This is a genomic window from Pseudomonas sp. MEJ086, assembly GCF_030209025.1.
GTDB classification, from domain to species: Bacteria; Pseudomonadota; Gammaproteobacteria; order Pseudomonadales; family Pseudomonadaceae; genus Aquipseudomonas; species Aquipseudomonas fulva_A.
Genome location: NZ_JARVSV010000016.1, coordinates 1 through 56,125, shown reverse-complemented (window position 1 = coordinate 56,125; position 56,125 = coordinate 1). Strand labels below are relative to the sequence as shown.

Annotated in this window: 53 protein-coding genes and 2 pseudogenes (1 of these 55 cut by a window edge); 30 read left to right on the top strand and 25 right to left on the bottom strand. The window is 64.2% G+C overall.

The window, feature by feature from the left end:
* Positions 1-219 carry the 5' portion of a periplasmic Zn2+ metallochaperone PmcY gene (gene pmcY, locus QRN22_RS10885; protein ID WP_042552991.1) on the bottom strand. Its footprint begins 201 nt before the window's first position, so the window shows 219 of its 420 coding nt (coding positions 1-219); its start codon is at positions 217-219; its stop codon lies off the left edge, out of view.
* Between the two features lie 151 nt (positions 220-370).
* Here pmcY and hrpB point away from each other — a divergent pair, with 151 nt between their 5' ends.
* Positions 371-2,917: an ATP-dependent helicase HrpB gene (hrpB, locus tag QRN22_RS10880; protein ID WP_042552992.1), complete on the top strand. Its 2,547-nt coding sequence runs from the start codon at positions 371-373 to the stop codon at positions 2,915-2,917.
* A gap of 15 nt (positions 2,918-2,932) precedes the next feature.
* Here the strand turns inward: hrpB and QRN22_RS10875 are convergent, their stop codons facing one another.
* From QRN22_RS10875 to speB, 6 genes are all read right to left on the bottom strand, one after another.
* Positions 2,933-4,381, bottom strand: a complete 1,449-nt coding sequence (locus QRN22_RS10875) for an aldehyde dehydrogenase family protein (protein WP_042552993.1) — start codon at positions 4,379-4,381, stop codon at positions 2,933-2,935.
* Positions 4,382-4,430: 49 nt separating this feature from the next.
* Positions 4,431-6,032 carry a 5-guanidino-2-oxopentanoate decarboxylase gene (locus tag QRN22_RS10870; protein WP_042552994.1) on the bottom strand — a complete coding sequence of 534 codons (1,602 nt, stop codon included), beginning with the start codon at positions 6,030-6,032 and terminating at the stop codon, positions 4,431-4,433.
* Positions 6,033-6,108: 76 nt separating this feature from the next.
* The gene (locus tag QRN22_RS10865; RefSeq protein ID WP_042553039.1) at positions 6,109-7,488 is read right to left on the bottom strand and encodes a sodium:solute symporter family protein; all 1,380 of its coding nucleotides are present in this window, start codon (positions 7,486-7,488) and stop codon (positions 6,109-6,111) included.
* Positions 7,489-7,561: 73 nt separating this feature from the next.
* Complete coding sequence (locus QRN22_RS10860) at positions 7,562-9,061, bottom strand: purine-cytosine permease family protein (RefSeq protein WP_042552995.1); 1,500 nt, start codon at positions 9,059-9,061, stop codon at positions 7,562-7,564.
* A 461-nt stretch (positions 9,062-9,522) separates the two neighbouring features.
* Entirely contained in the window at positions 9,523-9,912 is a 390-nt protein-coding gene (locus tag QRN22_RS10855; protein WP_042552996.1) for a YybH family protein, read from the bottom strand.
* A complete protein-coding gene (gene speB / locus QRN22_RS10850; protein ID WP_042552997.1) occupies positions 9,909-10,868 on the bottom strand; it encodes an agmatinase in 960 nt (319 codons plus the stop codon). The genes QRN22_RS10855 and speB overlap by 4 nt, the downstream gene beginning before the upstream one ends.
* Before the next feature lie 151 nt (positions 10,869-11,019).
* On the opposite strand from speB, the gene QRN22_RS10845 reads away from it, so the two are divergent.
* Together QRN22_RS10845 and QRN22_RS10840 are read left to right on the top strand one after the other, a co-directional pair.
* Positions 11,020-11,913, top strand: coding sequence for a LysR family transcriptional regulator (locus QRN22_RS10845; RefSeq protein ID WP_042552998.1), 894 nt, complete (start codon positions 11,020-11,022; stop codon positions 11,911-11,913).
* A gap of 72 nt (positions 11,914-11,985) precedes the next feature.
* Positions 11,986-12,195 (top strand): annotated as a pseudogene (locus QRN22_RS10840) (LysR substrate-binding domain-containing protein); the annotation flags it as partial.
* A 161-nt stretch (positions 12,196-12,356) separates the two neighbouring features.
* Here the strand turns inward: QRN22_RS10840 and gudD are convergent.
* The 3 genes from gudD to QRN22_RS10825 all read right to left on the bottom strand — a co-directional run bounded on the left by gudD (position 12,357) and on the right by QRN22_RS10825 (position 15,807).
* Positions 12,357-13,703, bottom strand: a complete 1,347-nt coding sequence (gene gudD, locus QRN22_RS10835; RefSeq protein WP_042553000.1) for a glucarate dehydratase — start codon at positions 13,701-13,703, stop codon at positions 12,357-12,359.
* 364 nt (positions 13,704-14,067) lie between these two features.
* Positions 14,068-15,108: a LacI family DNA-binding transcriptional regulator gene (locus QRN22_RS10830; RefSeq protein WP_042553001.1), complete on the bottom strand. Its 1,041-nt coding sequence runs from the start codon at positions 15,106-15,108 to the stop codon at positions 14,068-14,070.
* Between the two features lie 39 nt (positions 15,109-15,147).
* Positions 15,148-15,807 (bottom strand): YciC family protein, encoded by a 660-nt coding sequence (locus QRN22_RS10825; RefSeq protein ID WP_042553002.1) that lies wholly within the window; start codon positions 15,805-15,807, stop codon positions 15,148-15,150.
* Positions 15,808-15,978: 171 nt separating this feature from the next.
* Between QRN22_RS10825 and QRN22_RS10820 the strand changes: the two genes are divergently transcribed.
* From QRN22_RS10820 to QRN22_RS10790, 7 genes are all read left to right on the top strand, one after another.
* Entirely contained in the window at positions 15,979-16,458 is a 480-nt protein-coding gene (locus QRN22_RS10820; RefSeq protein WP_042553003.1) for an NYN domain-containing protein, read from the top strand.
* 8 nt (positions 16,459-16,466) lie between these two features.
* On the top strand, positions 16,467-17,072 hold the full coding sequence (locus tag QRN22_RS10815) for a 3'-5' exonuclease (RefSeq protein ID WP_042553004.1): 606 nt from the start codon (positions 16,467-16,469) through the stop codon (positions 17,070-17,072).
* A 138-nt stretch (positions 17,073-17,210) separates the two neighbouring features.
* Positions 17,211-17,702 carry a sigma-70 family RNA polymerase sigma factor gene (locus QRN22_RS10810; RefSeq protein ID WP_197076973.1) on the top strand — a complete coding sequence of 164 codons (492 nt, stop codon included), beginning with the start codon at positions 17,211-17,213 and terminating at the stop codon, positions 17,700-17,702.
* Positions 17,699-18,616 (top strand): FecR family protein, encoded by a 918-nt coding sequence (locus QRN22_RS10805; RefSeq protein ID WP_042553006.1) that lies wholly within the window; start codon positions 17,699-17,701, stop codon positions 18,614-18,616. The genes QRN22_RS10810 and QRN22_RS10805 overlap by 4 nt, the downstream gene beginning before the upstream one ends.
* A 76-nt stretch (positions 18,617-18,692) precedes the next feature.
* Positions 18,693-21,074, top strand: coding sequence for a TonB-dependent siderophore receptor (locus QRN22_RS10800; RefSeq protein WP_042553007.1), 2,382 nt, complete (start codon positions 18,693-18,695; stop codon positions 21,072-21,074).
* Between the two features lie 146 nt (positions 21,075-21,220).
* Positions 21,221-22,549, top strand: a complete 1,329-nt coding sequence (gene rhlE1 / locus QRN22_RS10795) for an RNA helicase RhlE1 (protein WP_042553008.1) — start codon at positions 21,221-21,223, stop codon at positions 22,547-22,549.
* Positions 22,549-23,004, top strand: coding sequence for a GNAT family N-acetyltransferase (locus tag QRN22_RS10790; protein WP_042553009.1), 456 nt, complete (start codon positions 22,549-22,551; stop codon positions 23,002-23,004). The genes rhlE1 and QRN22_RS10790 overlap by 1 nt, the downstream gene beginning before the upstream one ends.
* Before the next feature lie 66 nt (positions 23,005-23,070).
* Here QRN22_RS10790 and QRN22_RS10785 read toward each other — a convergent pair whose 3' ends face one another.
* The 4 genes from QRN22_RS10785 to QRN22_RS10770 form a co-directional block, all read right to left on the bottom strand.
* Positions 23,071-23,433: a VOC family protein gene (locus tag QRN22_RS10785; protein ID WP_042553010.1), complete on the bottom strand. Its 363-nt coding sequence runs from the start codon at positions 23,431-23,433 to the stop codon at positions 23,071-23,073.
* Between the two features lie 21 nt (positions 23,434-23,454).
* Positions 23,455-24,687, bottom strand: a complete 1,233-nt coding sequence (locus QRN22_RS10780; protein WP_042553011.1) for a TIGR03862 family flavoprotein — start codon at positions 24,685-24,687, stop codon at positions 23,455-23,457.
* Positions 24,688-24,777: 90 nt separating this feature from the next.
* Positions 24,778-25,278: an NINE protein gene (locus tag QRN22_RS10775; RefSeq protein ID WP_082045744.1), complete on the bottom strand. Its 501-nt coding sequence runs from the start codon at positions 25,276-25,278 to the stop codon at positions 24,778-24,780.
* A gap of 106 nt (positions 25,279-25,384) precedes the next feature.
* The gene (locus tag QRN22_RS10770; protein ID WP_042553012.1) at positions 25,385-26,305 is read right to left on the bottom strand and encodes a histone deacetylase family protein; all 921 of its coding nucleotides are present in this window, start codon (positions 26,303-26,305) and stop codon (positions 25,385-25,387) included.
* Positions 26,306-26,353: 48 nt separating this feature from the next.
* Between QRN22_RS10770 and QRN22_RS10765 the strand changes: the two are divergent.
* The 9 genes and pseudogenes from QRN22_RS10765 to QRN22_RS10725 all read left to right on the top strand — a co-directional run bounded on the left by QRN22_RS10765 (position 26,354) and on the right by QRN22_RS10725 (position 34,643).
* Positions 26,354-26,907, top strand: a pseudogene (locus tag QRN22_RS10765) (GNAT family N-acetyltransferase).
* Between the two features lie 120 nt (positions 26,908-27,027).
* A complete protein-coding gene (gene tesB / locus QRN22_RS10760) occupies positions 27,028-27,897 on the top strand; it encodes an acyl-CoA thioesterase II (RefSeq protein ID WP_042553013.1) in 870 nt (289 codons plus the stop codon).
* A 311-nt stretch (positions 27,898-28,208) separates the two neighbouring features.
* Positions 28,209-28,742 carry a Csu type fimbrial protein gene (locus QRN22_RS10755; RefSeq protein ID WP_042553014.1) on the top strand — a complete coding sequence of 178 codons (534 nt, stop codon included), beginning with the start codon at positions 28,209-28,211 and terminating at the stop codon, positions 28,740-28,742.
* Positions 28,743-28,803: 61 nt separating this feature from the next.
* Positions 28,804-29,316 (top strand): Csu type fimbrial protein, encoded by a 513-nt coding sequence (locus QRN22_RS10750; protein WP_052493762.1) that lies wholly within the window; start codon positions 28,804-28,806, stop codon positions 29,314-29,316.
* Between the two features lie 29 nt (positions 29,317-29,345).
* Positions 29,346-29,864, top strand: coding sequence for a Csu type fimbrial protein (locus QRN22_RS10745; RefSeq protein ID WP_042553042.1), 519 nt, complete (start codon positions 29,346-29,348; stop codon positions 29,862-29,864).
* Positions 29,865-29,878: 14 nt separating this feature from the next.
* The gene (locus tag QRN22_RS10740) at positions 29,879-30,664 is read left to right on the top strand and encodes a fimbrial biogenesis chaperone (protein WP_082045745.1); all 786 of its coding nucleotides are present in this window, start codon (positions 29,879-29,881) and stop codon (positions 30,662-30,664) included.
* A gap of 38 nt (positions 30,665-30,702) precedes the next feature.
* Entirely contained in the window at positions 30,703-33,018 is a 2,316-nt protein-coding gene (locus QRN22_RS10735; RefSeq protein ID WP_231570130.1) for a fimbria/pilus outer membrane usher protein, read from the top strand.
* Between the two features lie 10 nt (positions 33,019-33,028).
* Positions 33,029-33,994 carry a Csu type fimbrial protein gene (locus QRN22_RS10730; protein WP_042553016.1) on the top strand — a complete coding sequence of 322 codons (966 nt, stop codon included), beginning with the start codon at positions 33,029-33,031 and terminating at the stop codon, positions 33,992-33,994.
* Positions 33,995-34,037: 43 nt separating this feature from the next.
* Positions 34,038-34,643 carry an HAD family hydrolase gene (locus tag QRN22_RS10725; protein WP_042553017.1) on the top strand — a complete coding sequence of 202 codons (606 nt, stop codon included), beginning with the start codon at positions 34,038-34,040 and terminating at the stop codon, positions 34,641-34,643.
* Here the strand turns inward: QRN22_RS10725 and cueR are convergent.
* The 3 genes from cueR to QRN22_RS10710 all read right to left on the bottom strand — a co-directional run bounded on the left by cueR (position 34,610) and on the right by QRN22_RS10710 (position 37,909).
* On the bottom strand, positions 34,610-35,041 hold the full coding sequence (gene cueR, locus QRN22_RS10720; protein ID WP_042553018.1) for a Cu(I)-responsive transcriptional regulator: 432 nt from the start codon (positions 35,039-35,041) through the stop codon (positions 34,610-34,612). The genes QRN22_RS10725 and cueR overlap by 34 nt on opposite strands.
* A 4-nt stretch (positions 35,042-35,045) precedes the next feature.
* Complete coding sequence (locus QRN22_RS10715; RefSeq protein ID WP_042553044.1) at positions 35,046-37,439, bottom strand: heavy metal translocating P-type ATPase; 2,394 nt, start codon at positions 37,437-37,439, stop codon at positions 35,046-35,048.
* Between the two features lie 83 nt (positions 37,440-37,522).
* Entirely contained in the window at positions 37,523-37,909 is a 387-nt protein-coding gene (locus tag QRN22_RS10710) for a hypothetical protein (RefSeq protein ID WP_042553019.1), read from the bottom strand.
* A 146-nt stretch (positions 37,910-38,055) separates the two neighbouring features.
* Here QRN22_RS10710 and QRN22_RS10705 point away from each other — a divergent pair, with 146 nt between their 5' ends.
* On the top strand, positions 38,056-38,274 hold the full coding sequence (locus tag QRN22_RS10705) for a heavy-metal-associated domain-containing protein (RefSeq protein WP_042553020.1): 219 nt from the start codon (positions 38,056-38,058) through the stop codon (positions 38,272-38,274).
* Here the strand turns inward: QRN22_RS10705 and QRN22_RS10700 are convergent.
* Positions 38,258-38,878 carry a TetR family transcriptional regulator gene (locus QRN22_RS10700; RefSeq protein ID WP_042553021.1) on the bottom strand — a complete coding sequence of 207 codons (621 nt, stop codon included), beginning with the start codon at positions 38,876-38,878 and terminating at the stop codon, positions 38,258-38,260. The two genes, QRN22_RS10705 and QRN22_RS10700, sit on opposite strands and share 17 nt — an antisense overlap.
* Before the next feature lie 172 nt (positions 38,879-39,050).
* On the opposite strand from QRN22_RS10700, the gene QRN22_RS10695 reads away from it, so the two are divergent.
* On the top strand, positions 39,051-40,241 hold the full coding sequence (locus QRN22_RS10695; RefSeq protein WP_042553022.1) for a multidrug effflux MFS transporter: 1,191 nt from the start codon (positions 39,051-39,053) through the stop codon (positions 40,239-40,241).
* Positions 40,242-40,249: 8 nt separating this feature from the next.
* On the opposite strand, the gene QRN22_RS10690 is transcribed toward QRN22_RS10695, so the two are convergent.
* From QRN22_RS10690 to QRN22_RS10670, 5 genes are all read right to left on the bottom strand, one after another.
* On the bottom strand, positions 40,250-40,426 hold the full coding sequence (locus QRN22_RS10690) for a hypothetical protein (RefSeq protein ID WP_179539040.1): 177 nt from the start codon (positions 40,424-40,426) through the stop codon (positions 40,250-40,252).
* 382 nt (positions 40,427-40,808) lie between these two features.
* Positions 40,809-41,600, bottom strand: coding sequence for a Crp/Fnr family transcriptional regulator (locus QRN22_RS10685; protein ID WP_042553023.1), 792 nt, complete (start codon positions 41,598-41,600; stop codon positions 40,809-40,811).
* Positions 41,601-41,787: 187 nt separating this feature from the next.
* Entirely contained in the window at positions 41,788-42,060 is a 273-nt protein-coding gene (locus tag QRN22_RS10680) for a TfoX/Sxy family protein (RefSeq protein WP_042553024.1), read from the bottom strand.
* Positions 42,061-42,169: 109 nt separating this feature from the next.
* The gene (locus QRN22_RS10675) at positions 42,170-42,526 is read right to left on the bottom strand and encodes a pentapeptide repeat-containing protein (protein WP_042553025.1); all 357 of its coding nucleotides are present in this window, start codon (positions 42,524-42,526) and stop codon (positions 42,170-42,172) included.
* A gap of 67 nt (positions 42,527-42,593) precedes the next feature.
* On the bottom strand, positions 42,594-44,156 hold the full coding sequence (locus QRN22_RS10670; RefSeq protein WP_042553026.1) for a bifunctional aminoglycoside phosphotransferase/ATP-binding protein: 1,563 nt from the start codon (positions 44,154-44,156) through the stop codon (positions 42,594-42,596).
* Between the two features lie 178 nt (positions 44,157-44,334).
* Here QRN22_RS10670 and mrcB point away from each other — a divergent pair, with 178 nt between their 5' ends.
* Genes mrcB through QRN22_RS10655 form a run of 3 tightly spaced genes read left to right on the top strand, consistent with a single transcriptional unit; the run spans position 44,335 to position 47,744 of the window.
* Positions 44,335-46,653 carry a penicillin-binding protein 1B gene (mrcB, locus tag QRN22_RS10665; RefSeq protein ID WP_156152675.1) on the top strand — a complete coding sequence of 773 codons (2,319 nt, stop codon included), beginning with the start codon at positions 44,335-44,337 and terminating at the stop codon, positions 46,651-46,653.
* 12 nt (positions 46,654-46,665) lie between these two features.
* Positions 46,666-47,418: a tetratricopeptide repeat protein gene (locus QRN22_RS10660; RefSeq protein ID WP_042553028.1), complete on the top strand. Its 753-nt coding sequence runs from the start codon at positions 46,666-46,668 to the stop codon at positions 47,416-47,418.
* Entirely contained in the window at positions 47,415-47,744 is a 330-nt protein-coding gene (locus QRN22_RS10655) for a YqcC family protein (protein ID WP_042553029.1), read from the top strand. Before QRN22_RS10660 ends, QRN22_RS10655 begins: the two co-directional genes overlap by 4 nt.
* Before the next feature lie 18 nt (positions 47,745-47,762).
* Here the strand turns inward: QRN22_RS10655 and QRN22_RS10650 are convergent, their stop codons facing one another.
* Positions 47,763-48,197, bottom strand: a complete 435-nt coding sequence (locus tag QRN22_RS10650) for a DUF4124 domain-containing protein (protein ID WP_042553030.1) — start codon at positions 48,195-48,197, stop codon at positions 47,763-47,765.
* A 531-nt stretch (positions 48,198-48,728) separates the two neighbouring features.
* Here QRN22_RS10650 and QRN22_RS10645 point away from each other — a divergent pair.
* A complete protein-coding gene (locus tag QRN22_RS10645) occupies positions 48,729-50,459 on the top strand; it encodes an acetolactate synthase 3 large subunit (protein ID WP_042553045.1) in 1,731 nt (576 codons plus the stop codon).
* Position 50,460: 1 nt separating this feature from the next.
* Positions 50,461-50,952 (top strand): acetolactate synthase small subunit, encoded by a 492-nt coding sequence (gene ilvN / locus QRN22_RS10640; RefSeq protein ID WP_042553031.1) that lies wholly within the window; start codon positions 50,461-50,463, stop codon positions 50,950-50,952.
* Between the two features lie 52 nt (positions 50,953-51,004).
* Here ilvN and ilvY read toward each other — a convergent pair whose 3' ends face one another.
* Complete coding sequence (gene ilvY, locus QRN22_RS10635; RefSeq protein WP_042553032.1) at positions 51,005-51,886, bottom strand: HTH-type transcriptional activator IlvY; 882 nt, start codon at positions 51,884-51,886, stop codon at positions 51,005-51,007.
* A gap of 125 nt (positions 51,887-52,011) precedes the next feature.
* Here ilvY and ilvC point away from each other — a divergent pair, with 125 nt between their 5' ends.
* The 4 genes from ilvC to msrQ all read left to right on the top strand — a co-directional run bounded on the left by ilvC (position 52,012) and on the right by msrQ (position 55,706).
* Positions 52,012-53,028 (top strand): ketol-acid reductoisomerase, encoded by a 1,017-nt coding sequence (gene ilvC / locus QRN22_RS10630; protein WP_042553033.1) that lies wholly within the window; start codon positions 52,012-52,014, stop codon positions 53,026-53,028.
* A gap of 154 nt (positions 53,029-53,182) precedes the next feature.
* The gene (pssA, locus tag QRN22_RS10625) at positions 53,183-53,998 is read left to right on the top strand and encodes a CDP-diacylglycerol--serine O-phosphatidyltransferase (protein ID WP_042553034.1); all 816 of its coding nucleotides are present in this window, start codon (positions 53,183-53,185) and stop codon (positions 53,996-53,998) included.
* 62 nt (positions 53,999-54,060) lie between these two features.
* Positions 54,061-55,074: a protein-methionine-sulfoxide reductase catalytic subunit MsrP gene (gene msrP / locus QRN22_RS10620; RefSeq protein WP_042553035.1), complete on the top strand. Its 1,014-nt coding sequence runs from the start codon at positions 54,061-54,063 to the stop codon at positions 55,072-55,074.
* Entirely contained in the window at positions 55,074-55,706 is a 633-nt protein-coding gene (gene msrQ, locus QRN22_RS10615) for a protein-methionine-sulfoxide reductase heme-binding subunit MsrQ (protein ID WP_285402541.1), read from the top strand. Before msrP ends, msrQ begins: the two co-directional genes overlap by 1 nt.
* The last annotated feature ends 419 nt before the right edge of the window (positions 55,707-56,125 follow it).

Sequence of the window (56,125 nt, the reverse complement as noted above, 5' to 3'; positions counted from 1 at the left end):
CAGGTAGATCGCGCCAGTGGCGAAGTCGACGCCGAAGGCGATCAGGCCGGGGATCACGTAGAACAGGATGCCGATGGCGTTGAGGCCGACGATGACCGGGTCGACACGGCCTTCGATCTGCCCGCGACGATCTGGATAGAAGATAGTGCCGCAGGCGGTGAGTTGAGTGAACAATGTAACGGCGAGAACGCCGCCGATAACACGGGATTTCGTGCGCATCGAGCACCTCCAGAAAAAGTGGACGCCACTATAGCAAGGCACGGATTGCAAAGCTGCTGTGGCGCTGCGAACACGCAGCTTCCGATGCCATCTGACCGGCGAAGCCGGGAGGCGGTTCGCCGTATAATCGCCGGCCAATGATGGAGCCTCGATGAATACCCTGCCGATCGATTCCCTGCTGCCCGACCTCTGCCGTGCCCTGGCCGACCGCGATGAAGTGGTGCTCGAAGCGCCGCCCGGCGCCGGCAAGACCACCCGCGTGCCGTTGGCCGTGCTCGATCAGCCGTGGCTGGCCGGGCAGCGCATCATCATGCTCGAACCCCGTCGTCTGGCCGCGCGTGCCGCGGCCGAGCGGCTGGCCAGCGAGCTCGGCGAAGTGGTCGGCGAGACCGTTGGCTATCGCATTCGCCTGGACAGCAAGGTCGGCCCGCGCACGCGTATCGAGGTGGTCACCGAGGGCATCCTCGCCCGGCGCCTGCAGGACGACCCAGCGCTGGAGGGGGTGGGGCTGGTGATCTTCGATGAATTCCACGAGCGCAGCCTGGACGCCGATCTGGCCCTGGCGCTGACCCTCAACGGCCGGGCGATGTTTCGCGGCGCCGACAGCGGTGAAGCGCCGCTCAAGGTGTTGCTGATGTCGGCCACCTTGGAGGGCGAGCGCTTGGCCGGGCTGCTCGACGATGCCCCGGTGCTGCGCAGCGAGGGGCGCATGTACCCGGTGGATACCCGCTGGGGCGCCCCCTGGCAGGCCGGCGAATGGCTGGAGCCGAAAGTGTTGCAAACCGTATTGCAGGCGCTGGCCGATGAGCCGGGCAGCCTGCTGGTGTTCCTGCCTGGCCAGGCAGAGATCCGGCGGGTGGCCGAACAATTGGGCGAGGCGCTGGCTGGGCGGTCCGACGTGCGCGTCTGCCCGCTGCATGGTGAGCTGGAGCTGTCGGCCCAGCGTGCGGCCATCGAACCGGCACCGGCCGGGCTGCGCAAGGTGGTGTTGGCGACCAATATCGCCGAGACCAGCCTGACCATCGACGGCGTACGCGTGGTGGTGGATGCCGGCCTGGCGCGGGTGCCGCGTTTCGACCCGGGCAGCGGCATGACCCGCCTGGATACCGGGCGCATTTCCCGGGCGTCGGCCACCCAGCGTGCTGGCCGTGCCGGGCGCCTGCAACCCGGCGTGTGCTACCGGCTGTGGTCACAGGCTCAGCACGAGCAGTTGTCTGCCTATTCCTCGGCGGAAATTCTCCAGGCCGACCTGGCGGGGCTGGCGCTGCAACTGGCACGCTGGGGCGTCGAAGTCGACGAGCTGGTGTGGCTCGACCCACCACCTGCCGCTGCCTACGCCCAGGCGCGCGACTTGTTGCTGCGCCTCGGCGCCCTCGACGAGCGCGGCGTGCTGACCGCCCACGGCCAGGCCATGGCCGAGTTGCCGGCCCATCCGCGTATCGCTCATCTGCTGCTGCGCGGTCAGGCGTTGGGGCTGGGCGAATTGGCCTGTGATCTCGCGGCGCTGCTGGGCGAGCGCGACATAGTGCGCGGCGGCCAGTGCGGCGCTGGTGCCGACTTGCACAGTCGCCTGGCGTTGCTATCGGGCGAGAGCCGGGCGGCACGCGGCGCTGCTGGCGGCGTGCAGCGAGCGCGGCAGTTGGCCAAGCAATTTCAGGGTTATCTGCGCCGGGTGCCGGTCAGTGAGGCAGTGAGCGACCCCGAGAGCGGTCGCTGGCTCGGAGCGCTGCTGGCTTTCGCCTACCCGGATCGTGTCGCCCGGCAGCGTCGCGAGGGCGGCGCCGAATACCGCCTGGCCAATGGCCGTGCGGCGCTGTTCAACGAAGCCGATGCGCTGATGAAGCACGCCTGGCTGGTGGTTGCCGACCTGGGCAGCCGCCAGGGCCAGCGTGAAGAACGCATCTACCTGGCCGCCGAACTGGAGCCGGCGCTGTTCGACTCCGTGCTGGCCAAACAGGTGACCAGCCAGGATCTGCTCGAGTGGGATGAGCGCGAAGGTGTGCTGCGTGCCGAGCGGCAGCGCAAGGTGGGCGATCTGGTGTTGTCCCGTGAAGCGCTGGCCGGACTGAGCGCCGAGGCGCGCACCGCCGCGCTGGTCAATCTGGTGCGCCGCAAGGGCCTGGCGCTGCTGCCGTGGACGCCCGAGCTGCGCCAATGGCAGGCGCGGATCATGTTGCTGCGCGGGCTCGATTTGCAGAGCCAGGCGAGCAGCGAGTGGCCGGACGTTTCGGACTCGGCACTGCTCGCCAGCCTGGATGCCTGGCTGGCGCCCTACCTGGGCAAGGTCACCCGGCTGAGCCACTTCGGCAACCTCGATCTGCCGTCGATGCTGCAGACCCTGTTGCCCTGGCCGTTGCCCCAGCGCCTGGACGAATGGGCACCGCGCAGCCTGCCGGCGCCCTCCGGCTCGCGCATCGGCCTGGATTACAGCGAACACCCACCGGTATTGGCGGTGCGCTTGCAGGAACTGTTCGGCCTGGCCGAGACGCCGCGCATTGCCAATGGCCGGCAGCAGGTGCTGCTGCATCTGCTATCCCCGGCACGGCGGCCCGTGCAGGTGACCCAGGATCTGGCCAACTTCTGGCGCACCACCTACGCCGAGGTGAAGAAGGATTTGAAAGGCCGCTACCCGAAGCACTACTGGCCCGACGACCCATTGATCGCCGAGCCCACGGCGCGGGCCAAACCGCGCAAGTAGCGTGCTGCAGATGGCTTAGCCCAGGCAGCGGGTCACGTGCTTAACCGACTGATAGGCGGTCAGCCCCCAGGGGCCGAGCTCTCGGCCGATACCGCTGCCCTTGGTGCCGCCCCAGGAGGTTTCCACGAACACCGCCTGGACCGAGTTGATCCACACGTGGCCGACCTCCAGTGCCGCGGCGACGCGCTCGGCACGCTGCAGGTCGGCGCTGGCCACGGTGGCGACCAGGCCGAAGCGGCTGTCGTTGGCCAAATCTATGGCCTGCGCTTCGCTATCGAAGCGCCGCGCGCAGAGCACCGGGCCGAAGATTTCCTCGTTCCATAGACGGCTGTCGGTGGGCACATCGGCATACAGCGTCGGCGCCACGAACCAGCCCTGTCTTGCCAGGGGCTGGCCGCCCGCCAGGCAGTTGAGCTGTTCCTGCTGGCCGATGGCGAGGTAGTCGCCGACCTTGTGCCACTGTGCTTCGCTGCTCAGCGGGCCCATGTCGATCTCCTCGTTGAGCGGGTTGCCGACATGCGGGTTACCGACGCGCACGGCATTCAGCGCGTCGGCTAGGCGCGGCAGGAGGGTATCGGCGATGCCGTTCTGGATCAGCAAGCGAGAGGTCGCCGAGCACATCTGCCCGGCATTCCAGCAGATGCCGGCGATGATCCATTCGATGGCCTGATCGACATCGCAGTCGTCGAACACGATGATCGCCGACTTGCCACCCAGCTCCAGCGTCACGGGCCGGCAATGCTCGGCGGCGCTGTGCATGACGCGGCTGCCCACGGCATTGCTGCCGGTGAAGGACAGTTTGTCGATCTCAGGATGGGCACTCAGTGCCGCGCCAACTTCCGCCTTGCCGCCGACGATGTTCAGCACGCCTGCAGGCAGGCCGAGTTCGTCGGCGATCTGGCCGTAGGCCAGTTCGATCAGCGGGGTGACCTCCGAGGGTTTCAATACCAGGGTGCAGCCGGCTGCCAGGGCCGGGGCGATCTTCCAGGCGCTGGTCACCAGGGGGAAGTTCCAGGGCACGATCAGGCCGACCACGCCGATGGCCTCCAACCGCGTGTGCGAGCTGAAGCCGGGGGCTGCCAGAGCAACTGGCCGGTTCTGCTGGTCGGCCAGGTCTGCAGCGAGATCGGCGTAATAGGCGAAGGTCGCCACGGCATCATCGATGTCCACCTCGGCCTCGTGGCGCGGCTTGCCGTTGTTGCGCATCTGCAGTTCGATCAGCGCATCGCGCCGCCCGCCGATGGCTGCGGCGAAACCGCTCAGGTAGCGGGCGCGCTCGGCTGGCGCGCTGCTCTTCCAGGCGGGCAGGGCCTGGCGGGCGGCGGCCACGGCCTGGTCGACCTGAGCGGTGCTGGCGGCACGCAGTTCGGCGAAAGGCTGGGCGAGGGCGGGGTCGACGACACTGAGAACCTCGGTGCCTTCGCCTGCGGCCCAGCGGCCAGCGATGTAGTGCGGCGTGTTCATGATCATGCTCCGGTAGCCGCGCCTGAGCGCGGTGGAAAGGTCGAGTGATTCAGGGGGCGAAAGGCGGCGCTTCGGCGAGTTCGATGAGCAGCGGGCGGTCATCCGGTGCCTCGCGCAGCAGGGCTTGCAGGTGCGCGTGGTCGCGGGCACGCTCGGCCAGGCAACCGAAACCGCGGGCGATGGTCAGGAAGTCCGGGGTGTAGATGTCCACACCCAGCGGGGTGATGTCGCGGCGTTCCATGTAGCGCTTGATCTCGCCATAGCCCTGGTTGTTCCACAGCAGCACGACGATGCCGACCCGCGCCTCCACGGCGCTGGCCAGCTCCGGCAGGGTGAACTGGATACCGCCGTCGCCCATCAGGCTGATCACCGGGCGCGTCGGTTCGGCCAGCCTGGCGCCAATCGCCGCCGGCAGGCCGTAGCCCAGGGTGCCGTAGCCGGTGGAGGCATTGAACCAGCGCCGCGGGCCGTCCAGTTCGACCAGGTGATTGCCGCTGTACACGGTTTGCGTCGAGTCGCCAACGAAGCGCGCCGTTGGCAATACCTCGAGGATGCAATCGAACAGGCGGCGATAGTGGGCCCAGCCGCTGAATTCCTCGGCCAGTTGCTGGCGAACCGCGCTGGCCCGCTTGGCCCCGCTGCCTTGCACTTCCCCGGCGCGGTGTGGCAGTTCGCTCAGCAGTGCCTCGATGGCCAGGCCCGCGTCACTGTGAATCGCCAGCGCTGGCTGCTGGTTGCGGGTCAGTTGGTCGGCGTCGATGTCGATACGGATCAGCTCGCCGCCGATGCGGAAGTTGCCGTCGAACACCACGTCGTAATCGGTCTCGCCCAGCTCGGTGCCGATGGCCAGTACCACGTCGGCGTTCAGTGCCAGTTGGCGTACCGGCGGCAGCGACTGGTTGCTGCCCAGCAGCAGTGGGTGTTCGGCAGGCAGCAGGCCCTTGGCGTTGATGGTCAGTGCGGTGGGAGCATCCAGCGCCTCGGCCAGCTGGCGTACCGCCTCGGGCTGCGCCACGCAGCCTCCGCCGATCAGCAGCAGCGGGCTTTGCGCCTGGCGCAAACGCTGTGCAGCCTGCGCGATCAGCGCGGGTGGCGGGGCGGGGCGTGAAGCGATCAGCCGGGGTTGCACGTTCAGGTGGTCGGCTGGCGCGGTGATCACGTCCAGGGGCAATTCGATGTGTACCGGCCGTGGGCGCTGGCCATCGAACACCGCGAAGGCACGGGCCAGCACATCGGGCAATTCCTCGACGCTCATCAGGGTATGACTGAACGCCGCGACTCCGGCCACCAGCGCGCGCTGGTTCGGCAACTCGTGCAGGTAGCCGTTGCCCCGGCCGAGGCGCTCGCGCTCGTTGACGCTGGAGATCACCAGCATGGGGATGGAGTCGGCATAGGCCTGGCCCATGGCGGTGGCGATGTTGGTCATGCCCGGCCCGGTGATGATGAAGCACACACCGGGCTTGCCGCTCACCCGTGCATAGCCGTCGGCCATGAAGCCGGCGCCCTGTTCGTGGCGCGGGGTGACGTGGCGGATGCCGCTGTCCGGCAGGCCGCGATAGAGCTCGACGGTGTGCACGCCGGGAATGCCGAACACGGTGTCGACGCCCCAGGCCTGCAGTTGCTTGACGAGGAATTCCCCACAGGTGGTCATGGCAGTTTCCTTTTAGTGGATGTTGACGTGCCGGCGGCTGCGAGCCGGCACGCTGGCATGCAGCCGATGGCAGGCCTCAGGCGATGCGCGTGGCTCGCGTCTGAGGCCGGGTCAGCAGGCTGCCCACCACGAAGGCGAGCAGGCCGATGCTCAGGCTGTAGTAGATCGGCGTATTGGCTTCCAGGCCATCGCGGAACATGAACAGCAGTGCCGTGCCGCAGCCCAGCGCCATGCTGGCGATCGCGCCGGTGGTGGTGGCGCGTTTCCAGTAGATGGCGCCGAGCATGGGAATCAGAATGCCGCCGACCAGCAGGTTGTAGGCCAGGGTCAGGGCGCCGATCACGTCGCTGACGATCAGTGCGATGACCAGCACCACCAGCCCGGTGAGAAAGGTGAAGGTGCGCGCCATGCCCAGGCTGGACGGGCGACCGCCACGCAGCTTGGGCAGCAGGTCTTCGGTCACCGTGGTGGAGGCGGCGAGCAGACCGGCGCTGGCGGTGGACATCATCGCGGCCAGCGCGGCGGCGATCACCAGGCCGCGAATGCCATCGGGCAAAGCGCTCTGCACGATCGAGGCGAAGGCGTTGTTGGCGTTGGCCAGGTCGGGCAGCAGGACCTTGGCGCACATGCCGATCAGCGCACCGACCAGGCCATAGATCACGCAGTACACGCCGGCCAGGCTGCCGGCCACCCGGGCCACGCCCTCGCTGCGCGCGGTGAACACGCGCTGCCAGATGTCCTGGCCAATGAGGATGCCGAAGAAGTAGATCAGGAAGTAGGTGAGGATGGTGTCGTAGCCGATGGTGGTCAGGCTGAAGGCGGTGTCCGGCAGTTTCGCCACCAGTGCGTCCCAGCCGCCGACCCGGTACAGGCAGATCGGCAGCAGTACGAACATCAGGCCGACCGTCTTGATCACGAACTGGACGATGTCGGTGAGGGTCAGCGACCACATGCCGCCGATGCTCGAGTAGATCACCACCACGCCACCGGAAAGCAGGATGGCGACCCAGAAGGGCAGGTCGAACAACACCTGCAGCACGGTGCCGCTGGCCAGGGTGGAGACCACGGCGATCATCAGCGCATAGGCGAACATCACCACCGCACTGGCCTGCCGCGCCATGGGCGTGTAGCGGCGTTCGAGAATCTGGGTGACGGTGAAGATGCGCAGCTTGAGCAGCGGCTTGGCGAGAAACAGGTTGAGCACGATGATGCCCGCACCCAGGGCGGCACACAGCCAGAACCCGGAAATGCCATGCACGTACCCCAGGCGTACGGTGCCCACGGTGGCGGCGCCGCCAAGTACCGTGGAGGCCATGGTGCCCATGTAGAAGGCCGGGCCGAGGTTGCGCCCGGCCACCAGATAATCTTCCTGATTGCGCGCTCGGCGCATGCCATACCAGCCGAGCAGCAGCATGCCGGCGGCGTAAACGATGACTACGGATATATCCAGGATCATGGTTTCGTTCTCGTTTTTCTTGGCGGTGATCCGGGCGCCTGGCGCCCGGTGTGCGAAGCGGTCGAGGGCGCGCTCAGGCGATCCCGGCATCGTTCAGGGCGGGCGCAGCGTTGCTTTTCAGGCGTATCCAGCGCGGGCCGGCGGGGCCATAGACGCTGGCCGGCTCGGGGAACAGATGGAGCAGGGCGAGGTAGAGCACGGCGGCCATGCTCAGGGTGATCGGCAGGCTGACGTCGATGCCGCCCGCCAGCTCGCCCAGGGGACCGACGAACTGGCCGGGCAGGTTGACGAAGCACAGGCCCACCGCCGCGCTGGGAATCCACGCGCCGAGGCCGCGCCAGTTCCAGCCATGCTGGAACCAGTAGCGGCCGCCACGCTCGCCACGGGTGAACACCTGCAGGTCATCGGCGTGGTAGAAGCCGCGCCGCACGATCAGGCCGAGGATCATGATCACCATCCAGGGGCTGGTGCAGGTGACGATCAGCACGGCGAAGGTCGATACGCTCTGCACCAGATTGAAGGCGAAGCGGCCGATGAAGATGAAGGCGATGGCCGCCACGCCGATCAGCAGGGTGGCGCCCGCGCGGCTCATCAGGCGCGGGAACAGGCTCGACATGTCCAGGCCGGTGCCATACAGCGCCGTGGTGCCGGTGGACATGCCGCCGATCACGGCGATCAGGCACACCGGCAGGAAGAACCAGGTCGGCGAGATGGCCAGCAGGCCGCCGACGTAATTGTTGGCTTCGATGTACTGCGGCGCCTGGCTGGCCACCAGCGTGGCGGTGCACAGGCCGAACAGGAAGGGAATCAGGGTGCCGGCCTGGGCGGCGAGCACGGCCAGCATGATGCGACGCTTGGGCGTGTGCCGCGGAATGTAACGCGACCAGTCGCCGAGAAAGGCGCCGAAGGAAACCGGGTTGCTCATGGCCAGCAGCGCGGCGCCGATGAAGGCGGCCCAGAAGCCCGGTTGTTCGAGGCTGACGGCACCGGCATAGTCCGCGTCGAAGGGCCCGGCGAAGGCGAAGAGGCCGAGCAGGAACAGCAGGCTGGATGCCCACACCGCGATCTTGTTGACCCACAGCATCAAGCGGAAACCGTAGATGCACACCACCAGCACCAGTACCGCGAACAGCCCGTAGGCCAGGCCCAGGGTCAGGTTGCTCTCGGGCAGGCCGATCAGCCGTTTGGCACCGCCGACCAGGGCATCGCCGGAACTCCATACCGACAGCGAGAAGAAGGCCACGGCGGTGAGCAGTGACAGGAAGGAGCCGACGATGCGCCCGTGCACGCCGAAATGGGCACCGGACGATACGGCGTTGTTGGTGCCGTTCAGTGCGCCGAACAGGCCCATGGGCGCGAGAATCACCGCGCCCACCGCCACGCCGAGGATGATCGCCCACACGCCAGCCTGGAACGACAGGCCGAACAGCACCGGAAAGCTGCCCAGTACCGCCGTGGCGAAGGTGTTGGCGCCGCCGAAGATCAGACGGAACAGATCGATGGGGGTGGCGCCGCGTTGATTGTCGGGAATCTGTTCGACACCGAAGGTTTCGATACGCGTCGATTGGCTCATGTGTTTCTCCAGCGCCTGTCACGATTTTTATTAGGGCGGTGTAGGGTCTGTTGACGTTTCACGCACGGCCGCGCCGGAGCCCGTTTTGCCGCGAGGCAAGGCACGAGCCGCGAGGTTTAGCGGGCTAAATGAGCCGGCGAGAAACGCCGCATCGCGGCAAAACCGGCCCGGCCCTGCGGGTTGCGCGGGAAATCTCGCCATGCGTCGTTGGAGGACTTGAAAAGGGAACACCATTCCCTGCGTCCTCCGCCTAGCCTGGCGAGATTTCTCGCGGCAACGCGGCTCGCTCTGAAACGTCAACAGACCCTAGGCACGCTGACCCCGTTATTCACCCCCGACAGTCATCGGGTGGTGGTGCATTGGCAGTGCGGCAAGGCCGCGTGGAGCCGACAGGGCTCCAAACCCGCAAGGGTGTATCCGGCACGGCGAGCTTCGGATGGCTCGCTGATGTCCGTTCGTTTTCAGCTGGCGCTTGGGGCTGACAGATGCTCGTGGCAAGCCAGCCAGCGCTCTTCTTCGCGGCGGAACACGATGGTTTCCCGTTCGCTGAGGTGCAGTTCTTCGCCGCCCACCCGCAGGTGCGTAGCGACGTCGTGGATGAAGATGGCTGCCTCACCCTGCAGGCTGACGTGGGCATTGCTGGAGCGACAACCGAGCACCGCGAAACCCTCCGCCTGCCAGCTTCGCCACAGCGTCTGATAGGCCTCACGGGACTGCAGTGGCTGTGCCAGGGTGTGGAAAACGAAGGTGGCATCCTCGCTGAAGCAGGCGAAGTAGCGCGTCGTGTCATTGCTGGCGAAGGCGTCCACCAGTTCGGCGGCGGCCGCGCGAACCTCGGCCACGCGGCTCATCGGCGCACCACGCCGGGCAGCACGCAGAGCATTTCGTAAAGCAGGTTGGCGCCGAGCAGTGCGGTATTGCCGGTGGTGTCGTAGGGCGGCGACACCTCGACCAGATCGCAGCCCACCAGGTTCAGGCCCTGGCAGCCGCGGATGATCTCCAGCGCCTGGATGGTGGTCAGCCCGCCGACTTCCGGGGTGCCGGTGCCGGGCGCCCAGGCCGGGTCGATGCCGTCGATGTCGAAAGACAGGTACACCGGGCCGCCGTCGACCTTGGCGCGGACTTCTTCCATCAGCGGCGCGAGCGATTTGTGCCAGCACTCTTCGGCCTGCACCACGTGAAAGCCCTGGCGGCGGCTCCAGTTGAAGTCGTCGGCGGTGTAGCCCTGGGCACGCAGGCCGATCTGCACCACGCGCTCGCTGTCGAGCAGGCCTTCTTCCTGGGCACGGCGGAAGGTGGTGCCGTGGGCGATCTTCTCGCCGAACATGTGATCGTTGACGTCGGCGTGGGCATCGACATGCACCAGGCCGACCTTGCCGTACTTCTTCTTCATGGCCCGCAGGATCGGCAGGGTCAGGGTGTGGTCGCCGCCGAGGGTCAGGGGGATGATGCCGCGTTCGAGCACGGCGTCGTAGTGCGCTTCGATGATGCGCACGGCGTCGAGCAGATTGAAGGTGTTGATGGCCACATCGCCGATGTCCGCCACGTTCAGGGAGTCGAAGGGCGCGGCGCCGGTAGCCATGTTGTAGGGGCGAATCATCACCGACTCGGCGCGGATCTGCCGGGGTCCGAAGCGGGTGCCGGAGCGTAGCGAGGTCCCGATATCGAGGGGGATGCCGATGAAGGCGGCGTCGAGTTTGCCAAGCTCGTCGGGCGTCTGCACGTGGGGCAGGCGCAGCATGGTGGCGATTCCGCCAAAGCGGGGCATTTCGTTGCCGCCCAGGGGTTGGTGGAGAACGTTGTCCACGGTGGCCTCACTCTTTCTTGTGGTTGTCGTGAGGCGATTCTGTTCAGGGAACGGGGTGCGACAAATCCCTGTGGGCAAATAATCAGTTCAGAGATTTCTGAACTATCGGCGGGTAGACTGGCGGCGTCGATGAACCTGCTGGAGCCTCTTCATGTCGTCCGCACTGCCCGATCTCAAGCTGCTGCGCATCTTCGCCTGTGTGGTGCGCAACCAGGGGTTCGCGGCCGCCCAGCAGGAGCTGAACCTCTCCACGTCGGCGATCAGCACCTACATGAGCCAGTTGGAAGCGCTGCTCGGCATCGTCCTCTGTCACCGGGGGCGGGGTGGTTTCAGCCTGACCAGCAAGGGCGAACTGTTCCATCAGGAAACCTTGCGGCTGCTGGCCGAGCTGGAAGGCTTCGAGCGTTATTCGGCAGCGCTCAAGGGTGAGCTGCGCGGCACCCTCAACCTCGGCGTGCTGGACTCCACCGTCAGCGACCCGGCCCTGCCGCTGGCCGAGGTGATCGGCGCCTATAGCGAGGAACACCCTGCCGTGCACCTGCACCTGGCGGTGCTCAGCCCTGCCGAACTGCAACTGGGGGTGCTGGAGAATCGTCTGGACCTGGCCATCGGCGCCTTCTCGGTACGCACCAACGGGCTGGTCTATCAGGCGCTGTACCGTGAGCAGCACTGGCTGTACTGCAGCGACCGGCATCCGCTGTACGCCCAGCGGCGGATTCCTGCTGAAGTGATCACCCAGCAGCGCATGGTTGGTCGTGGCTACTGGAGCCAGGCCGAACTGGCCCGCCACGGCTTCAAGCACAGCGCCGCAACGGTGGAGTCGATGGAAGCGCAGCTGATTCTGGTGCTCTCCGGCGCCTACATCGGCTATCTACCGGAACACCACGCGCAGCAATGGGTGGATCAGAAACGCCTGAAAGTGCTGCTGCCGACCACCTTCGGCTACCAGGCCCCCTTCACCCTGGCCCTGCGCCGCGGCCGCTCCCGCGAACCGCTGATCCAGAGCTTCCGCGACCGCCTCAAGGCCCAGCTGAACCCCGGTTAACCGCGGTGCATGAAGGGGTTAGCAGTCGTTATGGGGCGGGCGCAGCACCGTTTTGGTGGGCTGAAGCCCACCCTACGACTGGTGCTCTCCGGCGCCTACATCGGCTATCTACCGGAACACCACGCGCAGCAATGGGTGGATCAGAAACGCCTGAAAGTGCTGCTGCCGACCACCTTCGGCTACCAGGCCCCCTTCACCCTGGCCCTGCGCCGCGGTCGCTCCCGCGAACCGCTGATCCAGAGCTTCCGCGACCGCCTCAAGGCCCAGCTGAACCCCGGCTAGGCTGCCAGCACTGCAAGTCCTGTGGGAGCGGGCGGGGACGCCTGGTCCATGCCCGCTATTCGGGCGCATGGCGCCCTCCTACAAAGGCCTGCGTTCGGCCGTAGGGCGGGCCGGGCGGCGATCCGCTTCAGCCCACCCAGTTGGCCGCACTGCGAGCGTGCTCAGCGCACCAGGCAGGGCTTCTTGTTATCGAAGGTCCAGCCGCTGATCAGGTACTGCATGGCCACTGCGTCGTTGCGCGCGCCCAGGCCCATGCCCTTGTAGCACTCGTGGGCCTTGGCCACGGCGTCCATGTCCAGCTCCACGCCGAGGCCCGGCTTCTGCGGCACCTTGACCAGACCGCCTTCGATACGGAATGGCTCCTTGGTCAGGCGCTGGCCGTCCTGCCAGATCCAGTGGGTGTCGATGGCGGTGATCTTGCCCGGCGCGGCGGCAGCCACGTGGGTGAACATGGCCAGCGAGACGTCGAAGTGGTTGTTCGAGTGCGAGCCCCAGGTCAGGCCCCAGTCGTTGCACATCTGCGCCACGCGTACCGAACCCTGCATGGTCCAGAAGTGCGGGTCGGCCAGGGGAATGTCCACCGATTGCAGCTGGATCGCATGGCCCATCTGACGCCAGTCGGTGGCGATCATGTTGGTGGCGGTCGGCAGGCCAGTGGAGCGGCGGAACTCGGCCATCACCTCACGGCCCGAGTAGCCGTTCTCGGCGCCACAGGGGTCTTCGGCATAGGCGAGCACGTGATGCTGGTCGCGGCACAGGCGGATGGCCTCCTGCAGCGACCAGGCACCGTTGGGGTCGAGGGTGATGCGTGCATCGGGGAAGCGTTCGGCCAGTGCGGTGACCGCTTCGATTTCCTCATCGCCGCGCAGCACGCCGCCCTTGAGTTTGAAGTCCTTGAAGCCATAACGCTCGTAGGCGGCTTCGGCGAGGCGCACCACGCCCTGGGCGTCCAGCGCCTCTTCGTTGCGTACCTGGAACCAGGCGTTGTCGGCATCCGCTTCCTGGCGATAGGGCAGGTCGGTTTTGTTGCGGTCGCCGACGTAGAACAGGTAACCGAGCATCTCCACGGCATCACGCTGCTGGCCTTCGCCAAGCAGGGCGGCGACCGGTACTTCCAGGTGCTGGCCGAGCAGGTCGAGGAGGGCAGCCTCCACGGCGGTGACGGCGTGGATGGTGATGCGCAGGTCGAAGGTCTGCAGGCCGCGGCCGCCGGAGTCGCGGTCGGCGAAGGTCTGGCGTACCTGGCCGAGCAGTTTCTGGTACTGGCCGATGGATTGGCCGAGCAGCAGTTGGCGGGCATCTTCCAGGGTCTGGCGAATGGCTTCGCCGCCCGGCACTTCACCGACGCCGACATGTCCGGCGTTGTCGCGCAGGATCAGCAGGTTGCGGGTGAAGAAAGGGGCGTGGCCACCGCTCAGGTTGAGCAGCATGCTGTCGTGGCCGGCAACCGGGATGACCTCCAGTGAGGTGATGACCGGGGTGCCTGTGTGGATATTGTTATTGTTCATCGCTTGACTCCTGTTGCCGTCGCCGGCGTTGCGGATGGTCTGGCTGCCTTGCTGGGGCAGCGGTAACGGATCGCTTCGGGTGTCGCTGGTGGTAGAGAAGATAACGCTATCATCATAAACAGATAACGTTATCATTCAAGCGTGAATTTACAGATTGGCGGTTGCGGAAGATGCCTTTGGGGTGATTGGGGCACCTGAAAGGCTTGGCCGATGGAGGTGGTGGCGTGGGTGTGATTCGAGATGGATCGCCCGCAAGCGGGCTCCTACATGGGAACCGTGAATCGTTTTCTAGATGTGGCCTGGGTTGATACCCCGCTCCCGGCTATCGCTGCGCTCAACCCAGGCTGCGGGAAGCGGCTTCCTGTCAGCCCGTGCTTTCACGCTCGATGATCGCGAAGCCGGTATCGACGCGCGCCTCGGCACCCTGGCCGTCGAAGCGGCGCAGCAGTGCCTCGGCGACCTGGTTGCCCATCTCCGTGGCATTCACGCTGACCGTCGAGAGGGCAGGGCTGGCGAACTGGCCGTTGAGGGTATCGCCGAAGCCCAGAACGGCGAGGTCGCCAGGTACCTTCAGGCCGCGGCTGGCGGCTTCGGTGAGCACGCCGAGGGCGACGGTGTCCGAGCTGCAGAAGATGAAATCCGGCTGCTCGCCGTCATCGAGCAATGCGGCCAGACCCTTGCGGCCGACTTCCCAGGTCGCCGGCAGGGGCAAGGTCTGTACCGCCACGGCGTCGACACCCAGGGCGGTGAGGCGCTCGATCACCGCGTTGCAGCGGCGCAGCGCACGGGGATCGTCGACGCCGATCACCGCCCAGCGCCGGTAGCCCCTGGCGAAGAAGTGCTCGGCCACCGCAGCGCCGACCTGCTCATGGGAGAAGCCCACCTGCATGTCCAGGCCGTCTTCACTCAGGTCCCAGGCCTCGACAACCGGGATGCCAGCGGACGCCAGGCGCTCACGGCTGGCCTGGGTGTGGAAGGTGCCGGTCAGCACGATGCCATCCGGGCGGCGGCCGAGAATGGCGGCCAGCAGGGCTTCTTCATGCTCCGGGGTGTAGCCGCTCGGGCCGACCAAGGCGTGATAGCCGGCCTCGGCGAGACGGTCCATGATGGCCTGCACCACACTGGCGTAGATCGAGTTGGCGATGGTCGGCAGCACGATGGCCACCAGGCGACTCTTGCTGGTCGCCAGGCCGCCGGCCATCAGGTTGGGCACGTAACCCATTGCACGCACCACTTCCAGCACATGGGTGCGGGTGGCATCGCTGACCAGCTCCGGGCGCTGGATCGCCCGCGACACGGTGATCGGTGACACACCGGCCTTGAGGGCCACATCCTTGACCGTGATCGGCAGGTCGCCGAGGTCACCGCGGTCTTTGGCCAGCTCTCTGCGCGATTTTCTTGCCACGTGGTCGTCTCGGTCTTGAACGGTGGGTTGTCCGGCAGATTACGGCAGCGGCGCGGTGTTGTCGCCCGTGCGCAGCATGTACAGGCGGAACACCACCACCGTGGTGAATAGCTGAAAGAGACCGAGCAGCAGGTCCAGCAGCAGGCGCCCGGCAGGCTCCGCGGCAATATCGCCGGCCCAGAAACCAACCAGCCACGGCGGCACCATGACCAGCATCACGCAGGTCAGAATCGGCCAGAAATGGCCTTGGGTCAGTTGCAGGCTCTGATGCAGCGCCTGCAGCGGCGACACCCCGCGCAGCACCAGCAGGTAGTCGGAAAACACCAGGCGCACCATCAGCCACAACCCCGGCAGGATGAACAGCGAGGCGCCGAGCATGATCGCCAGGGTGCCGATGCCGGCCAGCAGCACGAAGCGCGGCCACAGGCTCAGGCTCATGGCGACCAGCGCGCCCCTGGCCGGCTGCTCGCCCCGGCTGCGTGCGTCGATGAAGAGGATCAGCGCGGCGCTGTACAGCGGATAGAAGAGCAGCCCGAGCAGCACATCGTAGAGCGGCACCTTGGCGGCTGTGACCAGACCTTCGAGCTGCATGCTCAGCGCGGCTTCGAGCAGCAGGAAGGGCAGGCACAGGAGAATGATCTGCAGCAGGTTTTGCCGGAAGAAGAACCAGGCGTCACGCAGGGCGTCGAGGGGATTCATGGAAAGTCGCGGCCAGAAAAATAGGCCGCCATCATACGAGGGCGTCGGTTTCTCGACCAGCCACGAGACGAGTCGTGGTCACCATCGGGGCCGCGTCTTTCGACCTGAGGGGCGCGAGACTGGCATACTGGCCACCCGTGCACCCCGCGCGAGCCCTTGTGAGGATGTCCGGTGAAGAAAATAGCCGTGTTCGCCGATGTGCAGAATCTCTATTACACCGTACGCCAGGCCTATGGCTGTCACTTCAATTACACCGCGCTGTGGGCCGAGCTGGCCGGCGGCGGCGAGATCGTCGAGGCGTACGCCTATGCCATCGACCGTGGCGATCCGAAGCAGCAGCAGTTCCAGCAGATCCTGCGCAACCTCGGCTTCACCGTGAAGCTGAAACCCTACATCCAGCGCAGTGACGGTTCGGCAAAAGGGGACTGGGACGTGGGCATCACCATCGACGTGATGGACGCGGCGGCGAACGTCGACAGCGTGGTGCTGGCCTCCGGTGACGGCGATTTCGATCTGCTGCTCGAACGCATTCGCCAACGTCATGGCGTCGAAGCCGTGGCCTACGGCGTTCCCGGGCTCACCGCGCAGTCGCTGGTGCGCGCGGCCACTCGTTATGTGCCCATCGAGGGGCATCTGTTGCTGAAACACTGAGGCTTTACGTGAAACCCATTGCTGTCATCGACTTCGAAACCACCGGCATGTCGCCGGCCCAGCAGGCCCGCGCCACCGAAATCGGCGTGGTGATCATCGAGAACGGGCAGATCACCGCGCGTTACCAGAGCCTGATGAACAGCGGTGCCTGGGTGCCGCCGTTCATCGAGCAACTGACCGGCATCAGCAATGCCATGCTGCGCAGCGCACCCCCGGCAGCCGAGGTGATGCACGAGGTCGCCGAGTTCGTCGGCGACATTCCGATGCTGGCGCACAATGCCTCCTTCGATCAGAAGTTCTGGGACGCCGAGCTGGGCCTGATCGGCCGCACGCGTGTCCAGCAGTTCGCCTGCTCGCTGTTGCTGTCGCGGCGTCTGCTGCCTGGCGCACCGAGCCACAAGCTTGGCAACCTCAATCGCTGGGCGCGCCTGCCGGACACCGGCAAGGCTCACCGGGCGCTGGCCGACGCGGAAATGGCCGCCAACCTGACGCTGCATCTGTGTCGCCTGCTGCGCGAGCAATACGGCCGCAGCGTGGTCGATCACGACTTCCTGCGTCAGTTGCAAGGCATGTCCGCAGCCAAGGTGCGTGCGCTGCTCGGTGCCCTGAGTTAACGGCCGTCGCAGTTGCCGGTCGGCTACTAATAGTTCTCATTTACTTTGCCTCGTGGCGCTCTCTATACTGCCCGCCCCCTGATGGCTGACGCCGTCGAAACATGGCCGAGGTGGATGATGGAGTGGGGCGGAATCAATTTGCGCTGGGCCTACACCGATCTGCTGCTGAGCCTGAGCCGGCGTACCCATTGCGTGCAGCGTGCCTATGACGTGCTGCACGATGCCTTCATTCGCTTCGTGCTCGCCAACCAGCGTGGCGTCATCGAACAGCCCAACGCCTACCTGCGGCGCATCGCCCATTCCGTTCTGATCGACCATTACCGCGACGCTTCGCGCTATCAGCCGTTTCCCGAGGCTGGCAGCGAGCCGCGCATGGATCTGGACGAGGGCGCGTCGTTCGTCCCTTCGGCCGAACATCTGGCCGACCTCCAGCAGCGTCTGGATGCCCTGCAGCGCATTCTCGATTGCCTGCCGCCGCGTTGCCGCGAGGTGTTCTGGCTGGTGCGTATCGAAGGGCACCGCCAGGTGGAGGTCGCCGCGATGCTGCAGATCAGCACCACCATGGTCGAGCGCCACCTGGTGCGTGCCTTGCTCGATCTGCACGAGGCCCGCGAGCTGCTCTGCCCATGAGCGCGCGGCGTCGTGAGGCGGCGCACTGGTTCGCGCGACTGCTCGAGTTGCCGGACGATCACCCCGAACGTCAGGTCTTCGCCAACTGGCTGGCCGCCGACCCGCGCAACGCTCAGGAATTTCACAGCTTCAAGCGCTTGTGGGGCGACTTCTCCAGCACCGACCAGACCCGTGCCCTGGCTGGCGCCATGGAGAACGTCGGGCGCCGGCGCTTCCTGCGCAACGGCATGCTCGGCGGCTTGCTGCTCGGCGGCCTGGGTGCATGGCTGCTGGCCCGCCATGCCGCGCGCCAGGAACTGCAACTGTTCACCCGTATCGGTGCGTTGCGGCGCATGCAACTGGCCGACGGCAGCGAGGTGCAGATGGATGCCGATACACGCATCCAGGTGCTCTTCGATGATCGCGTGCGGCATCTGACGCTGTTGCGTGGGCGGGCCATTTTCGACGTGCGCCACGACCCGCAACGCCCCTTCGTGGTGGATGCCGGCGCGGCACAGGTGCGGGTGCTGGGGACGCGTTTCGTGGTCGAGACGTTCGACCGGCGCGTGCAGGTCAGCGTGGCCCGTGGCCGGGTCGCGATGACCAGCGGTGAGCAGCGCATCGAGCTGGGCGCCGATCAGGTCGGCCTTTATCGTGAGTCTGTCGGGCTGCGGCGTTCGGATCGCAAGGCGGCGGGCGCTTTTGGCTTCAGCAGCGGCAGCCTGGTTTTCGAACAGGCCGACCTGGGCGAGGTGGTGGCCGGCCTTGCCCGTTATCGCGAAAAGCCGCTGCGCCTCGAGCAGCCGGTCATGCCGCAGACCCTCACCGCCGTGGTACAGGTGGCCGATATCGAGGCATTCGTTCAGGCCTTGCCGCAGCTTGCCGGGGTACGCCTGCAGGAGCGTGCCGACGGCACCCTGTTGCTGCCGCGCTGAAAATTTTCGCGTTCCAGGTTGGGCTTTTCGCAGCCTGCTTCGTCAAGGGGTATCCGAGATCATCACGAGACCCCTCATGCTGCGCACATCCCTGAAAACACTGGTCACCGCCAGCGCCCTGACGCTGGCACTGGGCGTACAGGCAGCCCCCGTCGAACTGGATCTGCCGGCGCAACCGCTGGCTGCCACCCTGAAGCAGCTGGCCAGCCAGGCCGGGGTGACCCTCGCCGTCGATGATCGCCTGGTCGCAAGCCGCTCGGCGCCTGCGCTGAAGGGCACCTTCGCCATCGATGATGCGTTGCGTCGTCTGCTCGCCGGTTCGGGGCTGGTGGTGCAGCGCAGCGGCGACGTCTGGCTGATCATGGAGCACGGGCCGTCCGCCGCGCTCGACCTGCAGGCCACCACCATCAGCAGTGATCTGGCGAGCAGCGCTACCGAGGGTAGCGGTTCCTACACCACCCGTGCGGTCACCCTGGGCAAGGGCGCGCAGTCGTTGCGTGAAACCCCGCAGTCGGTCAGCGTGATCACCCGCCAGCAGATGGACGATCGTAATTTCACCTCCCTGGATCAGGTGCTCTACAGCGCACCGGGCATCACCCTGCAGACGCGCAACTTCGGCGACCATCAGTACAATTCCCGGGGTTTCGAGCTGGGCGCCGATGCCTATCTGGTCGATGGCATGCCCGGCGTGATTCACAGCCCCACCGGCTGGATGACCCCGGACACCGCCGTTTACGACCGCGTGGAGATTCTTCGTGGCGCCGCCGGCCTGCTGGTCGGCAACGGCAACCCGGGCGGCGCGGTCAATCTGGTGCGCAAGCGGCCGACTGCCGAGCCGCGCTTCTCGGTGACCACCCGCGCCGGCTCCGACGATTTCTACCGCATGGACCTGGATGGTAGCGGCGCGCTGAACGAGTCCCGCACCCTGCGCGGTCGTGCCTTGGTGGCCTACGAAGATCGCCAGTATTTCTACGACCGCGAAGCCAGCCGCAAGCCGCTGTTCTACGGCATCGTCGAAGCCGACCTCAATGACGCCTCGACTCTTTCCGTTGGCCTGCGCCGGCAGACGGGCGTCACCAGCGGCTACTCGATCTTCGGCCTGCCGCGCTACAGCAATGGCAAGGCCCTCGGCGTTTCCCGTTCCACCTCGCTGGCGCAGGACTGGAACCGCCACGAAAGCGAGCAGACCGAAGTTTTCGCCGACCTGGAATATCGCCTCAGCGAGGACTGGACCAGCAAGACCTCGCTGACCCGCGCCGAAGGGGGCTTCGATCAGCGTTCGGCACTGCCTCAAGGCGCGATCAACCCGGCCACCAATACGGGCTCGCGCTTGTTCCGAACGCTGTACCGCAGTGATGACGTGACCAACACCGGTATCGACAGCAACCTTTCCGGCAGCTTCGAAGCCTTCGGCCTGCGCCATACGCTGATGGTCGGCGGCAACTGGTCCCGCGAGGAGCAGTACAGCAAGAACGCCAATATCAATACCGCTGCGGGCGTCGGCGCCATCGACGTGTTCGACCCGAACCATCAGGCATTGGCCAGGCCGACGCGTGCCGCCTGGACGTCGATCAACGACAGCGCCGAGACTCGTTATGGGGTTTACGCCAATACGCGGCTGTACCTGAGCGAGCCACTGAGCGTGGTGCTGGGTGGACGGTTGAGTTGGTACGAATACGAGACCGAAGAGACCCTCAGCGGAACCAAGGCAGGGAATCGTCAGGATCACGAGTTCACGCCCTTCGTCGGCGTCATCTACGACCTCAACGACCAGTGGTCGTGGTACGCCAGCTACGCCGACATCTTCCAGCCACAAAGCGATTACCGCACGGCAGCGGGCTCGCTGCTCGATCCGGCCGTTGGCGTCAATTACGAAACCGGTATCAAGGGCGAGCTGTACGACGGACGCCTGAATCTCTCCGCTGCGCTGTTCTACATCAAGCAGGACGACGTGGCGGCAGAAGACCCCAGTGGCGCGCTCTGCGATTCGAACATCGATGGCCTGTGCTACCTGAATGCCGAGATCCAGCGCAGCAAGGGTTACGAACTGGAGGCCAGTGGTGAACTGCTGTCCGGCTGGCAGGTGGCAGCCGGCTACACCTTCAACCAGACCAGCAAGGCCAGCGGCGGCCCCACCGATTACCAGACACCCAAGCACCTGCTGCGCGCCTCGACCACTTATCAGTTGCCTGGTGCGCTCAATCGCCTGACCGTCGGCGGCGCCGTTTCCGCGCAGAGTGGCTACAGCACCGATACCTACGGCCCTGAAGTGAGCAACGCCGGTCGTGCGGTCTACGATGCCCTGGCCACCTGGAAAATCGACCAGCACTGGACGATTGGCCTCGATGCCAAGAACCTGTTCGACAAGACGTACTACAAGTCCGTGGGTGAGCTGCGCCGCGGCAATTACTACGGCGATCCGCGCAGCTACATGTTCACCTTGCGCGGTGAGTTCTGAGTCGCATGCCGGAACTCGTGGCCTGGCGTTGAGCGAAGCGCTACCCAGGGTGTTCATCCCCGGGTAGCGCCGCGCTGCAACTGAGCGGCCGCTATCCGGACAGGATAAACTGTGCGGCATCTCCATTGCCCACCACGTTGCCCGCCATGACCTTCGCTTCCCTCGGCCTGATCGAACCCCTGCTGCGCTGCCTCGACGGCCTCGACTACAAGACCCCGACGCCCGTCCAGGCCCAGGCCATCGGCCCGATCATCAACGGCCGCGATCTGATGGCCGCGGCGCAGACCGGCACCGGCAAGACCGCCGCCTTCACCCTGCCGATCCTGCAGCGCCTGATGATGGAAGGCCCGACCGTCGCCAGCAACTCGGTGCGCGCCCTGGTGCTGGTGCCGACCCGCGAGCTGGCCGAGCAGGTGCAGCAAAGCGTGCAGACCTACTCGCAGTTTCTGCCCCTGCGCAGTTACGCGGTGTACGGCGGCGTGAGCATCAACCCGCAGATGATGAAGCTGCGCAAAGGTCTCGACGTACTGGTCGCCACCCCTGGCCGGCTGCTCGACCTGTACCGCCAGAACGCGGTGAAGTTTTCCCAGTTGCAGGTGCTGGTGCTCGACGAAGCCGATCGCATGCTCGACCTGGGCTTTGCCCGCGAGCTGGACGACCTGTTCGCCGCCTTGCCGAAGAAGCGCCAGACCCTGCTGTTCTCCGCGACCTTCTCCGAGGCCATTCGCACCCTGGCCGGCGAAATGTTGCGTGACCCGCTGAGCATCGAAGTCAGCCCGCGCAACGCCGCCGCCAAGTCGGTCAAGCAGTGGCTGATTCCGGTCGACAAGAAGCGCAAGGCCGAGCTGTTCCTGCACCTGTACCGCAGCAAGAAATGGTCGCAGGTGCTGGTCTTCGTCAAGACCCGCAAGGGCGTCGATGAACTCGAGCAGGAACTGCTGGCCGCAGGCATTCGTGCCGATGCGATCCACGGTGACAAGCCGCAGCCGACCCGCCTGCGTGCACTGCAGCGCTTCAAGGCCGGCGAAGTCGACGTGCTGGTCGCCACCGATGTGGCCGCCCGCGGCCTGGATATCGATGACCTGCCACTGGTGGTCAACTTCGACCTGCCCATCGTCGCCGAAGACTACGTGCACCGCATCGGTCGTACCGGTCGCGCGGGGGCCAGCGGCCAGGCCGTGTCGCTGGTCTGCGCCGACGAGGTGCAACTGCTCTCGGCCATCGAAGCGCTGATCCAGCAGATCGTGCAGCGCGTCGACGAGCCGGACTTCATCCCCGACCACCGTGTGCCGCAGACCGTGGCTGGCGGTCTGGTGGTGAAAAAACCGAAGAAGCCGAAAAAGCCCAAGGTGGTGGGGGGCGGCAAGTCCGGCAGCCTGGGCCGCTGGATGGAGAGCGACGAACCTGCCGCACCGCCGGTCAAGGCCATCCGCAAGGTGCCGAGTTTCGGTGGCAAGCCGAAGGGCAGGCGTTAATGCTGATACGCCGCGCCAGGGAGGTGGATGTCGACGCGATCACCGCGATAGTCCACGACGCCTACGCCCCCTATATTCCACGGATCGGCAGGCAGCCGGCGCCGATGCTCGATGACTATCGCCAGGTTATTGCAGGGTACAGGGTGTTCGTATTGGAGGCGGACGGTGCGGTGAGGGGCGTTTTGGTGCTGGAGCATGAGGGCGATGTGCTGCATGTGCAGAACGTCGCGGTCTGCAATCAGGCCCGTGGCCAGGGGCTGGGCAGGCAATTGATGGGCTTCGCCGAAGACCAGGCTCTGGAACTGGGTTGCGTGGCCATCGAGCTGTACACCAACGAGCGGATGACCGAGAACATCCTCTTCTACCCGCGTTTGGGGTACCGGGAAACGCGCCGGGCGGTTGAAGACGGTTACGCCCGGGTGTTCTTTCGAAAGGCGATTTCGCTCGAAAGCTAGACGGTGCAGTGCGAGAGCGCTCCTGGGTATCGCTGCGCTCAATTCAGGCTTCGTGCTTTTTTCCGCTCAGATATTCTGCCCGATCCGCCACAGCACGCCGCTCGGGTCGAAGATGATGAATTCGCGGATGCCCCAGGGCTGGTCTTGCGGTTCGATGGTGCGCACACCGAAACGCTCGCCGAGCTTTTCCTTCTGCACGTTGGCCCACCAGGCTTCGACGTCGTCGACCAGCAGGTGCATGACGAAGTTTTCCGCCTGCTCCTTGACGTAGAAGTTCTGCAGCAGAAAGGCGTTGTGGTCGCCGTTGCTGAAGTAACTCATCTCGTCCGATTGCCAGCCGGGTTTGAAGCCCAATGCGGTGTAGAAGGCCTGGCTGAGCGGGTAGTCCTTGGCCGGGATGAAGGTCTTGAGTTCGACGCTGGTCAGCATGGGGATCCTCCTGATCCGGGGTTATCGGTTTTTGGTTCGCAGCCAGCGGGCGATGCCCTGGCCGGCCACACGGCCACTGGCGAAGCAGGCGGTGAGCAGGTAGCCGCCGGTGGGCGCCTCCCAGTCAAGCATCTCGCCCGCGCAGAACGTGCCGGGCAGGGCGGTCAGCATCAACCCCTTGTCGAGGTCTTCGAAAGGCACGCCACCGGCGCTGCTGATCGCTTCCTCCAGGGCGCGCGGTTGGCGCAGTTCGATGGGCAGGGCCTTGATCGAGGCGGCCAGGCGCTGGGGATCGGCGTAGTGCTCGGCGGGGGTCAGCTCGCGCAGCAGCGCGGCCTTGACGCCATCCAGCCCGGCCTGACGATGCAGGTGCTTGGCCATGGAGTGCGAGCCACGGGGCTTGCTCAGGGCCTTGCTCAAGGCGTCTTCGCTGCGCTGTGGCAGCAGGTCGAGGTGCACCGTGCAGCTACCGTCGCGGGTGATGCGCTGGCGAATGCCGGCGGACAGGGCATAAACCAGGCTGCCCTCGATACCGGTGGCGGTGAGCACGAACTCACCCTGGCGCTGCGCCTCACCGCTCAGACCCAGGGCGACGTTCTTCAGCGGTGCCCCGGCGAATTTCTCGCGCAACAGCGGGCTCCAGGTGGCCACGTCGAAACCGCAGTTGCTCGGTTGCAGCGGCGCAACGGGCACGCCGGCCTGCTGCAGATGGGCGACCCAGCTGCCGTCGGAGCCTAGCCGTGGCCAACTGCCGCCGCCGAGGGCCAGCAATACGGCATCGGCGTGCACCGCGCGCTCGCCTTCGGGGGTGCCCACGCGCAGGCTGCCGTCGTCATTCCAGCCCAGCCAGCGGTGCCGGGTGTGCAGGTGCACCCCGGCTTCGCGCAGGCGTTTGAGCCAGGCGCGCAGTAGCGGCGCTGCCTTCATGTCGGTGGGGAACACGCGGCCCGAGGTGCCGACGAAGGTCTCGATACCCAGGCCATGAATCCAGGCGCGCAGGGCATCGGCGTCGAAGCCTTGCAGCAGTTCGTCGACCTGCCCTTGGCGCTCGCCGTAACGGCTGACGAACGCCGGGTAGGCTTCGGAATGGGTGATGTTCATCCCGCCGACGCCGGCCAGGAGGAACTTGCGGCCCACGGAGGGCATGGCGTCGTAGAGGTCGACCCGCACGCCGGTGAGCGCCAGGGTTTCAGCGGCCATCAGGCCGGCGGGGCCGCCGCCGATGATGACGGCGGACAGGGAGTTCTGGGTCATAAGATTTGGCGAAGTTGGGCTGGCGCGCATTCTAACGCAGGCTCCGCCATCGGGCATGGGCGCCGCACAGGTCGGCGCCCGTGTTGCTTGCTACTGCTGACGCAATTGTGGCTCGGCCTGCTGTTGCATGCTGGCCTGGGCGGCTTTGGCCCGCTCAACATATTTCTGGTAGGCGGGGATGGCAATGGCAGAGAGGGTACCGATCATGACCAGTATGGCAAAGACGCCGGCGAGGCCCATCAGCCAGGCACTGCCCTTGGTGCGCCCGTACTTGGCGTTCCATTTCTGGTCACTGGTGCAGAAGAATACGATGGCCTCAATCAGCGAAATCAGGCTGGGAATGCCGGTGCCCCAGAACAGCAGATAGAACAGCCCCCACCACTGGCCCAGATAGAAACGGTGAAAACCGAGACCGCCAAGGAACAGCGCGAGCAGACCCGCGGTGATCTTGCTTCGAGGGTTGAGATTCTGGTTGGCGCTGCAGTGCGAGCAGGTCTGCGCAGTGGCAGTGATGGGCGAGCCGCAATTACGGCAGAACACGCTTTCTACTTCGAGATTGGCGCCGGGCGCCTGGTAGGCATGAGCTTGCATGGAAACATCCTTGTGAGAAAGGCGGCGACTCTAGCAGTGGGCAGAGGCGGGTGATAGCAGTTGGCCGTGATTCTGTGAGCTGGGTGCTTTCCTACGGGGGGCGGAGCTACCCGAGCCCTCGTTGCTGCCATACCCGCGCGGCGCTGTGATGGAGAATGCCATGGCGGCGGGCCAGGGCGTGGCGATCCTTGCTGTAGCCGCCACCGATCACGCCGACCACTGGAATGTCGCGGCCCAGGCAATGATGCAGCACGGCTTCGTCGCGGGCAGCCAGGCCGGCGTCGCTGAGTTGCAGATAGCCGAGGGCATCGTCGCGGTGCACGTCGACGCCGGCGTCATAGAGCACGATATCCGGCTGATAGAGGGGCAGCAGGTAGTCGAGGGTGTCGTCGACGACTTTCAGGTAGTCGCGGTCGCCCAGGCCACGAGGCAGCGGGATGTCCCAGTCGCTGCGGGCCTTGCGCGCCGGGTAGTTCTGCTCGCAGTGCAGCGACACGGTGACGGCGTTGTCCACGTGTTCGAGCAGCCGCGCGGTGCCGTCACCCTGGTGAACGTCGCAATCGAAGATCAGCACGCGATGCGCCTTGCCGCTTTCCAGCAGGTAGCGGGCGATCACGGCCAGGTCGTTGAAGATGCAGAAGCCTGCCGGGTAATCGTAGTGAGCGTGGTGGGTGCCGCCCGCCAGGTGACAGGCCAGGCCATGTTGCAGCGCCTGCTCGGTTGCCAGTAGCGAGCCACCCACTGCCCGCACGGTGCGACGTGCCAGCGCCGGGCTCCACGGCAGCCCGAGACGGCGCTGATCTTCATGGCTCAGCTCGCCGCTCAGGTAACGCTCGATATAGGCGGGGCAATGGCAGAGGGCGAGGATGTCCGCGGGGCAGATTTGCGGACGCAGCAGGTCGGCATCCCGGGTCAGGCCGCTGTCCACCAGGTGGTCGCGCAGCAGACGGAATTTCTCCATCGGGAAGCGGTGGCCTTCCGGAAAGGGCGGGCTGTAGTCGTCGTGGTAGATCAGCGGCAGGGGCATACAATGGCGGCGTTTGGTGAACCCTGGGCAGTATGCACGAGAAGCGAAATGGATGTGATCGAGCTGCAGACGCCGCGCTTGTACCTGAGCGCCTGGCGTGATGACGACCTCGCCGACCTGGCGACCCTGTGCGCTGACGAGCAGGTAATGCGCCATTTTCCGGCCCCTTGAGCCTTGAGCAGAGCCAGGCATTGCTGGCGCGCCTGCAGCAGCACTTCAGCCAGCATGGGTTTTGCTTCTGGGCGCTGCGGCATCGCCACGACGGGCGCTTCATTGGCATGACCGGGCTGGCCCATGTCGGCTTCGAGGCCGCCTTCACGCCGGCGGTGGAGATCGGTTGGCGATTGCTGCCGGAGCACTGGGGGCAGGGGTACGCCCAGGAGGCTGCTCGTGCGGCCCTGGACTGCGCCTTCGAGCGCCTTGAGCTGCCGCATGTGGTGTCCTTCACGGCCGCCGTGAACGTGCCCTCGCAGCGGGTCATGCAGGCGCTCGGCATGCAGCCGGCTGGCGGCTTCGAGCATCCGGCACTGGCGCCCGGTCACCGGCTACGCCAGCACCTGCTGTATCGGATCACGCGTGGCGAATGGCCGAAGCGGGGCTGAGCCTGTCGCCTCCGTCGCCATCCCGCGATTCCTGACAGGCGGCAAAGGCATTACCATTCACCGTCCGCGCACCCCGCGCGTGTCGCAGTATTGCCCTGGGTAGGGGCCGTGGAGAACCGTATGAGTCAAGTCCTGCAAGAATTGGTGGCGCTGCTGAGCCTCGAGGCCATCGAGGAAAACCTGTTCCGTGGCGTCAGCCAGGATCTCGGTTTTCGCCAACTCTTCGGCGGTCAGGTACTGGGCCAGTGCGTGTCGGCGGCCACCCAGACGGTCGAGGCCGATCGTCATGTGCACTCGCTGCATGGCTACTTCCTGCGCCCGGGCGATGCCGCATTGCCGGTGGTCTATCAGGTCGACCGCGTGCGTGACGGCGGCAGTTTCAGCACCCGCCGGGTAACGGCGGTGCAGAAGGGCAAGGCGATCTTCACCTGCAGCGCCTCGTTCCAGTACCTCGAAGAAGGGCTCCACCATCAGGCGCAGATGCCTGACGTCCCGGGCCCGGAAGGGCTGCGTTCGGAAACCGAACTGGCCAGCCTGGTAGCCGACTCGCTGCCGCCTCGGGTGCGCGAGCGTGTGCTGTTCGACAAGCCCATCGAGATTCGCCCGGTGACCGTCGATAACCCGTTCGCCCCCAAGGTCAGCGAGCCGGTCAAGTACGTGTGGTTCCGCGCTGACGGTGAGTTGCCGGACACACCTGCCATCCACAAGTACCTGCTTGGCTATGCCTCGGACTTCAATCTGCTGACCACCTCGATGCTGCCCCACGGCGTATCGGTGTGGCAGAAGTTCATGCAGGTGGCCAGCCTCGATCACTCCATCTGGTTCCACGGCAACCTGCGCATGGACGACTGGCTGCTCTACGCCATGGACAGCCCCTGGGCTGGCAATGCCCGCGGTTTTTCCCGCGGCAGCGTGTTCAACCGCCAGGGCCAACTGGTCGCCTCCGTGGCCCAGGAGGGCCTGATCCGACTGCGTGAAGACTGGCGCTGAAACGATAACCCGATGACGCCATCATCTTGACTTGTCAGACAGTTTTCCATGTCCGCTGATAGCGGGTGTCCTTTTGTTCTGTAGGACATCTGCCCCATGTCTGCCCGCTTATCTCCTACGTCAAAAAATATTCTTCATTTCAATCAATCTGTTGCGCATGGCATTGAGGGGTTGGTGAAAACATGCCTGATTCATTGACGCGTGCAATCGCCTGAACGTGGTCGACCCTTGTCCTGTGTCCCTCTCAATACCCGGATGTGACGATCCGGGTTTCTGAGCATGGGAGTTTCTCGAGTCTGCAGGAGACGGTTATGCGGCGTTCAGCGCTACTGGTTTCATCCCTTCTGGCGTTGGCCATTGGCTCAACGGCGAATGCAGCCGGTACCGTTACCGGTCAGCTTGGCATTCAACTGGTCATCACCGATGGCTGCACCGTGGGTAACGGCGGTTCTGCCGGCGGGACCTTCGGCAATATCGATTTCGGCAGCGTTGCCGCCATCACCGCGCCGCTGGAGGCGCAGTCCGTGGGTTCTGGCGGCGGTGGCTCGTTCAGCGTGACGTGCAACAACGGCACCGATTACAGCGTGACCCTCGACAGTGGCGGCAACCCCGCTGGCGGTCAGCGCAACATGAGCAACGGCACCGATCTGATCGCCTACAACCTGTTCCAGGATGCTGGCCGTACCACGCCCTGGGGCGACGGCAGCAATGGCGGCGATACCCTGGATTCGACCGGCAATGGCGAGGTCCAGGAGATCGTCGTGTATGGCCAGGTGCCGCCCCGTGCGGCCGTGCCGTCGGTGGGTACCTATACCGATACCGTACAGGTGACGGTGGCCTGGTAAACGCCAGCAGGCGGTTCGTCCGCTCGCCTGCCAACCCCCCGCTTTCTGTCAGGGAATTGCCATGTACGGCTACCGGCCCGTTCAATTCGTGGCGCTGCTTGCGCTCGCCCCCGGTTTGCTCAGCGCTGCCAGCAAGACCGCGACCATCGGTCTGTTCGCCGAGATACTGCCGGCCTGCAGCGCGGGCAGCACCGCAGCGAACGATCTTGGTCAGTTCGGCACCTTCGACCTCGGCACCCACTCCATTCTGCGCAGCCAGCTCGACGTGGTCGGCCAGCCCGGGAACGGCGCGCTGCGGGTCAATTGCCTGAGCAATACGCCCTATCAGGTGCTGATCAGCGCAGGTGGCAGTGGCAACGTCAATGCCCGGCGCCTGCAGGGGCCGAGTGCGCAGATCGCCTACAACCTCTACACCTCGGCGAGCTACCAGACCGTCTGGGACAACACGGTGGGCATCAGCCGCACCGGTACTGGCCAGGATCAATGGCTGCCGGTGTATGGCCGGGTTCCGGCGCAGCGTTCCCCGGCGGCGGGCATCTACCGCGATACGGTTACCGTCACGGTGAAATGGTGACGTCGCTGCGACGCGCCTGGCCGCTCGCGATGCTGCTCGCGGCACTGGATGCGCGCGCCGATACCGGCACCAACGAGCTACGCGTCGACCGGCAATTTCAGGTTCGTGCGGTGATCACCGCCGGCTGCTTACTCGGTAGCGGCGGCAGCGATGTGGCCAGCTACGGCAACATCAACTTCGGGCCGCTCGGCAGCCTTGGCAGCCCGGTGAACCGCACCAGCACGCCCGGCAGCGGCAGCATCGTGCTGCAGTGCACGCCGGGCATCGCGCTGACCATCGGCATTGGTGCCGGGGCCAACGCCAGCAGCGTGACAGACGGGCGTTTTCTGGCCAAAGGCGGCGAACGTCTGCGTTATCAACTATACAAGGACAGTGCCTTCAGCAATGTCTGGGGGGACGGCAACAACGGTGCCACGGCTCTCAGCGCGACGTTTCCCTCTGCTGGGGGCACTCAGAGTTATCCGGTCTATGCCCGGCTGTTCAGCGTTACGCCGATGCCCAGCGCAGGTGTTTACAGCGACGTGGTGACCGTTACCGTGAGTTATTGAACAGGGAGATCCACATGGCCCGCGCGGCATGGCAGCACCTCGATTTTCTTCATGCCAGGGCAGGGGCTTTAGTTCTACTACTGATGTTCGCGGGCCATGTGGGCGCAGCCAGTTCGGTGTTGATCTGGCCGATCAACCCGGTGATCGAGGCCGAGCAGAAAGCGGTGGCGTTGTGGCTGGAAAACCGCGGCCAGGCACCGGTCAATCTGCAGATACGGGTGATGGACTGGAAACAGTCGGACTTCGAGGATCGCCTCGACGCGCAGCGTGAGGTGGTCGGTAGCCCACCGGTGGTGACCATCGCTCCGGGCAAGCGGCAGATGATCCGCCTGATGGTCATGCAGGCGCCGCAGGTCGGGGTGCAGCGAGCCTACCGGGTGCTGATCGACGAGATGCTCGACAGCAATGCGGCTCCCGATCCGCAGCTGGGTGTGAAGTTTCAGATGCGCTATTCGATTCCCCTGTTCGTATTCGGCAGCGGCGCAGCGCCGGAGAGCGCCACCGAGCAGGCTGGCAAGAGCGTGCAGAGCCTGGCGCCAAAACTCAGGTACCGGATTCAGCAGCAAGGCGGCACACGCTTCCTGCAACTGCGCAACGACGGCACTGCCCATGCGCGATTGTCGGCGGTGAAGTTCGCTAGCGGTGGCAAGCAGCAGGTGGTGGCCGAGGGCCTGCTCGGCTACGTGTTGCCCGGCGCGCAGATGCGCTGGCCGTTGCCACCGGGGGTGGGCGCTGATGGCGCGGTGCTGGAGGCCATGATCAATGAGCGCAAAGAGCCCCTGTCGATACCCGGGCAGTGAGCATGCGGTTCGGTGGTCGTTGAACGATGCCCTCAGGGATGCGCGCTGCCCTGGCTCATTGGCTCGGCGTCTTGCTGCTACTGGCGGGGCAGGCGGGGCAGGCACAACAGATGCCCGATGAGTACGTTCTTTATCTGGAGCTGGTGGTCAATGAACTGTCGACCGAGCGGATCGTGCCGGTGACTTATCGCGCCGGCCGTTATCTGGTCGACAGCGACGAATTGCGCGCTGTCGGTGTGCCGTTGGCCGAGGACGCCAGCGGCTTGCAGGATCTGGCCGTTATCCCGGGCCTGCAGAGCGACTACCAGCAGGAATTCCAGCAGTTGAAACTGACCCTGCCCAGCGATTGGCTGCCCGACCAGACGGTGGGGCAGACCCAGGTTTATGAAGGGGTGGCGGCCCAGAGCTCGTTCGGAGCGCTGCTCAATTACGACTTCTATTACAGCGACAGTGACGAGGGCTCGCGCCTGCTCAACGGTTGGCTGGAACAGCGGGTGTTCGGCAGCATGGGGCGGCTCAGCAACAGCGGCGTATACCGGCATGCCTTCGCAGGCAACCGTGCCCAGGGTGATGGCTATATTCGCTACGACACCTTCTGGCGCTACAACGACCAGCAGCGGATGCTCAGCTACGAGGCCGGTGACCTGATCACCGGCGCGCTGACCTGGAATCGCGCGGTGCGCATTGGCGGGGTGCAGCTATCGCGCAATTTCGGTCTGCGCCCGGACCTGATCACCTACCCGTTGCCGAGCTTCAGCGGCGATGCCGCGGTACCGACCTCGGTGGATCTGCTGATCAACAACAGTCGGGTCAGCAGCGAAATGCTCAACCCCGGCCCCTTCACCATCAGCAGCGTGCCCTTCATCAGCGGCGCCGGCACCGCGACCGTGGTGGCCACCGATGCACTGGGGCGCCAGGTGGCCACCGACGTGCCGTTCTACGTGACCAATACCCTGCTGCAAAAGGGGCTCTACGATTACTCGCTGTCCGTCGGCAAGCTGCGCCAGGACTACGGTGTGGAGAACTTCGCCTACGGCAGCCAGGCCGCCAGTGGCACGTTCCGCTATGGCGTGGGCGATGGTTTCACTCTGGAAAGCCATGCTGAAAGCGCTGATGACCTGCGCCTGGGCGGTGTGGGCGGCACCTTCGCGGTAGGCACCTGGGGCACCCTGGGAACCTCGGTTTCCTACAGCGCGCACGATGGCCAGCGCGGCCAGCAACTGAGCTTGGGCTACAGCTATTACTCGCCGTTGTTCGGCCTTGCCATGCAGCGCGTGCAGCGCGACGAAGCCTATGCCGACCTCAGCGTGATCAGCGCGCTGCAGAGCAGCCGTGGGATTTCGGGGCTGGCGAAGACCACCGACCAGGTGACCCTGTCGCTGAACCCCCGACGCATCGGCAATATCGGCATCGGCTATTTTGCCAGCCAGATGCATGACGGTACCCGCAGCCGCCTGGTCAACCTGTCCTGGTCGCGCGGGCTGCCTGGCAACAGCAACCTGTTCCTGTCGCTCAACCGTGAAATCGGTGAACCCGGCTATTCCGCGCTGCTGCAATGGATGATCCCCTTCGACCTGCGCTCGACCTTCAGCGTAGGCCTGGAGCGTGATCGCGAGGGTGGCTATCGGCAGCGCAGCAACTTCGGTCGCAGTGCACCCAGTGAAGGCGGGGTGGGCTACAACCTGGCCTATGCCGCTGGCAATGGCGACCGCTACGCTCAGGCCGACATGACCTGGCGTGCGCGGCATGCCCAGTACCAGGCAGGCGTCTACGACGATGGCGGGCGGCGCACCTACTGGGGCGATGTCAGCGGCTCGGTGGTGGCGATGGGCGGCGGGGTGTATGCCAGCAACCGCATCGACGACGCCTTCGTGCTGGTCAGCACCGATGGCTATGCCGGGGTGCCGGTGAGTTTCGAGCACCAACTGCTCGGCGAAACCAATTCCCGGGGGCATCTGCTGGTGCCCTGGGTGCCTTCCTACTACCCGGGCCAGTACGCCATCGATTCACTGGGGCTGCCAGCCAATATCCGCACCCCGGAGGTCGAGCGCAGCATCGCGGTGCACGAGGGCAGCGGTGCGATGCTCGACTTCGAGCTGCGTCGGGTGGTGGCCGCCAGCATCGTGCTGATCGACAGCCGCGGTGAGGTGCTGCCCCGTGGCAGCCAGGTGACCCTGGAGGGGCGTGACCGACAGGCCACCGTTGGCTGGGATGGCCTGGTGTATTTCGAGGGGCTGCAGAAAAGCAATCGCCTGCAGGTGGCGCTGCCCGATGGCGGTCAGTGCGCCGCGGGGTTCGAATTGGAGAGCCTCGATGAGGAAATGTCCCTGGTGGGACCACTGACATGTCGTTGAGGAACGAGCGATGAGCGCTATCCGTGCACTGCTACTTCTTGCTGCTCTGCTACCTGGGGCGGCCTGGGCGGTCTGCACCACGCCGGGTGCCGCGGTGAGCCTTGGCACGAGCAATTCGCTGAGTCTGATCAGTACGCCGCAGAGCTCGGCAGGTAGCGGCGGTGTGCAATGCACTGGAACGCTGACCCTGCTGGGTACCAACTTCATCCGCGTCACGCTGCTCAACAATCCCGTGCTGGTCAGTGGTTCGCAGCAGATCCCGTTGCAGGTGTTCACCGACATCGGCTACAGCAACAGGCTGCAGACCGGCCAGCAGGTTCAACTGACCAATGCCACGCTTCTGGGGTTGGGCGGCAGCACCGGGACGCTTCCTCTCTACTATCGCACCGCCACCGGTGCCAACGTGGCGGCAGGCACCTACACCGCGACGCTGAACCTGAACTGGCAGTACGCGGTGTGTACGGGCGTTTTCGTGGCGGGCATCTGCTCCAACTGGGCGCTCAGCCCAGGTGCCGCTAGGCCTTCCTGCGGCGTGCTGGCGTGCAACCCGCCAAGCCCCTGGGGCGCAGGTGCCAACGTATCGGTCACCGTGACCCTGGTGGTCACCAAGGCCTGCGTGATCAACAACAGCGAACTGGTGATGGATTTCGGTACCCAGGCGCTGGTCAGCCAGTTCGCGCCGGTGACGCGCAACATCGGTGTCACCTGCACCAATACCGAGGGCTATACCGTGGGTTTCGACAACGGCCAGAACTTTCAGGCTCCCTGGCGGCGCATGGCCAGCGGCAGCAATCGGCTCAACTACAACCTGTATTTCCCCAATACCACCACCGTCTGGACCACCACCCAGACGCAACCCATGGTCGGTAACGGCCTGCAGCAGAGCGTGCCGTTCCTGGGCATCATCGACCCTGCCCAGGCCAACGTACCGGTCGGCACCTACACGGATAACGTGACGGTGATCATCATGTACTGAGCAGGTATGCTGCGGTTTCGATTCTGCAGTTGCCGGAGGGGCGATGAGCCTGCAGCGCTACACCCATTGGGTTTTCGATATGGACGGCACCCTGACCATCGCCGTGCATGATTTCGCCGCTATTCGCGTGGCGCTGGATATCCCGGCCGAGGACGACATCCTGCATCACCTGGCCGCGCTTCCCCCGGATGTTTCGCGGGCCAAGCACGCCTGGCTGCTCGAGCACGAACGCGAGCTGGCCATCGCCGCACGGCCTGCGGCAGGGGCCGTGGCGCTGGTGCGCGGCCTGCACGCACGTGGGCTGCGCCTCGGCATCCTGACGCGCAACGCTCGCGAGCTGGCGCTGCTGACTTTGCAGGCCATCGGCGTGGACGACTGCTTCGCGCCGGCCGACATCCTCGGACGTGACGAGGCGCCGCCGAAACCCGACCCTGGCGGCCTGCTGCACCTGGCCGACCGCTGGCAGGTGGCGCCCCAGGACATGGTCATGGTCGGCGACCATCGCCATGATTTGGCCTGTGGCCGTGCCGCCGGTAGCGCTACCGTGCTGGTCAACCTGCCGACCAACCCCTGGCCGGAGTTGAGCGATCACTTCGTCGCCGATTGCACGGCGCTTCAGCGTCTGGCCTTGGGCAATCCGGCTGCCTGACAACAGCCGTTACCGGCCTGCAGATCATCGAGAATCGGGCAGTCGGGACGGTGGTCGCCCTGGCAGTGGTCGACCAGGGTCTGCAGGGTATCGCGCAGGGCTTCGAGCTCGGCGATCTTGCCGTTGAGCGCATCGATGTGCTCCACGGCCAGGGCTTTGACGTCGGCACTGGCCCGTTCACGGTCGTGCCACAGGGCCAGCAGCTTGCCCGACTCGGCCAACGAGAAGCCCAGGTCACGCGCCCGGCGTATGAAGCGCAGGCGCTGCAGATCCCCGTCGTCGTACTGGCGGTAGCCACTTTCGCTGCGCCCCGCACTGGGCAGCAGGCCGATGGCTTCGTAGTAACGGATCATCTTGGCGCTGAGCCCGGTGTGCTTGGCCGCCTGTCCGATATTCATCGCATTACTCCTCGAGGTGGTTGGGCCGCCAGGTTTTCAGCAGCAGGGCATTGCTCACGACGCTCACGCTCGACAGCGCCATGGCGGCGCCGGCGAGCATCGGGTCGAGCAACCCGAAGGCGGCCAGGGGAATGCCCACCAGGTTGTAGATGAAGGCCCAGAACAGATTCTGGCGGATCTTCGCGTAGGTGCGCCGGGCGATATCCAGGGCGGCGGGTACCAGCCGTGGGTCGCCGCGCATCAGGGTGATGCCGGCCGCCTGCATCGCCACATCGGTGCCGCCGCCCATGGCGATGCCGACATCCGCCGCAGCCAGAGCAGGGGCGTCGTTGATGCCGTCACCGACCATGGCCACGACACCAGCGGCTTTCAGCTCACTGACGATACGCGCCTTGTCCGCAGGCAGAACCTGAGCGTGAACCGAACCGATGCCCAATTGCCTGGCGACAGCCTGTGCACTGCCCTGATTGTCGCCGCTGATCAGGTGGCTGACGATATGCCGGCTGCCCAGCGCGGCGACCGCTTCACGGGCGCCTTCTTTCAAGGTGTCGCCGAAGGCGAACAGCGCCAGCACCCGCGCTGGGGAGCCCGGCTCGATCAGCCACGACAAGGTACGCCCCTCGACTTCCCAGGCCTGAGCCGCTTTGGCCAGATCGTCCGGCTCGCTGGCGCCGCTTTCCTGTAGCAGGCGACGATTGCCCAACTGCAGCGATCGGCCCTCGACCAGGCCGGCAATGCCGCGACCGGCCAAGGCCTGGCTGGCGGCGACTGGCGCAAGGATGAGGGTAGCCTCCTGGCAGGCCTGCAACACCGCCCTGGCCAGAGGGTGCTCGCTGCCTTGCTGTAGCGCACCGGCCAGGCGCAGTGCCTGGTCGGCATCGATGTCGACGGTTTGCAGGTGGGCGATACGTGGTGCGCCGGAGGTCAGGGTACCGGTCTTGTCGAACGCCACCACCTTCACGCCATGGGCTATCTCCAGGGCTTCGGCATCCTTGATCAGGATGCCGTGCCGGGCCGCCACGCCGGTGCCGGCCATGATTGCCGTGGGCGTTGCCAGGCCGAGGGCGCAGGGGCAGGCGATCACCAGCACGGCCACGGCATTGAGCAGCGCGTTTTCCAGGCCTGCACCCAGGCTCAGCCAGACGATCAGGGTCAGCAGCGCGATCAACAGCACCACCGGCACGAAGACCTGGCTGACCCTGTCCACCAGTTTCTGGATCGGTGCCTTGGCGGCCTGGGCGTCCTCGACCAGGCGGATGATCCGCGACAGCACGGTTTCTGCCCCCAGGGCGGTGGTCTCGATCAGCAGACGGCCCTCGCCATTGATCGCGCCAGCGGTCACCGAGTCGCCCGGTGCCTTGGCTTGCGGCAGGCTTTCACCACTGATCAGTGCCTCGTCGGCGTGGCTGTCGCCCTCAAGCACCTTGCCGTCGACCGGAAAGCGCTCGCCCGGCCTGACCAGTACCCGGTCGCCCAGGCTCAGCGCACTGACGGCCACGCGTTGCTCGATGCCGCCCTGCAGGCGCGTGGCCTCATCGGGGCGCAACGCCTGCAGGGCCCGGATGGCGCTGGTGGTCTGACGCTTGGCGCGGCTTTCCAGGTATTTGCCGAGCAGGATCAAGGCGATGATCACCGCGGAGGCTTCGAAATACAGGTGTGGCGTGTGCCCCGCCGGGGTGATCGCCCATTGGTAGAGGCTCAGTCCGTAACCGGCGCTGGTGCCCAAGGCGACCAGCTGATCCATATTGCCGGAGCCGCTGCGCAGGGCGCTCCACGCGGCTCGGTAGAAACGCGCGCCGAGGACGAACTGCACCGGTGTGGCCAACAGGAACTGTGCCCAGGCCGGCAGCATCAGGTGTAAGCCGAAGGGCGCCAGCAGCATCGGCAGGACCAGCGGCGTGGCCAGCAGCAATGCCAGGGCCAGTCGCCAGCGCTCGGCCCGCAGGCGGCGATCGTTGGCGTCACCCGTCACTTGCGGTGCATCCATGGGGCTGGCCGAGTAGCCGGCAGTCGACACCGCAGCCAGCAGCGCCTGGGTATCGACCCCCGTGACCACCTGCACGCGGGCCTGATCGGTCGCCAGGTTGACGTTGACCGCCAGCACGCCAGGCTGTCTGCGCAGCACGCGCTCGACGCGGCCCGCGCAACTGGCACAGGTCATGCCGGAGATGGCCAGATCGAGGCTTTCACTGGGCACTTCGTAGCCCGCCTGGCGTACCGCCGCTATCAACGCTGGCAACTGCTCGACAGGCGCCTCGACACGAGCGCGCTCGCTGGCCAGGTTGACGCTGACTGCATCGACTTGCGGTGCCCCTCGCAGGGCGCGCTCGACCCGACCGACGCAGCTGGCACAGGTCATGCCGCTGATCGGCAGGTCGAGGGTGGGCGGCGTGGGCATGGTCATCTCCGGTTGATCCTAGTGGCAAGCCACAGGATCAACCCTGACCCATGGGTAAGGTCAAGTCCCGGAGCGATTAGGCGTCACTGGCTTGGCGGTGCAGGTGTCAGGTAGGGGCCGGATGGGCTGAGGCCGATGCGGTAGCGGCGAATTTCGCCGGCAGTCAGGTTCAGCCGCTGACTGTCGAGCGGGGTGATGCCCGCCTGGCAGCTTTCGGTGCCGATCATGCCCAGACGCACCGACACATCGCCGGGCGGCAGGTTGAAGGACACCGATTGGCCCTGGAACAGCCGTGCGGCCAGCTGGTCCTGCAGGTAGACGCCGAACTCGCACGGCGATGCCACTTCCAGGCGCTCGCGGGAGATGATCAGCACGGCGTAGCCATCGCCCATGGTGGTATGCGAGGGCAGTACCTGGGCGAGGGCGGGCAGGGGCAAAGCGAGAAACAGTGAGAAGAGTAGGCGGGACATGGTCAGACCAGATGGCTATGGAGTTTTGCTGAGCTTGGCCGAGGTTGGCGGGTTCAACAAGGTCGAGGGTTGACCTTGACCCTGTGGCAAGCTCGATACTTTTTTCAGCAATCCACTGATTGCCCAGGCGGGCAGAGGAGATGACGATGCAGATATTCAAGGTAGGCGGCATGACATGCGCACATTGCGAGCGGGCCATCACCGGTGCCGTACAGGCGATCGATGCGTCGGCTCAGGTGCAGGTGGATCTGGCCGCAGGCGAGGTCAGGGTGCAGACCTCGCATCCGGTCGATCAGGTGCTCGAAGCGATCATCAATGAAGGCTACAAGGCAGAGGCGGTACCCGCGGCTAAGACCAGTCGCTGATCAGGCCGCGGAACAGTCCGTCGATCATCACCGGCCCGTCGCTCTGCGGGTCGAACAGGGTGTTGTCGCGCAACCAGTCGCTGAGCATGCCGACGATCAGCGCGTGGATGGTGCGCGCCGCGAGGCGTGGGGTCATGCCGGGGCGCAGGCGAGGTTGCGCGGTCGGGTGAGCGAAGATCGCCTCGCAGAGGTCGATGAACTGGTTGATGAACGCTTCATGACGCTCTTCGGCCTCGCGCAGTTCTTCGGTGAACTCGCAGCGGTGCAGCAGTACCGTGAAGATGCGCCGCTTCTGCTCGTCCAGGGCTATACCGGCGATACCCGCCACGCAAAGCTCGCGCAGTGACTGCAGGCCGTCGCCCGACTGGCTCTCCTGCAGGTGCCTGGCCAGTTGCTCAGGGGGCAGGCGGACCTGGCTGAGCATGTCGTGAAAAAGGTGGGCCTTGTTCTGGAAGTGCCAATACACCGCGCCACGGGTCACCCCCGCATGCTTGGCGATATGCTCCAGGCTGGTGTGGGCGACACCCTTTTCCAGAAACAGTATCTCGGCGGAGGCCAGAATGGTGGTGCGGGTCTGCTCTGCTTGTTCTTTGGTTCGACGCATACGACAGGAATCAAATCGGTTCGGGAATGGCGAGTGTAATTATTTTTTCGCCTTAAGGTTTGTTTTACAGACGAACTTGTATGTAATTGTCGGCATCCACTCTTTCAGGGGCCTCCAGCGCTCCGCCCGTTGATCCAGCCAAGGCTGGAGACACTCGTCGAGTACCGTGCACATGACGCTTCGCCTGTTACTGATTCTTGGGGCACTGAGTGCCTTCGGCCCGCTGGCCATCGACTTCTATCTGCCCAGTTTCCCCGCCCTGGCGCTGGCCTTCGATACCGACACCGAGCACGTCCAGCTCTCCCTGGCGTCCTACTTCGCCGGGCTGGCCATCGGGCAATTGCTCTATGGCCCGCTGGCCGACCGGTTCGGGCGACGCATTCCGCTGCTCGTCGGGGTGTCGCTGTTCACCCTGGCGTCGCTGGCCTGTGCCGTGGCGCCGAGCCTCGAGTGGCTGATCGTCGCGCGCTTCGTGCAGGCCTTGGGTGGTTGTGCCGGGATGGTGGTGTCGCGCGCCGTGGTGCGCGACCTGTGTGACCCGATCAGCTCGGCCAAGGTGTTCTCGCAACTGATGCTGGTGATGGGGCTGGCGCCGATCCTCGCGCCCGTGGCGGGTGGGCTGTTGCTCAACCTGTTCGGCTGGCCGTCGATATTCGTCTGCCTGACGCTGTTCAGCGCGGCTTGCCTGGTTGCCCTGTACCGCTGGCTGCCGGAAACCCTGAACCCCGACGTCGAGCCGGCTCCGCTGCGCGGGGCGATCGGTGAATATCGCCGGCTGTTCGCCGATCTGCCCTTTATCGGCCATGCCCTGACGGGAGGGCTGGCGATTGCGGGTATGTTCGCGTACATCGCCGGTTCGCCCTTCGTGTTCATCCAGCTGTATGGCATTGCGCCGGAACACTACGGTTGGTTGTTCGGCACCAACGCCGCTGGCTTCATCCTGGCGGCGCAGGTCAATGCATGGCTGGTGTCACGCCAGGGGCCGGCCTACTGGGCCAGGCGCATCGTCTGGTTCTATTTGGGCTGCGGCATGCTGTTGCTGCTGTTGTCGTGGGTGCATACCCAGTCGCTTTGGCCACTGATGGTGCCGTTGTTCGGCTGCATCGCGTCGCTGGGCATCCTGCTGCCGAACACCTCCGCCTGCGCCATGGCAGGGCAGGGGCGTCATGCGGGAAGCGCGTCGGCACTGATGGGCAGCCTGCAGTTCACCATCGCGGCGACTGCCGCGTCCATGGTTGGCGTGCTGCATGACGGCAGCGCCGTACCGATGGCGCTGGTCATCTTCTCTTGCGGGGTGCTGGCGGTGCTGGCTTCGCGCTTCACCCGCTGGGCGGAGAAGCGCGCCGGGCACCCTCTCGGCTGACCCGAGGATCAGCCTGCCATGCGTTGCCTTTCCGGCAGCGCGTGGGGTGCCTGCACCCTGGCTTCGAGCGTTGCCACGAACTGGCGTGCCTCGGCTTCGCTGCGAAAACTCACCTGATGCCTGCCGAGACTCACTTGCCAGTGAATGCCGAGAGGGCCTTTCAGCGCACGTATCCGGATATCCATGAGGGTGACTCCCAGTGAGGTGCGGACAGTCTAGCCGCAACTGGGAGAACTGCTCTGATGCAGATCAACGAGGCGACGGACGTCACTGCTCGGCGAGGGAAACGTGGCAGAAGCATTTCCTGCAGGCAAAAAAAGACCCGGCAAAGAGCCGGGTCAATAACCGTGATTAGCCTGATGAGGAGATAATCTGAAGAGTCCGACCTAAGGTCTCTTTAGGTTATCGGCTGATCTCGCGACCAGCTGATGCAAATAATAGCAATTCTCATTTCATAGTCAACAGCTATTTGGAAATTATTTTCATTCATGGCGGCCATAGCGTTCAGCTGCCCGTTGAAACGACGAACCCCGGCACATGGCCGGGGTCCGGTGGCGGACTGTCGGCTCAACCAGGCTGACGCAGCCCGGTGACTTCCTTGTTGAGTAGGTCGATGCGCCGCGCCATGCTCTCCACCAGGCTGTGGGCGATACGCGGGTTGCTCTCCATCAGGTTGAGGAACTGATCCTTGGGGATCACCATCACCGTGCAGGCCTCGCTGGCCACCACGGTGGCGCTGCGTTTTTCATGGGTGAACACGGCCATGGCGCCGAAGATCTCGTCTTTCTGCACGTCGCCCACCTTCACGCCATCGACGAAGGCTTCGGCATGCCCTTCGATGATGATGAACACGTGATCGGCGTCGTCCCCCTGATGGATCAGCGAGTCGCCTTTGCTGAAGTGCTTGAAACCGGTGGCGGGGCGTACTTCCGGCTGCTTGATGCGTGCCAGGGCGTCGGAAAGCAGGGCGGTGTGGCCCACAAGGTACTGGATGAACAGTTCCTGACGAGATTCGCTGGCGTAGATGTGCTTGAACACCTCGCTACGCGAATAGGGAATCAGGGTGATCGGTTCATCGCTGGTGTAGCGGCATGTCGGCAGGTCGATGCCCTGGCGCAGGCCGACCAGATCGCCTTCCTGCAGATAGAACAGCGGGCGCTCGTCGACCAGCGCATGCAGCAGGCCATTGTCGATGATGAATAGCTGATTGCCAGGCAATTGGGCGGCCAGGTTCTCGCTGCGCTCCACGTGCAGCGCAGCGCCGCATGGGCTGAGCCCATCGAGTAGTTGCCCGGGGATGCTCTGCAATCGGCTGATCAGTTGGTCGGCGTAGGCCGGTTGTTCCCCGAGTAGATACATGATGGTTCCTTGAGCTGCTCATGCCGAATGCGCACGAAAATCCCTGAAACGATAATCTCCGCCGCGCTCCAGGTAAATCGATCTCGCTGGAGGTTGTGAACCAAGGCGTGTTCTGCCTCCGGGCAATCGCGGCCGAGCCCCCGTTATCCGTGGTGTCAGGCGTTCTGTGACGGGTAATCCGTGTGGACTAGATCCGGTCGTCGTTGGCCGCTTCTTCGAGCTGCAGGTTGAGACTTTCCTTGCGCGTTGGCGGCAGCTCGCTCCAGTGAATGTCCAGCAGTGCACCCTCGATGGCGTAGAGCAGGACCTTGGAGGCCCTGAATCCCCGTGCCCGGACGGCCCGGTAGGCGTCGACCGCGCCGTGTCGGCGCAGGTCGCTGACGTTGTGGATGCCCACCGCGTGAAGCCACTGCGACGAGGTCTTGCCCAGATTCTTGAGGTGCTGCAATTCGTCGTTCACGGAATCTCCTTTTCGCGGCCGTTTTGCAGGTGGATGCTGGCTGGCCGCTGCATTGGGAGAAAGTGTAGCGGCCTTGAGCAGCGACGCCCGGATGGAGCGTTACACACTGCTACAGGTGGTTGGGGTGGGTGCGATAGCGCAGGCGTGTACCGAAATTCATCGACATGAGGATTTCGTCAGCGCTCAGTTCGGCCGGGAAGTAGGCGCCGGATATCTGCGCATGGGCGATGCTGGCGCCCTCCAGCTGTGCGGTGCGCAAGTCGACCCCGCGCAGGTCGGCACCGCGAAAGTAGGCATCGCGGAAATCGATGCCTTCGGCGTCCAGGGTTCGCAGGTCGAGGCCGCGGAAGTCGCCGCCGCTCAGATCGATGCCGGCGCCTTGTGGACGCTGCGCATTGAACGCGGCGACATCATCGTTGTGCAACAGGCGGTAGAGCGGGGTGTCCAGCTGGCGTGGTTGGCTCATGATGGCAGTGATCCGGGAGGGGGCTCACTGCCAGTATAGAGCGGCCTGGCCGCCCTGCTTGCCCGCTTTACAGGTTTGGGAAGCGCTGGCGAATGGTACTGACCAGTTCGTTGAGGCTGGCGCTGTCGTGGGTATCCACACGTTTGCTATGCGTCAGCTCGCTTTCGTCGAGGGCGTCCTGCCCGGCGCGTTGTGCTTCGATCACCTGCAGCGTGGCGTCGGAAGGATCATCGCCCTGTTGCTGACGTTGCAAAAGCCAGCTGTTGATGACCGAATCGGGCGCCTGACAGTCGGCAATCAGAAAGGGGACCCCGGTCTCTTCGGCGATACCCAGAGCTGCCTGGCGCTGCGCACGCTTGAGGTAGGTGGCGTCGAGCACTACCGGGTAACCCGCGTGCAGGGCCAGATCGGCCAGTTCATTCAGGCGCTCGTACACCGACTTGCTGGCTTCGTCGCTATAGATGCCGGCATTCAACGGGTCGCCCGCATTCACCTGCTGTTCGCCCAGCAGGCGCTTGCGCTCGACGTCAGAACGGATGCGTATTGCGCCGAGTGCCTCGACCAGGCGCAGCGCAACCTGACTCTTGCCGACCGCGGAAACGCCGCGGGTGATGGCCAGGAAACGAACCGGAATGGCACTGTAGCTTTCCGCCAGGCTGGCGTAACCGCGGTACTGGCGCAGGATCACCGCCCGTTGCACGGCATCCTGTTCCTGGCCAAGGCGGAACAGCGCGACCTTGGCACGTACCAGGGCGCGGTGCGCCTTGTAGAGATTGAACACCTTCAGTGAGCCGTAATCGCCCGTGTGCTCCAGCCAGCCGTTGAGCAGGCGGCGTGCCAGGCACTTGAGGCCGCGATCCTCCAGGTCCATGACCAGGAAGGCGGTATCCAGGGCGATGTCGGTCAGGCGGAAGGGTTCGTTGAACTCGATGCAGTCGAACAGCGTGGCCTGGCCATCCAGCAAGGTGGCGTTACCGAGGTGGATGTCACCGTGGCATTCGCGGATGAAACCGTCTCGGGCTCTGGCTTCCAGATCCGGCCACAGTCGCTCGAGGCTGGTTTCAGCCCAGGCTTCCAGAGCGTCCAGCTGCTGCAGGTCTGCCTTGTCGCTGAGCATCGGGCGAATCTGCTCGAAGTTCTGGCGCAGAGGGGCGACGATGGCGGTGGCATTGCACAGCGAGTGATCGGACGCGACCGTTGGGGTGTGCAGATGGAAATCGGCGATCTGCTTGGCCAGGGCATCGATATGCGTTTCGTTCAGTTCGCCCCGTGTCTGCACCTGGGCCAGCAATTGTTCCTGGGGGAACTGGCGCATTTTCAGGGCGTATTCGATAGCCGAACCTTCGCCATCCAGGCGCGGAGCTTCGACACTGCCGCCGATCGGCAATACCTCCAGATACAAATCCCGGGTCAGGCGCTGATTGAGGCGCAGCTCTTCCTGGCAGAAGTGCTCGCGTGACGCCAGGGAGGTGAAGTCGAGAAAGCCGAAGTTCACTGGCTTCTTGATCTTGTAAGCATAGGGGCCGGTCAGCAGGACCCAGGAAATATGGGTCTCGATGACACTGAAACCGTCCACCGGATGCGGATAAAGGGCCGGGTTCTGCAAGGCGGTAATCAGGGCTTGGCTCACGGGTGATCCTTGGCGTGTATGGAAAGATGACAGGCGCGCATTATGACCCCTCTCCGCGGGGGTGCAAATCGCCAGGGGACAATCGCCTTTCAGCGCCGCCCACAGGGTTGTAGCGAAACGTGAACAGCCTCTCTGCAGTGCCTGCCGACGCTTCGCAAAGTGCGTATAATGCCGCGCCATGACTCGTACCCGATCTTCCCGCTCCCGTTCCAAACGCCGCCCCCGTGGCATGCGCCCCTTGCTGGGCTGGGCTGTAAAGCTTGGCCTGGTCGGCTTGGTGCTGTTCGCTGGTTTTGCGGTTTACCTCGATGCCATCGTCCAGGAGAAATTCTCCGGCAAGCGCTGGACCGTTCCGGCCAAGGTCTACGCCAGGCCGCTCGAACTGTTCGTCGGCCAGAAACTGGCCAAGGATGACCTTCTCAAGGAGATGGACGCCCTCGGCTACCGCCGCGAAAGCACGGCCAATGGTCCGGGTGCCGTTGCCGTGTCGGGTAACAACATCTCCCTGCACTCGCGCGGCTTCCAGTTCTACGAGAGCGTCGAGCAGGCGCAACAGGTCAACGTGCGCTTCTCGGGCGATTACGTCGCCTCGCTGACCAAGGCCGACGGCAAGGACCTGGCCGTGGCGCGTCTGGAGCCGATGCTGATCGGTGGCCTGTACCCGGCGCATCAGGAAGACCGCGTGCTGATCAAGCTCGATCAGGTGCCTGCCTATCTGGTGGAAACCCTGGTGGCTGTCGAGGACCGTGACTTCTTCGACCATTTCGGTGTATCGCCCAAGGGCATCGCCCGTGCGGTGTGGGTCAACGCATCCGCCGGCCAACTGCGCCAGGGTGGCAGTACCCTGACCCAGCAGTTGGTGAAGAACTTCTACCTGACCAACGAGCGCAGCCTGACCCGCAAGATCACCGAAGCCATGATGGCGGTGCTGCTGGAGCTGCATTACGACAAGCGCGAGATTCTCGAGGCCTACCTCAACGAGGTGTTCCTCGGCCAGGACGGCCAGCGTGCCGTGCACGGTTTCGGGCTGGCCAGCCAGTATTTCTTCAGCCAGCCGCTGTCCGAACTCAAGCTCGACCAGGTCGCGCTGCTGGTGGGCATGGTCAAGGGGCCTACCTTCTATAACCCGCGCCGCAACCCCGAGCGGGCGCTGGCGCGTCGTAACATGATTCTCGACCTGCTGGCCGAGCAGGGTGTGGTGTCACCGGAAGAAGCCGCTGCCGCCAAGGAGCGTCCGCTTGGCGTCACCCAGCGTGGCAGCATGGCCAATGGTTCGTTCCCGGCCTTCCTCGACCTGGTCAAGCGCCAGCTGCGTCAGGATTACCACGACGAGGATTTGACCGAAGAAGGCCTGCGCATCTTCACCAGTTTCGACCCGATCCTGCAGCTCAAGGCCGAGGAGGCCCTGGCTGAAACCTTCAAACGCCAGGCCGGGCGCAAGGGGTCCGATCAGGTCGAGGCGGGCATGGTGGTCACCAATCCGGAAACCGGGGAAATTCAGGCGCTGATCGGCAGCCGCCAGCCGCGCTTCGCCGGCTTCAACCGTGCGCTGGATGCGGTGCGTCCTATTGGCTCGCTGATCAAACCGGCCATCTACCTGACCGCCCTCGAGCGCCCCAGCCAGTACACCCTGACCAGTCGGGTGCTGGATGAGCCGTTCTCGGTGAAGGGCCAGGATGGTCAGGTATGGAAACCGCAGAACTACGACCGCAAGGCTCACGGCAGCATTTACCTGTATCAGGGGCTGGCCCACTCCTACAACCTGTCCACCGCCAAATTAGGCTTGGAACTGGGTGTGCCGAACGTGCTCAAAACCCTTGAGCGCCTTGGGGTGTCGCGACAGTGGCCAGCTTACCCGTCGATGTTGCTGGGGGCCGGTGCGCTGACGCCCATGGAAGTGACGGGCATGTACCAGACCCTCGCCAGTGGTGGCTTCAATACGCCGTTGCGCGGTATCCGGAGCGTGCTGACCGCCGAAGGCGAGCCGCTCAAACGCTACCCGTATCAGATTCAGCAGCGTTTCGACGCCGGTTCCATCTACCTGCTGCAGAACGCCATGCAGCGCACCATGCGTGAAGGTACCGGTCGCTCGGTTTACAGCCAGTTGCCGAGTTCGCTGACGCTGGCCGGCAAGACCGGTACCAGTAACGATTCACGGGACAGCTGGTTCGCCGGTTTCAGTCAGGATCTGCTGGCCGTGGTGTGGATGGGCCGTGACGACAACGGGCCGACTCCGTTTACCGGTGCGACCGGTGCGTTGCAGGCCTGGACCGGCTTCATGCGCCGGGCCGATCCGCTGCCGCTGGACATGCCGATGCCGGACAACGTGGTGCAGGCATGGGTGGATGCGGCGACCGGGCAGGGCTCGGCAGAGAATTGTCCGGGTGCCGTACAGATGCCGTATATTCGCGGCAGCGAGCCGGCTCCCGGGCCAGGTTGTGGTATCCAGGCCCCCGTCGACTCGGTGATGGACTGGGTAAAAGGCTGGTTGGAATAAGAGAGGTTTGACGTGAGTAAGTGGTTGATTCCCGTTTTGACTGCCTCGGTAGTGCTGGGAGGTTGTGCCAGCGTACCGCGTGGTTCCATTCCGGTCGTGGATTCCGGTACGTCTGCCTACGAGCAGGAAGACCGCCCGGGCAATGGCTATAGCAATGCGCCTGTGCAGCCGCAGCAACAGGCTCAGCCGTCGTCGGATGATTCCGGTGTGGTGGTCATGGTGCCAGGCGGCGGCAATCCGTCGGCGCCAATCGATACCTATGCCGCACCAGCGGGGGCGCCCGCCAGTGGTGGCGGCCTGACCTTCGACGAGCCGCCGCTGAGCAGCGAACCGCTGGGCTCGCCAGGCTACGGCAGTGCACCGCAGTCCCAGCCTCAGCAGCCTTCGATTCCCAGTGGCAGTCCGCGAGGCAACAGTGGCGGTCTGGCTGCCGATGAGCAACTCGATGGTCCGGTGCTGGCGCTGCTGACCAGCGCCCAGCAGCAGCAGACTGGCGGCGACCTCAACGGCGCGGCTTCCAGCCTCGAGCGTGCACAGCGCATCGCCCCGCGCGAACCGCAGGTGCTCTATCGTCTGGCGGAGGTTCGTCTGGCCCAGGGCGATGCTGCCCAGGCCGAGCAGTTCGCCCGTCGTGGTCTGAGCTACTCCAGTGGTCGTCCGGCTCTGCAGGCCAGCCTGTGGGATCTGATCGCCAAGTCTCGTGAGCAGCAGGGTGACGCAGCAGGTGCGGCACAGGCTCGTGAGCGAGCGCGGGTCAATCTGTGACGGCTGCCCCGATAACCCAAATCGCCGACCAGCTGTTGCTGGTCGAGCGCGCGTTGCGGTTACAGGGCTGGTGGGACGCAACGCCGCCGAGTGAGGAGGCACTCGCCAGTCAGGAGCCGTTCTGCGTGGACACGCTGGACTTCGCTCAGTGGCTGCAATGGATCTTCCTGCCACGCATGAAGGCCATCATCGAAGCCGGTGCCGATCTGCCCGCCGTATCTGGCATTCTGCCCATGGCCGAGCACGTCTACGGCGCGAACAATCGCGCGGCGGCCGAATTGCTCCAGGCACTGGGCGACTTCGACCGGTTGATCACTGCGGGCTGAAGCCCGCAGCCTTTCTCGTTACTTGCAATTCTCGGCGATCGCCTTCTTGCTGTCGGCAATACGCTTCTGACGCTCGTCTTCGCCGAGACGGCGCACTTCTCCACCATCTTCCACACGCACCCGCGGGTTGTTCTCCAGCTGCGCGAGGTTGTTGCGCTGGGTCTCGCAGTACTTGCGCAGTTGCACTTGCTGTTCGGCCACTTCCTTCTTGACCTTGGCGTCGGCGGCTGCCTGTTCCGGGTCGGCGATGTCCTTGAAGGTCGGCGCTGGCTTCGACTCCGTGGACGGTGGTGGCGGTGCGGCCTTGTTGACGGTGGTAGCTTGTTGGTCCTGCGGCGGTTGTTCACTGAAATGGGTGACGCCCTGGGCGTCGACCCACTTGTATACCTGGCCGGCCATGGCGGTTGTGCTCAGGGCGAGCGCCAGGCTGGTGGTGAGGATCATGCGGCGCATGGGAATTCCTTTTAGGGCAGTTTTGCCGAACCTTGCAGGGCCGGAACGGGATTTCAGGGTCAGTGTGCACGCTCTTGGCGACAGCGCGGAGTCTCTGCCGATTACTATAACCAAATCGGTTGCCCGTTCATCCTGCGCCGCTTCACATCGGCACGGGTTTTTCACGGCACAGGGCGCTGTATTTCTCCGTCGAGGGTGGATATGCCTGCCAAATGCATATTCCATCACGGACCACTTGACTTGCCGTCTTCGAATAACAACAATCGAATGCTCTCTGTAGTGGGGTAAGCCGCAAGCTTGCTTCAGCTCAGTAGACATGAGGTGCTACCCGCGCCGACCTTTCGTTACACCCGCAACGCGTTACCTCGCGCTGGGTGGGAAATCCCGAAGCACACCAGGGATGTTCCCAATACTTGCTCAGTTGTAGCTGACGTAGTCGGCGACCACAGTCGCTCATGCTCTGCTGGCAGTAAACCTACTCGGGCCGTACCTGCAAAAGGGCGGTTTTCTGGCGTTATAGAGGTGAACAACGTGGAGCTTTTATCCGGCGCTGAAATGGTCGTCCGCTCGTTGCGTGACGAAGGCGTGAAGTACATCTATGGGTATCCGGGTGGTGCCCTCCTGCACATCTACGATGCCTTGTTCAAAGAACCGGAAGTGACCCACATCCTGGTTCGCCACGAGCAGGCGGCGACCCATATGGCGGACGGCTATGCCCGCGCCACCGGCAAGGCCGGTGTCGTGCTGGTGACCTCCGGCCCTGGTGCGACCAATGCCGTTACCGGTATCGCCACCGCCTACATGGACTCGATCCCGATGGTGATCATTTCCGGTCAGGTGGCCAGTACCGTGGTTGGCACCGATGCCTTCCAGGAAGTCGACATGGTCGGCATCTCCCGCCCGATCGTGAAGCACAGCTTCATCATCAAGCATCCTTCGGAAATCCCCGAAGTGATCAAGAAGGCGTTCTACCTCGCCGAATCCGGTCGTCCGGGCCCTGTGGTCGTGGACATTCCCAAGGACATGGGCGATCCGACCCAGAAGTTCGAATACAGCTACCCGAAGAAGGTCAAGCTGCGTTCCTACAGCCCGGCGGTTCGTGGCCACTCGGGGCAGATCCGCAAAGCGGCGGAAATGCTCATCGCGGCCAAGCGCCCGATCATCTATTCCGGTGGCGGCGTAATCCTCGGTGGTGCTTCGGCACAACTGACCGAGCTGGCCCGCGCGCTGAACGTTCCAGTCACCAACACCTTGATGGGTCTTGGTGCCTACCCGGGCGACGACCGTCAGTTCGTCGGCATGCTGGGCATGCACGGCAGCTACACCGCCAACCTGGCCATGCACCACGCCGATGTCATCTTGGCAGTCGGTGCGCGCTTCGATGACCGGGTCATCAATGGTGAAACCGCCGCCAAGTTCTGCCCGAACGCCAAGATCATTCATATCGACATCGACCCGGCGTCGATCTCCAAGACGGTCAAGGCCGATATTCCGATCGTTGGCCCGGTCGACAGCGTGCTGAGCGAGATGGTCGCCGCACTCAAGGAAATCGAGCAGCGTCCGGACGGCGAATCGCAAGCCACCTGGTGGAAGCAGATCGAAGAATGGCGCGGCGGTGGTCGCCTGTTCCCTTACAACGAGGGTGACGGCAGCATCATCAAGCCGCAGACCGTGATCGAGACCCTGTGCGAAGTCACCAGAGGTGATGCTTTCGTCAGTTCCGATGTCGGCCAGCACCAGATGTTCGCCGCGCAGTACTACCGCTTCAACAAGCCGAACCGCTGGATCAACTCCGGCGGTCTGGGCACCATGGGCTTCGGCTTCCCGGCGGCCATGGGCGTCAAGCTGAACTTCCCGGACAGCGACGTGGCCTGCGTCACCGGTGAGGGCAGCATCCAGATGAACATTCAGGAGCTGTCGACCTGCCTGCAGTACGACCTGCCGGTGAAGATCGTCAACCTCAACAATGGCGCGCTGGGCATGGTTCGCCAATGGCAGGACATGCAGTACAGCAGCCGTTACTCGCACTCCTACATGGAATCGCTGCCTGACTTCGTCAAGCTGGCCGAGTCCTACGGGCACGTGGGCATCCGCATCACCGACCTGAAAGACCTCAAACCGAAGATGGAAGAGGCCTTTGCGATGAAGGACCGTCTGGTGTTCCTCGACATTGCCGTGGATACCAGCGAGCACGTCTATCCGATGCAGATTCGGGGTGGGGCGATGCGCGACATGTGGCTGAGCAAGACGGAGCGTACCTGACATGCGTCATATCATTTCCCTGCTGCTGGAAAACGAACCGGGAGCGCTGTCGCGTGTGGTCGGCCTGTTCTCCCAACGCAACTACAACATCGAAAGCCTGACCGTGGCACCGACCGAAGACCCGACCCTGTCGCGTCTGACGTTGACCACCATTGGCCATGATGACGTGATCGAGCAGATCACCAAGAACCTCAACAAGCTGATCGAAGTGGTCAAGCTGGTGGACCTGTCGGAAAACGCTCACATCGAGCGCGAACTGATGCTGGTCAAGGTCAAGGCCACTGGCGCCCAGCGCGCCGAGGTGAAACGCACCACCGACATCTTCCGTGGGCAGATCGTCGATGTGACACCGAGCGTCTATACCATCCAGCTCGCCGGTACCAGCGACAAGCTGGACAGCTTCATCCAGGCCATCGGCACCGCGCTGATCCTGGAGACAGTGCGCAGCGGCGTCACCGGTATCGCCCGTGGCGACAAGGTACTGAGCATCTGATCGCAGCATTGAAAATGCCCCGCCACGTGCGGGGGTTTTTTTTGCCTGGAATTTACCGTTGGCGGTTCCAGAAGGCGGCGATCAGCGGATCCTTGAGGCGCTTTTCCAGCGCGAACAGGCCGATGTCGTAAGCGGTCAGCGGGGGCTGAATATCGTAGATGCGGATGCGTGCGGCCAATGGGCTGTTGTCCAGCACGATCTGCGGGACCACGCCGATGCCGAACCCCAGGCTCACCATGCTGACGATGGCTTCGTTGCCGCTGACCTGGGCATAGATCCGCGGCTTGATGTTGTGGCTCTTCAACCACCTGTCGGTGCGGGTGCGGGCAAGGCCTTCTTCCGAGAGAATCATTGGCACGTCTTCCCAGCTTTGCGCACCGGGTCGTCTCAGTTGCTCTTCGCTCAACAGTTGAGGGGACTGCGGACCGATGAAGCGCAACTCCGAGCGGGTAATCGACTGGAACACGATGCCGGCTGGCACGCTGTCGGGGAGGGCGCCGATGGCAAGGTCTTCCAGCCCCAGTTGCACGCGCTCGACGGCCTTGGCCGGGTCGCCGGTGTGCAGCTTCATCTCGATGCGCGGGTAGGCCTGGCGGAAGCTGCTCAGGATGTCGTAGAGAAAACTGTAGCTCGCCGTCACCGAGCAATACAGGGACAGCTCTCCGTGCAGGACCAGCTGATCCTGCTTGAAGGTCTGACGAATGGCCTGCCAGCCGTTCATCACATCGCTGGCGTACTCGCGGAACTGCTGCCCCTCGCGGGTCAGTCGAACCGAGCGGTTGTCGCGCACGAACAGAGGGGCGCCGAGTTCCTCCTCGAGTTGCTTGATGCTGCGGCTTAGCGCGGAGGCGCTGACGTGCTGCTCGCGGCTGGTTTTGCCGAAGTGCAGGTTGTCTGCCAGAGAGAGAAAGAGCTTGAGTGCGTGGCTATCCATTGATGTTTCATATATCGGCATGTTGTGTTGCAAATATATCATTTTACGCAATGGGGCGGATCACTTAAGGTGGCTCCGTCGCGGTGCTAGCACCCCATCCCTTTCGATTCAAAAGAGCCAAGAACATGAAAGTTTATTACGACAAAGATTGTGACCTCTCCATCATCCAGGGCAAGAAAGTCGCCATCATCGGTTACGGCTCCCAGGGCCACGCTCAGGCGTGCAACCTGAAGGACTCCGGTGTGGACGTCACTGTCGGTCTGCGTAAAGGCTCGGCCACCGTTGCCAAGGCTGAGGCCCATGGCCTGAAAGTGACCGACGTTGCTGCCGCCGTTGCCGGCGCCGACCTGGTCATGATCCTGACTCCGGATGAGTTCCAGTCCCAGCTGTACAAGAACGAAATCGAGCCGAACATCAAGAAAGGCGCCACGCTGGCCTTCTCCCACGGCTTCGCTATCCACTACAACCAGGTCGTTCCGCGCGCTGACCTCGACGTGATCATGATCGCGCCGAAAGCGCCGGGTCATACCGTGCGTACCGAGTTCGTCAAGGGCGGCGGTATCCCTGACCTGATCGCTGTTTACCAGGACGCTTCCGGCAACGCCAAGAACGTCGCCCTGTCCTACGCTTCGGGCGTTGGCGGTGGTCGTACCGGCATCATCGAAACCACCTTCAAGGACGAGACCGAAACCGACCTGTTCGGCGAGCAGGCCGTTCTGTGCGGTGGCACCGTCGAGCTGGTCAAGGCCGGTTTCGAAACGCTGGTCGAAGCTGGCTACGCGCCGGAAATGGCCTACTTCGAGTGCCTGCACGAACTGAAACTGATCGTTGACCTCATGTACGAAGGCGGTATCGCCAACATGAACTACTCGATCTCCAACAACGCCGAGTATGGCGAGTACGTGACCGGCCCTGAAGTCATCAACGCCGAATCCCGTCAGGCCATGCGCAATGCACTCAAGCGCATTCAGGACGGCGAGTACGCCAAGATGTTCATCAGCGAGGGCGCCACCAACTACCCATCGATGACCGCCAAGCGCCGTAACAACGCCGCCCACGGTATCGAAATCATCGGTGAGCAACTGCGCTCGATGATGCCGTGGATCGGTGCCAACAAGATCGTCGACAAGTCCAAGAACTGAGTCGGATTCGATCAAGAAAGAACGCGGCCCTGGCCGCGTTTTTTCGTTATGGGGCAGGCTTCTGGTATAAAGCCCGGACGCCAATGCCGACGTTAGGGCGAACGCTTGCCCGGCGACTCGGTCGAAAATTCAAATCCGCGACAAGGTGTTGTTCATGAGCGAGCGTCCGCAAGAGCCAAAATCGTCCAAGGACGATGAAAGCTTACTGCCCATCGACGAACATATTGAGGAAGGGCACGACGACGAGGGGCGCAAGGTTCGCCACCGCGGCATCTACCTGTTGCCCAATCTGTTCACGACCGCGAACCTGTTCGCCGGCTTCTACGCCATCATCAACGCGATGAACGGCAACTTCTACGTGGCCGCCGCCGCGGTGTTCGTGGCCATGGTGCTGGACGGTCTCGACGGTCGCGTCGCGCGTCTGACCAATACCCAGAGCGCCTTCGGTGCCGAATACGACTCGCTGTCCGACATGGTCGCCTTCGGTGTGGCACCGGCGTTGCTGGCTTTCGAGTGGGCACTTGGCAGCATGGGCAAGGTCGGCTGGATGGTCGCCTTCATCTATGTAGCGGGCGCTGCGTTGCGTCTGGCGCGCTTCAATACCCAGATAGGCAGCGTCGACAAACGCTACTTCATCGGTCTTGCCAGCCCGGCCGCCGCCGGCGTGGTGGCTGGTACGGTGTGGGCGTTCAGTGACTTCGGCATCAAGGGCTCCAACATGTCCTTCGTGGTGGCGATCCTGGTTGCCGCGGCAGGCATGCTGATGGTCAGCAATATCAAGTACAACAGCTTCAAGAACCTCGACCTGAAAGGCCGTGTGCCGTTCGTGGCGATTCTTGCCGTGGTACTGGTGTTCGCCGTGGTGTTCAGCGATCCACCGCGCATCCTGCTGCTGATCTTCCTCGCCTACGCGGCTTCGGGGCCGATCCAGTACCTGCTGCGTCTGCGTCGTCGCCAGACCAACGAGTGATGTAATTTCCTGCAGACTCCGTAGTCTATTGGGCAAGCCTGTCCCGATACTGCGGAGTCACCATGCTGATCAAGCTCCCCCCGTCATCCGAATGCAAAGAGTCGGATGTCACTCCCGAGTCCATCTACCTCTCCCGTCGTACCTTCATGTCCGCTGCCGCCGCCGGTGTGGCGCTGGGCAGTGTGCCTGCGTGGGCACAGGCATCGGTTGCCGAGCGCTACGCGGATGTCGAGGTCGGGCAGGCGCCGGCCTGGCTGAGCGAGCGCATCGCTGCCACCAAGTGGGAGGCGGTGACCGTCAAGGACGAAGCGCTGACACCCTTTCGGGATGCCACCCACTACAACAACTTCTATGAGTTCGGCCCCGACAAGTCGGACCCCGCCGCGAATGCTGGCAGCCTGAAAACCGAACCCTGGTCCGTGGTGATCGACGGTGAAGTCGGCAAGCCGGGTCGCTATGCGCTGGAAGACTTCATCAAGCCCTATCAGTTGGAGGAGCGCATCTATCGCCTGCGCTGTGTGGAGGCCTGGTCGATGGTGATTCCCTGGATCGGTTTCCCCATCTCCGCGTTGCTCGATAAGGTGGAGCCTACCTCCGCCGCGAAATTCATTCGCTTCGAAACCCTCGAGGATCCCGACAGCATGCCGGGGCAGCGCTCGCGTTTCGGCCTGATCGACTGGCCCTACGTGGAAGGGTTGCGGCTTGATGAAGCGATGCATCCGCTGGCCATTCTTGCCGTGGGTATGTACGGCCGCGAACTACCCAACCAGAACGGCGCTCCGTTGCGGTTGGTGGTGCCATGGAAGTATGGCTTCAAGAGTATCAAGTCCATCGTGCGCATCAGCCTGGTCAGCGAGCAGCCGCAGACCACCTGGCAAAGCATCGCTGCACAGGAGTATGGCTTCTACGCCAACGTCAACCCGACCGTCGACCATCCTCGCTGGACCCAGGCCCGTGAGCGACGGCTGCCCAGTGGGCTGTTCAGTCCCAACGTTCGCGAGACTCAGATGTTCAACGGTTACTCCGATGAAGTCGCCAGCCTTTATAGCAACCTCGATCTACGGAAGAATTATTGATGCGGCATCCGGTATGGCGGCTTTGCGTGTTCCTGTTGGTTGCGGTCTGGCCGCTCTATTGGTTGTACCAGGCCTGGCTCTTCGCCTTGGGGCCGGATCCTGGCAAGGTGCTGGTCGAACGCTTGGGGTTGGGAACGCTGATCCTGTTGCTCATTACATTGAGCATGACGCCGCTGCAGAAACTCAGCGGCTGGTCCGGGTGGATGGCCGTGCGTCGTCAGCTCGGTCTCTGGTGCTTCGCCTATGGCGTGCTGCACCTGATTGCGTACGCGGTTTTCATCCTCGGCCTGGACTGGTCGCAACTGGCTGTCGAGTTGCGCAAGCGGCCCTATATCATCGTCGGCGCTATCGCCCTGTTCGGGCTGCTGCTATTGGCGGTCACCTCCAATCGCTACAGCCAGCGGCGCCTCGGCAAATCCTGGAAGAAGCTGCATCGCCTCATCTACCTGATTCTGCCGCTCGGCTTGCTGCATATGTTGTGGGTCGTGCGGGCCGACCTCGAAGAATGGGCGGTTTATGCCGTCATGGGCGGGTTGCTGCTGATGCTGCGGATCCCGCCGGTAATGCGCCGAATTCCGCGCCTGGCGGGGAGAAGGGCGGAAACTTCGAATAAACCTGAAATAACCCCTTGACCTGATTTCGTGGGGGCCTATAATGCGCACCACTTCCGGCGCGGCCTGATCTGAAAACTCCTTACTAAACAAGGAGTTAGATGAAAATAAAGGTTGCACGGACGGCGAATTCGAGTAGAATGCGCCGGCATCGACAGGGTGGTTTGAGTGGTTCTGTTGATGGTTCGATCAGGTTTGATCGAAGGCGGTAAAGAGGGTGTTGACAGCGGTTTGTAACGCTGTAGAATGCGCCTCCCGCTGGAGAGAAGATGATCTGGTGGGGCGCTGCAAGGTGTTGAGAAGAAAGAAAAAGTTCTTCAAAAACAGCTTGACAGGAAATGAGGCTGCTGTAAGATGCGCGCCTCGGTTGAGACGAAAGACTTAACCAAACGTTCTTTAACAACTGAATCAAGCAATTCGTGTGGGTGCTTGTGGGTTAA

Excerpts from the sequence above, each read along its gene's own strand:
- gudD (WP_042553000.1), bottom strand. The coding sequence starts at position 13,703 with ATGAACAATAACAATATCCACACAGGCACCCCGGTCATCACCTCACTG.
- QRN22_RS10690 (WP_179539040.1), bottom strand. The coding sequence starts at position 40,426 with ATGGATATCCGGATACGTGCGCTGAAAGGCCCTCTCGGCATTCACTGG.
- QRN22_RS10790 (WP_042553009.1), top strand. The coding sequence starts at position 22,549 with ATGCTGATACGCCGCGCCAGGGAGGTGGATGTCGACGCGATCACCGCG.
- hrpB (WP_042552992.1), top strand. The coding sequence starts at position 371 with ATGAATACCCTGCCGATCGATTCCCTGCTGCCCGACCTCTGCCGTGCC.
- QRN22_RS10800 (WP_042553007.1), top strand. The coding sequence starts at position 18,693 with ATGCTGCGCACATCCCTGAAAACACTGGTCACCGCCAGCGCCCTGACG.
- msrQ (WP_285402541.1), top strand. The coding sequence starts at position 55,074 with ATGCGGCATCCGGTATGGCGGCTTTGCGTGTTCCTGTTGGTTGCGGTC.
- QRN22_RS10825 (WP_042553002.1), bottom strand. The coding sequence starts at position 15,807 with ATGAATCCCCTCGACGCCCTGCGTGACGCCTGGTTCTTCTTCCGGCAA.
- mrcB (WP_156152675.1), top strand. The coding sequence starts at position 44,335 with ATGACTCGTACCCGATCTTCCCGCTCCCGTTCCAAACGCCGCCCCCGT.
- QRN22_RS10845 (WP_042552998.1), top strand. The coding sequence starts at position 11,020 with ATGTCGTCCGCACTGCCCGATCTCAAGCTGCTGCGCATCTTCGCCTGT.
- rhlE1 (WP_042553008.1), top strand. The coding sequence starts at position 21,221 with ATGACCTTCGCTTCCCTCGGCCTGATCGAACCCCTGCTGCGCTGCCTC.
- ilvY (WP_042553032.1), bottom strand. The coding sequence starts at position 51,886 with ATGGATAGCCACGCACTCAAGCTCTTTCTCTCTCTGGCAGACAACCTG.
- QRN22_RS10875 (WP_042552993.1), bottom strand. The coding sequence starts at position 4,381 with ATGAACACGCCGCACTACATCGCTGGCCGCTGGGCCGCAGGCGAAGGC.
- cueR (WP_042553018.1), bottom strand. The coding sequence starts at position 35,041 with ATGAATATCGGACAGGCGGCCAAGCACACCGGGCTCAGCGCCAAGATG.
- msrP (WP_042553035.1), top strand. The coding sequence starts at position 54,061 with ATGCTGATCAAGCTCCCCCCGTCATCCGAATGCAAAGAGTCGGATGTC.
- QRN22_RS10745 (WP_042553042.1), top strand. The coding sequence starts at position 29,346 with ATGCTGCTCGCGGCACTGGATGCGCGCGCCGATACCGGCACCAACGAG.
- ilvC (WP_042553033.1), top strand. The coding sequence starts at position 52,012 with ATGAAAGTTTATTACGACAAAGATTGTGACCTCTCCATCATCCAGGGC.
- QRN22_RS10700 (WP_042553021.1), bottom strand. The coding sequence starts at position 38,878 with ATGCGTCGAACCAAAGAACAAGCAGAGCAGACCCGCACCACCATTCTG.
- ilvN (WP_042553031.1), top strand. The coding sequence starts at position 50,461 with ATGCGTCATATCATTTCCCTGCTGCTGGAAAACGAACCGGGAGCGCTG.
- tesB (WP_042553013.1), top strand. The coding sequence starts at position 27,028 with ATGAGTCAAGTCCTGCAAGAATTGGTGGCGCTGCTGAGCCTCGAGGCC.
- QRN22_RS10755 (WP_042553014.1), top strand. The coding sequence starts at position 28,209 with ATGCGGCGTTCAGCGCTACTGGTTTCATCCCTTCTGGCGTTGGCCATT.
- QRN22_RS10705 (WP_042553020.1), top strand. The coding sequence starts at position 38,056 with ATGCAGATATTCAAGGTAGGCGGCATGACATGCGCACATTGCGAGCGG.
- QRN22_RS10805 (WP_042553006.1), top strand. The coding sequence starts at position 17,699 with ATGAGCGCGCGGCGTCGTGAGGCGGCGCACTGGTTCGCGCGACTGCTC.
- QRN22_RS10740 (WP_082045745.1), top strand. The coding sequence starts at position 29,879 with ATGGCCCGCGCGGCATGGCAGCACCTCGATTTTCTTCATGCCAGGGCA.
- QRN22_RS10695 (WP_042553022.1), top strand. The coding sequence starts at position 39,051 with ATGACGCTTCGCCTGTTACTGATTCTTGGGGCACTGAGTGCCTTCGGC.
- QRN22_RS10770 (WP_042553012.1), bottom strand. The coding sequence starts at position 26,305 with ATGCCCCTGCCGCTGATCTACCACGACGACTACAGCCCGCCCTTTCCG.
- QRN22_RS10775 (WP_082045744.1), bottom strand. The coding sequence starts at position 25,278 with ATGCAAGCTCATGCCTACCAGGCGCCCGGCGCCAATCTCGAAGTAGAA.
- pssA (WP_042553034.1), top strand. The coding sequence starts at position 53,183 with ATGAGCGAGCGTCCGCAAGAGCCAAAATCGTCCAAGGACGATGAAAGC.
- QRN22_RS10675 (WP_042553025.1), bottom strand. The coding sequence starts at position 42,526 with ATGAGCCAACCACGCCAGCTGGACACCCCGCTCTACCGCCTGTTGCAC.
- QRN22_RS10780 (WP_042553011.1), bottom strand. The coding sequence starts at position 24,687 with ATGACCCAGAACTCCCTGTCCGCCGTCATCATCGGCGGCGGCCCCGCC.
- QRN22_RS10715 (WP_042553044.1), bottom strand. The coding sequence starts at position 37,439 with ATGCCCACGCCGCCCACCCTCGACCTGCCGATCAGCGGCATGACCTGT.
- QRN22_RS10855 (WP_042552996.1), bottom strand. The coding sequence starts at position 9,912 with ATGAGCCGCGTGGCCGAGGTTCGCGCGGCCGCCGCCGAACTGGTGGAC.
- QRN22_RS10725 (WP_042553017.1), top strand. The coding sequence starts at position 34,038 with ATGAGCCTGCAGCGCTACACCCATTGGGTTTTCGATATGGACGGCACC.
- QRN22_RS10685 (WP_042553023.1), bottom strand. The coding sequence starts at position 41,600 with ATGTATCTACTCGGGGAACAACCGGCCTACGCCGACCAACTGATCAGC.
- QRN22_RS10750 (WP_052493762.1), top strand. The coding sequence starts at position 28,804 with ATGTACGGCTACCGGCCCGTTCAATTCGTGGCGCTGCTTGCGCTCGCC.
- QRN22_RS10650 (WP_042553030.1), bottom strand. The coding sequence starts at position 48,197 with ATGCGCCGCATGATCCTCACCACCAGCCTGGCGCTCGCCCTGAGCACA.
- QRN22_RS10860 (WP_042552995.1), bottom strand. The coding sequence starts at position 9,061 with ATGAGCCAATCGACGCGTATCGAAACCTTCGGTGTCGAACAGATTCCC.
- QRN22_RS10865 (WP_042553039.1), bottom strand. The coding sequence starts at position 7,488 with ATGATCCTGGATATATCCGTAGTCATCGTTTACGCCGCCGGCATGCTG.
- QRN22_RS10870 (WP_042552994.1), bottom strand. The coding sequence starts at position 6,032 with ATGACCACCTGTGGGGAATTCCTCGTCAAGCAACTGCAGGCCTGGGGC.
- QRN22_RS10710 (WP_042553019.1), bottom strand. The coding sequence starts at position 37,909 with ATGTCCCGCCTACTCTTCTCACTGTTTCTCGCTTTGCCCCTGCCCGCC.
- QRN22_RS10785 (WP_042553010.1), bottom strand. The coding sequence starts at position 23,433 with ATGCTGACCAGCGTCGAACTCAAGACCTTCATCCCGGCCAAGGACTAC.
- QRN22_RS10730 (WP_042553016.1), top strand. The coding sequence starts at position 33,029 with ATGAGCGCTATCCGTGCACTGCTACTTCTTGCTGCTCTGCTACCTGGG.
- QRN22_RS10735 (WP_231570130.1), top strand. The coding sequence starts at position 30,703 with ATGCGCGCTGCCCTGGCTCATTGGCTCGGCGTCTTGCTGCTACTGGCG.